General features: G+C 63.7%; 44 protein-coding genes (2 of these 44 cut by a window edge). 15 read left to right on the top strand and 29 right to left on the bottom strand.

Annotated features, from left to right (window positions below; all coding sequences use genetic code 11):
* The 4 genes in view from CAF70_RS11480 to CAF70_RS11465 are tightly spaced (at most 3 nt apart) and all read right to left on the bottom strand, a layout consistent with a single transcriptional unit that may run on beyond the window.
* Nucleotides 1–567: the 5' portion of an amino acid adenylation domain-containing protein gene (locus tag CAF70_RS11480; protein WP_371915950.1), read on the bottom strand. Its footprint begins 11,274 nt before the window's first position; the window shows 567 of its 11,841 coding nt (coding positions 1–567); the start codon lies at nt 565–567; its stop codon lies off the left edge, out of view.
* 3 nt (nt 568–570) lie between these two features.
* Nucleotides 571–3,915 (bottom strand): non-ribosomal peptide synthetase, encoded by a 3,345-nt coding sequence (locus CAF70_RS11475; RefSeq protein ID WP_085622979.1) that lies wholly within the window; start codon nt 3,913–3,915, stop codon nt 571–573.
* Between the two features lies 1 nt (nt 3,916).
* Nucleotides 3,917–11,734 carry a non-ribosomal peptide synthetase gene (locus CAF70_RS11470; protein WP_085622977.1) on the bottom strand — a complete coding sequence of 2,606 codons (7,818 nt, stop codon included), beginning with the start codon at nt 11,732–11,734 and terminating at the stop codon, nt 3,917–3,919.
* A gap of 1 nt (nt 11,735) precedes the next feature.
* Nucleotides 11,736–18,203 (bottom strand): non-ribosomal peptide synthetase, encoded by a 6,468-nt coding sequence (locus tag CAF70_RS11465; protein WP_085622975.1) that lies wholly within the window; start codon nt 18,201–18,203, stop codon nt 11,736–11,738.
* 325 nt (nt 18,204–18,528) lie between these two features.
* Here CAF70_RS11465 and CAF70_RS11460 point away from each other — a divergent pair, with 325 nt between their 5' ends.
* Entirely contained in the window at nt 18,529–19,935 is a 1,407-nt protein-coding gene (locus tag CAF70_RS11460) for a PAAR domain-containing protein (protein ID WP_085622973.1), read from the top strand.
* On the top strand, nt 19,928–20,305 hold the full coding sequence (locus CAF70_RS11455) for a hypothetical protein (protein WP_085622971.1): 378 nt from the start codon (nt 19,928–19,930) through the stop codon (nt 20,303–20,305). Before CAF70_RS11460 ends, CAF70_RS11455 begins: the two co-directional genes overlap by 8 nt.
* Before the next feature lie 767 nt (nt 20,306–21,072).
* Here CAF70_RS11455 and CAF70_RS11445 read toward each other — a convergent pair.
* Both CAF70_RS11445 and CAF70_RS11440 read right to left on the bottom strand, forming a co-directional pair.
* On the bottom strand, nt 21,073–21,333 hold the full coding sequence (locus tag CAF70_RS11445; protein WP_025340199.1) for a DUF3077 domain-containing protein: 261 nt from the start codon (nt 21,331–21,333) through the stop codon (nt 21,073–21,075).
* A gap of 471 nt (nt 21,334–21,804) precedes the next feature.
* On the bottom strand, nt 21,805–22,788 hold the full coding sequence (locus CAF70_RS11440; protein ID WP_085622966.1) for a TauD/TfdA family dioxygenase: 984 nt from the start codon (nt 22,786–22,788) through the stop codon (nt 21,805–21,807).
* Between the two features lie 181 nt (nt 22,789–22,969).
* On the opposite strand from CAF70_RS11440, the gene azu reads away from it, so the two are divergent.
* The 3 genes from azu (at nt 22,970) to CAF70_RS11425 (ending at nt 26,429) form a co-directional block, all read left to right on the top strand.
* Nucleotides 22,970–23,419: an azurin gene (gene azu / locus CAF70_RS11435; protein ID WP_085622964.1), complete on the top strand. Its 450-nt coding sequence runs from the start codon at nt 22,970–22,972 to the stop codon at nt 23,417–23,419.
* Nucleotides 23,420–23,452: 33 nt separating this feature from the next.
* A complete protein-coding gene (locus CAF70_RS11430) occupies nt 23,453–25,105 on the top strand; it encodes a cyclic peptide export ABC transporter (RefSeq protein WP_085622962.1) in 1,653 nt (550 codons plus the stop codon).
* Between the two features lie 166 nt (nt 25,106–25,271).
* Nucleotides 25,272–26,429, top strand: a complete 1,158-nt coding sequence (locus CAF70_RS11425; protein WP_085622959.1) for an ATPase — start codon at nt 25,272–25,274, stop codon at nt 26,427–26,429.
* A 135-nt stretch (nt 26,430–26,564) separates the two neighbouring features.
* Here the strand turns inward: CAF70_RS11425 and CAF70_RS11420 are convergent, their stop codons facing one another.
* Nucleotides 26,565–27,500 carry an aspartyl/asparaginyl beta-hydroxylase domain-containing protein gene (locus tag CAF70_RS11420; RefSeq protein WP_085622957.1) on the bottom strand — a complete coding sequence of 312 codons (936 nt, stop codon included), beginning with the start codon at nt 27,498–27,500 and terminating at the stop codon, nt 26,565–26,567.
* Between the two features lie 172 nt (nt 27,501–27,672).
* On the bottom strand, nt 27,673–28,647 hold the full coding sequence (cysK, locus tag CAF70_RS11415; RefSeq protein ID WP_085622954.1) for a cysteine synthase A: 975 nt from the start codon (nt 28,645–28,647) through the stop codon (nt 27,673–27,675).
* Between the two features lie 134 nt (nt 28,648–28,781).
* Between cysK and CAF70_RS11410 the strand changes: the two genes are divergently transcribed.
* The 3 genes from CAF70_RS11410 to CAF70_RS11395 all read left to right on the top strand — a co-directional run bounded on the left by CAF70_RS11410 (nt 28,782) and on the right by CAF70_RS11395 (nt 32,113).
* Nucleotides 28,782–29,861, top strand: coding sequence for a DUF748 domain-containing protein (locus CAF70_RS11410; protein WP_085622952.1), 1,080 nt, complete (start codon nt 28,782–28,784; stop codon nt 29,859–29,861).
* Between the two features lie 214 nt (nt 29,862–30,075).
* Nucleotides 30,076–30,921 carry a MoxR family ATPase gene (locus CAF70_RS11400; RefSeq protein WP_013973748.1) on the top strand — a complete coding sequence of 282 codons (846 nt, stop codon included), beginning with the start codon at nt 30,076–30,078 and terminating at the stop codon, nt 30,919–30,921.
* Between the two features lie 13 nt (nt 30,922–30,934).
* A complete protein-coding gene (locus CAF70_RS11395; protein ID WP_013973749.1) occupies nt 30,935–32,113 on the top strand; it encodes a VWA domain-containing protein in 1,179 nt (392 codons plus the stop codon).
* A 114-nt stretch (nt 32,114–32,227) separates the two neighbouring features.
* Here CAF70_RS11395 and CAF70_RS11390 read toward each other — a convergent pair whose 3' ends face one another.
* Genes CAF70_RS11390 through CAF70_RS11375 form a run of 4 tightly spaced genes read right to left on the bottom strand, consistent with a single transcriptional unit; the run spans nt 32,228 to nt 35,900 of the window.
* Entirely contained in the window at nt 32,228–33,145 is a 918-nt protein-coding gene (locus CAF70_RS11390) for a biotin-dependent carboxyltransferase family protein (RefSeq protein ID WP_085622948.1), read from the bottom strand.
* Nucleotides 33,142–33,828 carry a 5-oxoprolinase subunit PxpB gene (gene pxpB / locus CAF70_RS11385; protein WP_085622946.1) on the bottom strand — a complete coding sequence of 229 codons (687 nt, stop codon included), beginning with the start codon at nt 33,826–33,828 and terminating at the stop codon, nt 33,142–33,144. The genes CAF70_RS11390 and pxpB overlap by 4 nt, the downstream gene beginning before the upstream one ends.
* Complete coding sequence (locus tag CAF70_RS11380; RefSeq protein ID WP_085622944.1) at nt 33,825–34,604, bottom strand: 5-oxoprolinase subunit PxpA; 780 nt, start codon at nt 34,602–34,604, stop codon at nt 33,825–33,827. Before CAF70_RS11380 ends, pxpB begins: the two co-directional genes overlap by 4 nt.
* A gap of 9 nt (nt 34,605–34,613) precedes the next feature.
* Nucleotides 34,614–35,900, bottom strand: coding sequence for an MFS transporter (locus tag CAF70_RS11375; RefSeq protein WP_085622942.1), 1,287 nt, complete (start codon nt 35,898–35,900; stop codon nt 34,614–34,616).
* Nucleotides 35,901–36,028: 128 nt separating this feature from the next.
* On the opposite strand from CAF70_RS11375, the gene CAF70_RS11370 reads away from it, so the two are divergent.
* A complete protein-coding gene (locus tag CAF70_RS11370) occupies nt 36,029–36,940 on the top strand; it encodes a LysR family transcriptional regulator (protein WP_085622940.1) in 912 nt (303 codons plus the stop codon).
* Between the two features lie 134 nt (nt 36,941–37,074).
* Here CAF70_RS11370 and CAF70_RS11365 read toward each other — a convergent pair whose 3' ends face one another.
* The 3 genes from CAF70_RS11365 to CAF70_RS11355 are packed head-to-tail and all read right to left on the bottom strand — an operon-like array spanning nt 37,075 to nt 38,891.
* Complete coding sequence (locus CAF70_RS11365) at nt 37,075–37,596, bottom strand: DUF2937 family protein (RefSeq protein ID WP_085622937.1); 522 nt, start codon at nt 37,594–37,596, stop codon at nt 37,075–37,077.
* Nucleotides 37,597–37,605: 9 nt separating this feature from the next.
* A complete protein-coding gene (locus CAF70_RS11360; protein ID WP_085622935.1) occupies nt 37,606–38,379 on the bottom strand; it encodes a class II glutamine amidotransferase in 774 nt (257 codons plus the stop codon).
* Between the two features lie 14 nt (nt 38,380–38,393).
* The gene (locus CAF70_RS11355; RefSeq protein ID WP_085622933.1) at nt 38,394–38,891 is read right to left on the bottom strand and encodes an MFS transporter; all 498 of its coding nucleotides are present in this window, start codon (nt 38,889–38,891) and stop codon (nt 38,394–38,396) included.
* 200 nt (nt 38,892–39,091) lie between these two features.
* Here CAF70_RS11355 and CAF70_RS11345 point away from each other — a divergent pair, with 200 nt between their 5' ends.
* Entirely contained in the window at nt 39,092–41,134 is a 2,043-nt protein-coding gene (locus tag CAF70_RS11345; RefSeq protein WP_085622931.1) for a S9 family peptidase, read from the top strand.
* Between the two features lie 154 nt (nt 41,135–41,288).
* On the opposite strand, the gene CAF70_RS11340 is transcribed toward CAF70_RS11345, so the two are convergent.
* Nucleotides 41,289–41,567 carry a hypothetical protein gene (locus tag CAF70_RS11340; protein ID WP_085622929.1) on the bottom strand — a complete coding sequence of 93 codons (279 nt, stop codon included), beginning with the start codon at nt 41,565–41,567 and terminating at the stop codon, nt 41,289–41,291.
* 132 nt (nt 41,568–41,699) lie between these two features.
* Here CAF70_RS11340 and CAF70_RS11335 point away from each other — a divergent pair, with 132 nt between their 5' ends.
* The 3 genes from CAF70_RS11335 (at nt 41,700) to CAF70_RS11325 (ending at nt 43,017) form a co-directional block, all read left to right on the top strand.
* Nucleotides 41,700–42,071, top strand: a complete 372-nt coding sequence (locus CAF70_RS11335) for a YajD family HNH nuclease (RefSeq protein WP_016711940.1) — start codon at nt 41,700–41,702, stop codon at nt 42,069–42,071.
* Between the two features lie 71 nt (nt 42,072–42,142).
* A complete protein-coding gene (locus CAF70_RS11330; RefSeq protein ID WP_085622927.1) occupies nt 42,143–42,613 on the top strand; it encodes an RNA methyltransferase in 471 nt (156 codons plus the stop codon).
* Nucleotides 42,614–42,675: 62 nt separating this feature from the next.
* Nucleotides 42,676–43,017, top strand: coding sequence for a DUF2892 domain-containing protein (locus CAF70_RS11325; RefSeq protein ID WP_085622925.1), 342 nt, complete (start codon nt 42,676–42,678; stop codon nt 43,015–43,017).
* Between the two features lie 130 nt (nt 43,018–43,147).
* Here the strand turns inward: CAF70_RS11325 and CAF70_RS11320 are convergent, their stop codons facing one another.
* A complete protein-coding gene (locus tag CAF70_RS11320; RefSeq protein ID WP_085622923.1) occupies nt 43,148–44,356 on the bottom strand; it encodes a hypothetical protein in 1,209 nt (402 codons plus the stop codon).
* Between the two features lie 41 nt (nt 44,357–44,397).
* A complete protein-coding gene (locus CAF70_RS11315) occupies nt 44,398–44,847 on the bottom strand; it encodes a YcgN family cysteine cluster protein (RefSeq protein WP_085622921.1) in 450 nt (149 codons plus the stop codon).
* 144 nt (nt 44,848–44,991) lie between these two features.
* Here CAF70_RS11315 and CAF70_RS11310 point away from each other — a divergent pair, with 144 nt between their 5' ends.
* Nucleotides 44,992–45,585, top strand: coding sequence for a nitroreductase family protein (locus CAF70_RS11310; protein ID WP_085622919.1), 594 nt, complete (start codon nt 44,992–44,994; stop codon nt 45,583–45,585).
* Between the two features lie 131 nt (nt 45,586–45,716).
* Here CAF70_RS11310 and CAF70_RS11305 read toward each other — a convergent pair whose 3' ends face one another.
* The 5 genes from CAF70_RS11305 to CAF70_RS11285 form a co-directional block, all read right to left on the bottom strand.
* Nucleotides 45,717–46,649, bottom strand: coding sequence for a D-2-hydroxyacid dehydrogenase (locus CAF70_RS11305; protein WP_085622917.1), 933 nt, complete (start codon nt 46,647–46,649; stop codon nt 45,717–45,719).
* A gap of 2 nt (nt 46,650–46,651) precedes the next feature.
* Nucleotides 46,652–46,945 carry a YcgL domain-containing protein gene (locus CAF70_RS11300; RefSeq protein ID WP_085622915.1) on the bottom strand — a complete coding sequence of 98 codons (294 nt, stop codon included), beginning with the start codon at nt 46,943–46,945 and terminating at the stop codon, nt 46,652–46,654.
* Nucleotides 46,942–48,075, bottom strand: a complete 1,134-nt coding sequence (gene rnd, locus CAF70_RS11295; protein ID WP_085622913.1) for a ribonuclease D — start codon at nt 48,073–48,075, stop codon at nt 46,942–46,944. Before rnd ends, CAF70_RS11300 begins: the two co-directional genes overlap by 4 nt.
* Before the next feature lie 98 nt (nt 48,076–48,173).
* Entirely contained in the window at nt 48,174–49,811 is a 1,638-nt protein-coding gene (locus tag CAF70_RS11290) for a phosphoethanolamine transferase (RefSeq protein WP_085622911.1), read from the bottom strand.
* 165 nt (nt 49,812–49,976) lie between these two features.
* Nucleotides 49,977–50,342 (bottom strand): 5-carboxymethyl-2-hydroxymuconate Delta-isomerase, encoded by a 366-nt coding sequence (locus CAF70_RS11285; protein ID WP_085622909.1) that lies wholly within the window; start codon nt 50,340–50,342, stop codon nt 49,977–49,979.
* Between the two features lie 117 nt (nt 50,343–50,459).
* Between CAF70_RS11285 and CAF70_RS11280 the strand changes: the two genes are divergently transcribed.
* Nucleotides 50,460–50,696 (top strand): YdcH family protein, encoded by a 237-nt coding sequence (locus CAF70_RS11280; protein WP_075046038.1) that lies wholly within the window; start codon nt 50,460–50,462, stop codon nt 50,694–50,696.
* A 102-nt stretch (nt 50,697–50,798) separates the two neighbouring features.
* Here the strand turns inward: CAF70_RS11280 and CAF70_RS11275 are convergent, their stop codons facing one another.
* From CAF70_RS11275 to CAF70_RS11250, 6 genes are all read right to left on the bottom strand, one after another.
* The gene (locus CAF70_RS11275; protein WP_085622907.1) at nt 50,799–51,527 is read right to left on the bottom strand and encodes a TetR/AcrR family transcriptional regulator; all 729 of its coding nucleotides are present in this window, start codon (nt 51,525–51,527) and stop codon (nt 50,799–50,801) included.
* Nucleotides 51,528–51,665: 138 nt separating this feature from the next.
* On the bottom strand, nt 51,666–53,984 hold the full coding sequence (locus CAF70_RS11270) for an RND family transporter (protein ID WP_256573271.1): 2,319 nt from the start codon (nt 53,982–53,984) through the stop codon (nt 51,666–51,668).
* Nucleotides 53,985–54,022: 38 nt separating this feature from the next.
* Nucleotides 54,023–54,457, bottom strand: coding sequence for an MAPEG family protein (locus tag CAF70_RS11265; protein WP_085622903.1), 435 nt, complete (start codon nt 54,455–54,457; stop codon nt 54,023–54,025).
* A 103-nt stretch (nt 54,458–54,560) separates the two neighbouring features.
* Nucleotides 54,561–55,694: a cupin-like domain-containing protein gene (locus CAF70_RS11260; protein WP_158090317.1), complete on the bottom strand. Its 1,134-nt coding sequence runs from the start codon at nt 55,692–55,694 to the stop codon at nt 54,561–54,563.
* Nucleotides 55,695–55,728: 34 nt separating this feature from the next.
* Entirely contained in the window at nt 55,729–56,838 is a 1,110-nt protein-coding gene (locus tag CAF70_RS11255; protein ID WP_085622899.1) for a hypothetical protein, read from the bottom strand.
* Between the two features lie 116 nt (nt 56,839–56,954).
* Nucleotides 56,955–57,671, bottom strand: the 3' portion of a protein-coding gene (locus CAF70_RS11250; RefSeq protein WP_158090316.1) for a cation:proton antiporter. It continues 549 nt past the right edge of the window; only the last 717 of its 1,266 coding nucleotides appear in the window; its start codon lies off the right edge, out of view; the stop codon is at nt 56,955–56,957.

Below are 57,671 nucleotides of genomic sequence, written 5' to 3'. Positions count from 1 at the left end.
GATCATCAGTGGCATCGACCAGCCATCGGAGACGATGTGATGCATGGTCACCACCAGCACATGCCGGTCCTGCGCCAGGCGCAGCAACTTGACCCGCAGCAGCGGGCCTTGCCGCAGGTCGAACGGGCGGCGCGCCTCGGCTTCCACCTGCTGACGCAGCGTGTGTTCATCGGCGTGGTGCAGTGTCTGGATAGCCAGCGCCAGGGAGTGTTCGGGGTGAACGATCTGGACGGTGCCCTGCCCTGTTTCGCTGAAGGTGGTACGCAGGGTTTCGTGCCGGGCAATCAGGGCATCGAAGCTACGCTGCAACGCTTCGACATCCAGATGACCTTGCAGGCGCAAGGCCGCCGGAATGTTGTAGATCGGCGCGTCTGGCTCCAGTTGCCAGAGAAACCATTGCCGCTGCTGGGCATAGGAGAGGGGTAGAGAAGCTTCAGGCTCGCGCTTGAAGATCGGGGTGACACCATACAGGTTCACCCCCTGCTGCTTGAGCAAGGCTGCCAGGGCCTGGCGCTCTTTGGTGGACAGTAGCTTTACAGACTCTAGCAGCTCTTGCACAGTAAAAATCTCCTAAGAAACCAGCTTTTCAATTTCCTCCGTAGTTAGACGTTTCAGGGCCTCCAGGGATTTAGCCAGTTCATTCTGAACAGGGTCTGCCTGCGGCGTCAGCTGCTCAAGCTGCGCGCAGTAGTCGCCCAGACCGGGGTTTTCGAACAGCGCTTTCAGGCTGACCGGCAACCCGACCTGCTCCTGGACGCGGCTTGTCACCTGGGTGGCGATCAGCGAGTGCCCGCCCAGCAGGAAGAAGTTGTCACCCAGGCCAACCCGTTCGACTTTCAGCACCTGCGCCCAGATGGCCGCCACCTGCTGTTGCAAGGGTGTGCGCGGCGGCACATGGGCTTCTTCCAGCAGGGCAACGTCCGGGCGTGGCAGCGCCTTGCGGTCAAGCTTGCCGTTGGGTGTCAGTGGCAGCGTGTCGAGCAGCAACAGGTAGGCGGGCACCATGTATTCCGGCAGGTGTTTCCTCAGTGCGGCGCGCAGGTGGTCACGCAGGGACGACTGCGCAGCGGCATCGGCCATCACGCCAGCATCAGCAGGTACCACGTAGGCCGCAAGGTGCTGGCCGGCGGGCCCGTCAACGGCCATGACCACCGCTTCGCGCACTGCCTCCTGCTGCAGGCGCACCTCGATCTCGCCCAGTTCGATGCGGAAGCCGCGAACCTTCACCTGATGGTCCACCCGGCCAACATATTCCAGCACACCGTCAGGGCGATAGCGGGCCAGGTCACCGGTACGGTAGATGCGCCCGCCCTGCGCATCGAAGGGGTTGGGAATGAAGCGCTCGGCGCTGAGCCCCGGGCGCTTCAGGTAACCACGGGCCAACCCGGCACCGGCCAGGTACAGCTCACCGACAGCGCCCACTGGCACCGGCTGCAAAGCACCGCTCAGCACGTACGCAGCACTGTTGTGCAACGGCCGGCCGATATTGGCCTTGCCACCCGCCGCCCGCAGCGTGCAGGTGGAATAGGTGGTGTCCTCGGACGGGCCATACAGGTCGTACACATCGCTCACATGCGCCAAACGGTAGAGGTCGTCGACGATCGACTGCTTCAGCGCCTCGCCGCACAGGTTGATGGTTTTGACCGACGGCGGAATATTGCCGGTTTCGCACAACTGTTTGATCGCCGATGGCACGGTATTCACCAGCCGCACCCGGTCCTTGGCCGCCAGGTTCGGCAGCTCCAGGGCATTGCCGGCCAGCACCGCATAGCCACCGGCCGACAGGGTGACGAACAGTTCCCAGACCGAAAGGTCGAAGCAGATCGAAGTGGAGAACAACACGCCACACAGGTCTGGCTGGCTGTACACCGACAGCGACCAGCCGATCAGCGCCGCCACGCTGCGGTGCTCGATCTGCACGCCCTTGGGCTTGCCCGTCGAGCCTGAGGTGTAGATGCAGTAGACAAGGTTGCGAGGACTGGTCACACAGGTCAGGTCGGTGTCCGGGTAGCCTTCCAGCGACAGTTGGTCGAGCAGCAGCGTGCGCGACTGGAACTGCCCGGGCATTCGGTCAATCAGGCTGGTCTCCGACAGCAGCAGGATCGCCTGGCTGTCTTCGAGCATGTATTCCAGGCGGTCCTGCGGGTATTCCGGGTCCAGCGGCACGTAGGCGCCACCCGCCTTGAGAATAGCCAGCAGGCCGACGACCATTTCCAGGCTGCGCTGCATGGCGATGCCCACCAGCACATCCGGGCCAACCCCCTGTTCGCGTAGCGTGTGCGCCAACTGGTTGGCCCGGCAGTTGAGGGTGGCATAGCTCAGCGTCTGCTCGCCGAAGATCAGCGCCGGGGCATCCGGGGTTTTCGCTACCTGCGCCTCGAACAGCTGGTGGATGCAACTGGCATTCGGGTAGCTGGCCTGGGTAGCGTTCCAGCCTTCGATAATCTGCCGGTGCTCATTGGCATCCAGCAGGGCCAGGTCTGCGATGCGCTGGGTGGGCTGCTCGACGATGGCCGTCAGCAGGTTCTGCCAGTGTCGAGCCAGGCTGCGGGCAGTCGAGGCATCGAACAGGTCGGTGGCGTAGACCAGTGCAGCGCCGATACCGGTTTCGTGTTCGAAGGTTTCCAGGGTCAGGTCGAACTTGGCCGTGTGGTTGTCCCACGCCACAGCGTCCACCTCCAGCCCGGGCAGGCTGCGGCGCTCCCCTCTGGCCTGGGTCTGATGGTTGTACATCACCTGGAACAGTGGGCTGTGGTTGAGGCTGCGCTCTGGTTGCAGGGCCTCTACCAGTTGTTCGAAAGGCAGGTCCTGATGGGCCTGGGCCTCGACCACCCGCTGTTTCACCTGGCTGAGGAAGTCGCTGAAGGTCATCTGCAGGTCGAACTCGGCGCGCAGTACCTGGGTGTTGACGAACAGGCCGACCAGGCGCTCGGTTTCCACCCGGTTGCGGTTGGCCACCGGCACACCAACGCGGATATCCGCCTGCCCCGAATAGCGGTGCAGCAGGACCTGGAAGCTGGCCAGCAGCAGCATGAACGGCGTTACGCCCTGTTGCTGGGCGAACTGCTTGAGCGCACGCGCCAGGCCTGCCTGCAGGTCGATGGCCAGGCGCGCCCCCTTGAGGCTGCTGACCGTGGGGCGCGGGCGATCCATCGGCATTTCCAGCACCGGGTGCTCGCCGCCCAGTTGCGCAGTCCAGTAGGCCAGCTGCCGTGCCTGCTCACCGGCCTCCATCCAGCTACGCTGCCAGATGGCGTAGTCGGCGTACTGGATGGGCAGCGCGGGCAGCTGTGCATCACCGCCCTGGGCATAGGCCTCATACAGGCGCACCAGCTCTTCCACCATCAACGGCATGGACCAGCCATCGGCAATGATGTGATGGAGGGTCAGCACCAGCACGTGCTCGTGTGCATCAAGCGCCAGCAGTTTGACCCTCAGCAGCGGCCCATGCTCCAGGTCGAAGCCTTGACGCGCCTCGTGCTCCACTTGCTCGCGCAAGGCCTCCTCGCCTGCACCGTTCAGCTGTTCGTAGGTCACCGTCAACGCAAGGTGTGGGTGAACCACCTGCTGCACCTGCCCGTCCTGTTGGAGGAAGGTGGTACGCAGCGCATCGTGCCTGGCCAGCAGGCTGTCGAAGGCACGTTGCATGGCTGCCCGGTCCAGGCTCCCCTTGAACCGCAAGGCCGAGGAAATGTTATACACCGCGCTGTCCGGGTCCAGCTTCCAGAGAAACCACAGGCGTTGCTGGGCGTAGGAAAGTGGCAGCTGCTCGAAGTCTCCGCGCACCTGCGGAATGGGCAATTGCGCCAGGCTGCCGCCCTTGGATGCCAGCTTTTCCAAAAACAGCTTGCGCTGCTCGAGCGGCAGCCGAATGAAGCGGTGAACCAGATCGGTGTTGCGGTTATCGGTGCTCATCTCAAACTGCCTCAAGCTCTTTCATGAAATCGTGGAACTCGTCCAGGTCTGCCGTGCATTCGGTAATTGCTGCGGTTACGGCGGCGGCGTAATCACGAAGGTTGTCGGTCTGGAAAATCAGGGCCAGTGGTGTATCCGCGCCCAGCTCCATCTGCAGGCGCGCCACCGCTTGCGTGGCAAGCAGGGAATGCCCGCCAAGCTGGAAGAAGTTTTCGCTCAGCCCGACCCTCTCCAGCTTCAGCACATCCGCCCAGATCGCCGCGATCTGCTGTTCCAGACCGCTCTGCGGTGCGATGTACTCGCCCTGCAACTGGCTGGCATCCGGCTGCGGCAGGGCCTTGCGGTCCAGCTTGCCGTTCGGCGTCACTGGCAGCTTGCCGAGCAGCAGCAAGTGCGCCGGCACCATGTAGTCCGGCAAACCGGCCTTGAGCGCTTCGCGCAGGCTGTCGCGCAAGGCGCCTTCGTCTTGCGTGCTGTCGGCAGGCACCACATAGCCCACCAGTTGCTTGCCGCTTGGCCCGTCCTGGGCCAGCACCACGGCTTCCTGCACACTCGGCAGCTCCAGCAGGCGCGCCTCGATCTCGCCCAGTTCGATGCGCAGGCCGCGGATCTTCACCTGGTGGTCGATGCGCCCGGCGTAGTCGATCACCCCATCGGCGCGGTAGCGCGCCAGGTCACCGGTGCGGTACAGGCGGCCGCCGTTGTCGCTGAACGGGTCTGGTACGAAGCGTTCGGCAGTCAGCGCCGGGCGCTGGTGGTAACCACGCGCCAGGCCCACGCCACCTAGGTACAGCTCGCCGGCACTGCCGCGTACCGCCGGTTGCAGGCTGCCTTCGAGGATATGGGTCTTGAGGTTGTCGATCGGCTGACCGATCGGCACGCTGATGCGTTCGTCCGGCTGGCAGGTCCAGTGGGTGACGTCGATCGCCGCTTCGGTCGGGCCGTACAGGTTGTACAGGCCCGCCGCCGGCAGGCGCTGCAGGGTCTGGCGGGCCAGTTCGGCCGGCAGCGCTTCACCGCTGCACACCACGCGCTTGAGGCTGACGCAGCTTTCGACCGCTTCGTGGGTCATGAACGCCTGCAGCATCGACGGCACGAAGTGCAGCGTGCTGATGCCGTAATGGTTGATGCATTCCACCAGCAGCTGCGGGTCGCGGTGCGCACCGGGCTGGGCCATGACCAGGCGCGCGCCAGTCATCAGCGGCCAGAAGAACTCCCACACCGACACGTCGAAGCTGAACGGGGTCTTCTGCAGCACGCTGTCGCTGGCGTCCAGGCCGTAGGCCTTCTGCATCCACCACAGGCGGTTGACCAGCGCCTGATGGCTATTGCCAGCGCCTTTCGGGCGACCGGTGGAGCCGGAGGTGTAGATCACGTAGGCGAGGTTCAGCGGGGCCACGTCGACATTCGGGTTGGCCTCGCTGTAGCCGCCAAGGTTCTCGGTGTCCAGGTCCAGGCTGCGCAGGCCGGCCGGGATCGGCAGGGTTTTATGCAGGTGCGACTGGGTCAGCAGCAAGGCGATGCCGCTGTCCTCGAACATGTAGCTCAGACGGTCCTGTGGATATTCCGGGTCCAGCGGCACATAGGCGCCACCGGCCTTCACGATACCCAGCAGGCCGATGACCATCTCCAGGCTGCGCTCCATGGCGATGCCCACCAGCACATCCGGGCCCACGCCCTGCTCGCGCAGCTTGTGCGCCAGCTGGTTGCTACGGCGGTTGAGCTCGGCATAGCTCAGGGTCTGTTCGCCAAACACCAGCGCCGGGGCGTTCGGGGTGGCGAATACCTGGGCTTCGATAAGCTGGTGGATGCTGCACTCGTTCGGGTACGTCGCATGGGTCTCGTTCCAGCTTTCGACCATCTGTTGCTGTTCTGCCAGCCCTAGCATTGGCAGCTCGCCAATCATCGAGTCAGCATTCTCCACCAGCGCCTGTAGCAGGTTGGCAAAGTAGCCAGCCAGCCGGGTGATGGTCTCGTCGCTCCACAGCGCACGGTCGTGGCTGTATTGCATCGACAGCGTCGTGCCCAGCTCCACCACCAGCGTCAGCGGGTAGTTGGTCTGTTCCTGCACGGCCACGTCGCCAAAGCGCAGGCCACCGGGCGCGCCCTGTTGCAGCGCCTCGGCCACCGGGTAGTTCTCGAACACCAGGATGCTGTCGAACAAGGCGTCACCGCCCTGCCCCGCCCAGCGCTGCACATCGTACAGCGGGGTGTGCTCGAACTCGCGCACGGCCAGGTTGCCGGCCTGCACCTGGCCGATCCACTCGGCCACGGTCTGCTCGGCACGCGGGGCGCCGATCACCGGCAAGGTGTTGATGAACAGGCCGATCTGTTCCTCTACCCCCGGCAGGTCTGCCGGGCGGCCGGCGACAGTGGCGCCGAAGCACACGCTGGCCTGGCCGGTGCAGCGCTGCAACAGCAGCAGCCAGGCCGACTGCACCAGAGTGTTGACCGTGACCCGGTTGGCCCGGGCGAAGGCTTCGATGCGTGCGGTGTGCTCGCGGTCGAAGGCCAGGCGGTGATCGCCGTGGCCGCTACCGCTCGAGCCGGCACCGCCGGCGATGGCCTGGGCCAGACGGGTCGGCTCGTCCAGGGCCGCAAGCTGGGCTTTCCAGAAGGCTTCGGCAACGGCCGCGTCCTGGCCCTGCAGCCAGGCGATGTAGTCGCGGTAGTGGGTGGCCTGCGCTTGCGGTGCCAGGCCGGCATAGCGCTGCAGCACTTCGCCCAGCAGGCGCGAGGTGCTCCAGCCGTCCATCAGGATGTGGTGGTTGGTGTAGATCAGGTGATGACGAGCATCGCCAGTGCGTACCAGTACCAGGCGCAGCAGCGGCGCGGCAGACAGGTCGAAGCCGTGCTGGCGCTCACCCTCGGCCAGGGCCTGCAGTGCCTGCTCCAGTGCCGGCTGGCCACGCCAGTCGTGCTCGCTGCACGGCAGTTCGACGGCCTTGCGTACCACTTGCACGGCCTGCTCCAGCTCGCCTTGCAGGATGAAACCGCTGCGCAGGATGTCGTGGGCATCGAGCGTGGCCTGCCAGGCCTGCCGGAACCGCTGCACATCCAGCCCGTCCACATCCACGCGCAGCTGGTTGATGTAGTTGCCGGCCTGCTGGTCGTATAGGGTGTGGAACAGCATGCCCTGCTGCATGGGAGACAGCGGGTACACATCGGCGATCTGGCCGGGCTCCAGCGGCAGGCTGTCGAGTTGCGCCTGGGTCAGCGCGGCCAGCGGGAAGTCCGACGGTGTCACGCCCAGGTGGCGGCCATCGCAGCAGTGCTCGACCAGCTCTGCCAAGGCCTGCTCGTAGGCCTTGGCCAGCCTTTCGATGGTCGCCGGGTGGTGAACGTCGGCACTGTAGGTCCACTCCAGGAACAGTTCGCCGCCGTATACCTGGCCGGTGATACTCAGCCAGTTGCCCAGTTGTGCGCCGGTACACTGGGTACGGCCTGCGCTTTCCCCGCTCGGGGTGAACAGGGCGCCAGCCTCGGCATCGAAGCTGGCATCGAACTGGCCCAGGTAGTTGAAAGTGACACGGGCCTGGGCAGCACGCTCGAGCTGGTCACGCACCTGGGCATCGCCGAGGTAGCGCAGCAGGCCGTAGCCGAGGCCTTTGTCCGGCACGCCGTGCAGTTGCTCCTTGATCGCCTTGATCGACTGGCCCAAGTCCTGGGTGGGTGTGAGGCGCACCGGGAACAGGCTGGTGAACCAACCCACGGTGCGGCTGAGGTCGAGGTCGTCGAACAGGTCTTCGCGACCATGGCCCTCCAACTGGACCAGCAGGTTGTCCTGCGCACTCCACTGGCACAGGGTGCGTGCCAGCGCGGTCAGCAGCAGGTCGTTGATCTGCGTGCGGTAGGCCGCCGGGGCCTGTTTCAGCAGCTTGGCAGTGCGCTCGGCATCCAGCCGTGTGGCGGCAGTACGGGAATGGGTGTTGGCCAGGCTGCCCTGCGGGTTGTCCCGCGGCAGTTCGCCGTGGTCGCCGGCCAGCGCCTGCAACCAGTAGTCGCGCTGTGCTTGCAGCGTCGGGCTGCCGGCATGGCTGGCCAGGCGCTCGGCCCAGGCCTTCACCGAGGTGGTCTTGGCGGGCAGGCTCACGGCCTGGCCGCCCAGCAGTTGCCGGTAGGCCGCTTGCAGGTCTTCCAGCAACACCCGCCACGACACGCCGTCGACCACCAGGTGATGGACCACCAGCAGCAGACGCTGCTGGCCATCGGCGAAGTCGAACAGTTCGGCACGCAGCAGCGGCCCGTGCTCCAGGTTCAGGCTGGCCTGCACCTGGTTGCCGGCGGCGTCCAGCTCACTCAGTGCGGCCAGGTTACGCTGTCGCAGCAGCGGCGTGTTGCCCAGCGGCTGGAAGCGCGCCTGCCACTGGCTATCGCTACGGGTGAAACGCAGACGCAGGGCATCGTGCTGCTCGACCACGGCACGCAGGGCTGCCTCCAGATGCTGCACCTGCACCGGGCTGGCCGGCTTGAGCAGTACCGATTGGTTCCAATGCGCCGGCTGAGCGATCTCCATCTCGAAGAACCGTGCCTGCGCTGGCAACAACCCTGCCTCCCCGCTGATAGCGGTGTCCACAGTGGCTACCGCTGGCTTCGTTTCGATGCGCTTGGCCACTTGGGCCAGCTGGGCGATGGTCTGTTGTTCGAACAGCTGCTTGGGGGTGATCCTGATGCCCTGGCGTTTGGCCCGGGCAATAATCTGCAGGCTGAGGATCGAGTCGCCGCCCAGTTCGAAGAAGTTGTCGCTGCTGCCGACCTGCTCCAGCTTGAGCACATCGGCCCACACCGCAGCCAGTTTTTCCTCGATTTCACCTTGCGGCGCCACATAGCCACGGCTGACAGCGCCCGGTAACGGCAATGCGCGCTTGTCGAGTTTGCCGTTGGCGGTCAGTGGCAGGCGCTCCAGCAACAGTATCTGCGCCGGCAGCATGTAGTCCGGCAGGCGAGCCTGCAATTGCGCCTGCAGCTGCTGCACGGTCACGCCGCCGCCGGCTACCACATAACCCACCAGTTGCAGGCGCTCGGCATCGCCTTCCAGCGGCAAGGCCAACACCACAGCCTCGCCGACACCGGGCAGGCCAGCCAGCACCCGGCCGACTTCACCTGGCTCTACCCGGTAGCCACGGATCTTCACCTGGTCGTCGGCACGGCCGATGAACTCGATCAGGCCTTCGGCCGTCAGCCGCGCGCGGTCGCCGGTGCGGTACAAGCGGGCACCACCCTCGGTCGGCACAAAGCGCTCGGCGGTCAACGCCGGCTGGCCCAGGTAGCCTTGGGCGACGCCGTGCCCGCCCAGGTAAAGCTCACCGGGCACCTGCGCCGCCAACGGATTGAGGTAGCCATCCAGCACCTGGGCGCAGGCGTTGCCCAGCGGGCGCCCGACCGGCACCGTGCGGCAACCTGGCAGCGGCTGCGCCGGCTCGAAGGTGAGCACGCCGACTGTGGTTTCGGTCGGGCCGTAGTGGTTGATGACCCGGCAGGCCGGGCGCAGTTCGCGGATTTTTTCCAACAGGCCCCAGCTGCAGGCCTCACCACCCAGGATCAGCGCCTCGGCGGGCAGCACATCGGCGGCGCGGGCCGCCTGCAACAAGCCCTGCAGGTGGCTCGGCACCAGCTTGAGCACGCCGACCTGATGCTGCGCCATGTAGCTGGCGAAACCATCCGGGTCGAACGCCAGTTCCTGTGGCAGCAGGTGCAGCAGGCGGCCAGAGGCCAGGGCACCGAACAGCACGGTGTGGCCCAGGTCGGCCGCGGTGGTGGAGACCATCGCCATGCTCGCCTCGGCCGGCAGTTGCAGGCGTTCCAGCACCGCCTGGGTGTAGCTGGCCAGCGCCCCGTGGCTGACCACCACGCCTTTCGGCTGGCCGGTCGAGCCCGAGGTGTAGATCAGATAGGCCGGTTGTTCGGCGGCGATGGCCACCTCGACCGGGCTGTCGCTGCAGGTTGCCCAGGCGGTGTGATCGCAGGCAATCAGCTGCACGCCGTCCAGGCCGGCGAAGCGCGGGTCGCCCGGCTCATGCAGCAGTACGGCGGCGCCACTGTCGGCAATCAGTTGTTGCAGGCGCTCCTGTGGCTGCTGGGTGTCCAGCGGCAGGTAGGCGGCGCCGGTCTTGAGCACTGCGAGCAAGGCGCTGACCCACTCGATGGAGCGCGGCAGGCACAGGGCAACGACGCTGCCGGCGCCGACGCCGCGCTGGCGCAGGTAGTTGGCCAGCCGGTTGGACGCCGCCTCCAGCCCGGCCTGGGTCATGAACCGGTCACCGGCACGCACACCACCGTGGGCCTGGCCTTGCGCCATTGCCTGGCGCCACAGGGCGAGGAAGTCACCATGCGGGTAGACCTGTGTGTTCGCCGGCAGCAGCGTCGCCACTTGCGGGCTGTCTACGATAGCCTGCTGCGGATCGCGGACCAGCGCATCCAGCACCTGGCGCAGCGAAGCGGCCATGCGTTCGATGGTGGCTTGCTGGAACAGGTCGGTGGCGTAGGTGAAGTAGCCTTCGATGCCATCGGCCTTGTCGGAGAAGTCGAACGCCAGGTCGAAGCGGGCATCGCCGCCGTCACGGGCAAAGCCTTCCACCTCCAGCGCGCCAAGGCGCTTGCGCCCTGTATCGCTGGCGGCTACATGCTGGTTGATCTTGAACTGGAACAGCGGGTTATGGGCCAGGTTGCGCTCGGGCAGCAAGGCATCGACCAGGTGCTCGAACGGCAGTTCCTGGTGTGACTGGGCGCCGCCGATCACATCTTTTACCTGGTCCAGCAGCGCGGCGAAGGTGGCGCGTTCGTCCACCTGCACGCGCAGCACCTGGGTGTTGATGAAGAAGCCGATCAGGCCTTCCAGCTCCTTGCGGTTGCGCCCGGCGTTCGGGGCACCGATGCGGATGTCGGCCTGGCCGCTGTAGCGCGACAGCACCACCGCCATGGCTGCCAGTACCAGCACGAACAAGGTGTGGCCCCCCTTGCGCGCCTGGCTGCGCAGGGCCTCGGCCTGCTCGGCGCCGATGTCCACGTGCACCACCGCGCCACGCTGGCTAGGCGTGGACGGGCGCTCGAAGTCCAGCGGCAGGCTCAACACCGGCTGCTCGTCGCCCAGCTGGGCCTGCCAATAGGCCAGCTGGCGCTGCGCTTCACCTGCCTCGAGCCAGGCGCGCTGCCAGATGGCGTAGTCGGCGTACTGGATCGGCAACGCCGGCAACTCGGCCTGCCGGCCTTCAGCCAGGGCGCTGTACAGCTGGATGAATTCCCGCACCAGCACATCGCTGGACCAGCCATCGGAGATGATGTGGTGCATGCTCAACGCCAGCACGTGGTGATCGGCGGCCACGCGCAGCAGGGTCACCCGCAGCAGCGGGCCAGTCAGCAGGTCGAAAGGCTGCTTGAGGGCGGCGTCCACGGCTACGCTCAGCGCGGCCTCATCGGCGGAACCGTCGAGCATCAGCAATTCCAGCGACAGCGGGCAGTGCTCGAGGATTTCCTGGTAGAACTCGCCCTCCTCCGAGGCGAAGCGCGTGCGCAGCGATTCGTGGCGTTGCACCAGCGCATCCAGCGCCTGTTGCAGTAGCGCCTGGTCCAGGGCGCCCTTCAGGCGTACCGCCATCGGCACGTTGTAGGCCGGGCTGTCGGGCTCCAGCTGCCAGAGAAACAGCAGACGCTGCTGGGCGTACGACAGCGGAATACGTGCCAGGCCCTGGCGCGCGGGCACGATGGGCAGCAGGCGGAAGCTCTGCCCACTGGCCTGCATCTTTTCCAGGATCTGCTGGCGTTGTTCGACGGGGAGGCCAACGAAACGTTGGGCGATGCGTTGTGCGGCGGTGAGTTCCATGTCAGGCCTCTGTGAATGCATTCATCATTTGTTCGATATCGCTCAGCCCGTCGTCGGAGAGCGACAGGCCCTGCTCGTCCAGCGCCTGGGCGAACGCGCGCAGTTCGGGGTGGCTGAAGATCAGCCTCAGGGGGATGTCCAGCCCCAGCTCGACGTTGATCCGCGACACGGCCTGGGCCGCCAGCAGGGAGTGGCCGCCCAGTTCGAAGAAGTTGTCGTTCAGGCCGACCCGTGCAAGGTTCAGCAATTGCCCCCAGATGCTCGCCAGTTGCTGCTGCCGCTCGGTCTGCGGCGCCTGGTAGTCATGCTGTGTCAGGTTCGGGTCGGGCAGCGGCAGGGCCTTGCGGTCGAGTTTGCCGCTGGGGGTCAGCGGCATGCTCGGCAGGGTCACCAGGTAGGCCGGGATCATGTAGTCCGGCAGGCTGGCTTTGAGGTACTGCTTCAGGGCTTGGCGCAGATCGCCGCGGTAGCCTTCGGCCGGCACCGCGTAGGCGCACAGCTGCTTGCCACTGGGCAGGTCGATGGCCAGCACGGTGGCTTCGCGGACGTCCGGGTGCGCCCGCAGGTACTGCTCGATCTCGCCCAGTTCGATACGGAAGCCGCGCACCTTCACCTGGTGGTCGACCCGGCCGCGATAGGCCAGTTGGCCGTTCTCGTCGTAACAGCCGAGATCGCCGGTGCGGTACAGGCGGCCACCGCCAACCGGGTCGAACGGGTCGGGGATGAAACGCTCGGCGGTGAGTGACGGCCGCTGGTGATAACCGCGCGCCAGGCACCCTGCCCCGCCGATGAACAGCTCGCCGGGCACGCCCACCGGTGTCGGCGCCAGGCCATCGTCCAGGGCATGCAGGGTGCGGCCCGGCAAGGCACGGCCGATCGGCACGCCACCCTGGCTGACCTGCTCCACGGTCATCTGCGAGCAGTCGTAGGTGGTGGCGACCACGGTGGCTTCGGTCGGGCCGTAGGTGTTCAGCAGGCGCACCGCTGGCGGGCCATCGGCCAGCCAGGCGCGCAGGGCATCTTCCGGCACCGCCTCACCGCCGACGTGAATCTGCTTCAGTCGGCCATAGGCCTCGGGGGCCCGGCGCTCCAGCGCCAGCAGGCGCCAGTAGGCCGCCGGCAGGTCGGCCACGGTCACGCCGTGGCGGTTGATCTCATCCAGCAGGGTGGCGGTGTCCCACAGCCGCAGGTCGCGCAGCACCACACAAGCGCCGTGGGCCAGTGGCGGGAAGAACTGCTCGACGAAGCCATCGAAGCTGAAGGTGGCGAACTGCAGCACACGGTCGTCCGGGCTCAAGCGCGAGTAGTCGCCGGCCACCTGGCAGAACAGCGACAGGGCCTGGTGGTCGATTGCCACGCCCTTGGGCATGCCGGTGGAGCCGGAGGTGTAGATGACATAGGCGAGGTTGTGCGGTGCAGCCAGGTTGGCCAGCGGCTCGGCAGGCCAGGCGTGCAGCCACTCGGTACCCGGGTCCAGTACCACGCAGGGCAGTTGCTTGCCCAGTTGCAGGCGCTCACGCGAGGGCGCGTCGGCCAGCAGCAGGCCGATGTTGCTGTCCTCGACCATATAGGCCAGACGCTCTTGCGGGTAGTCCGGGTCCAGCGGCACGTAGGCGCCACCTGCCTTGTGAATGGCGATCAGCGCCAGGGCCATGCCCAGGCCGCGCTCGACGGCCACGCCGACCAGGCAATCCGGCCCCACGCCCAGCGCCCGCAGGCGGTGGGCCAGCTGGTTGCTGCTGCGGTCCAGTTCGGCGTAGGTCATCTGCTGGTCGTCGAAGATCAGCGCCAGTGCATCCGGCCGCTCGTAGGCCTGGTGCGCCAGCAGCTGGTGCGCGCACAAGCCGCTGCCAGCCTGGGGCGCCGGGTTCCAGCCGTAAGTCAGCTGCTGGCGTTCGGCACTGCCAAGGAAATCCAGCTCGGCAATGCAGCGCCGTGGCTCGGCGCAGATGGCTTCCAGCAGTGCTTGCCAATGCCCGGCCATGCGCTCGATACGTGCAGCATCGAACAAGTCGGTTGAATAGTTGAACGAGGCAGTTACTCCATCTGAGCGCTCCAGGGTATTGAGCGAGATGTCGTACTGCGCGCCCGGCTCCAGCAGGTCCACTTCCTTGACCTGCAGGCCGTGCAGGGCATCGCTGGACACCTGCTCACCAAGGTCGCGCAGGTGGTTGTACAGCACCTGGAAGAACGGGTTCACGCCCTGGTCGCGCTCTGGGTACAGCGCTTCGGCTACCTCCAGGAACGGTACATCCTTGTTGGCCTGGGCCTGCAAGGTGGTTTCCTTGATCGCCGCCAGCAACTGCGGGAACGGCTGGCTGCCATCGACACTGATGCGGGCCACCACCACGTTGATGAAGAAGCCGATCAGCCCCTCCAGCTCCAGGCGATTGCGGTTGGTGACCGGCACGCCGATGTTGAGCGTGCCCTTGCGGCTGTAGCGCGACAGCACGATGGCATAGGCCGCCAGGAACACATGGAACAGCGTGGCGTTGGATGCCACCGCCAGTGCCCGCAGGCGCTCGGTGAGGGCCTGTGGCAGGCGCACATCGAAACGGCTGCCCTGGTAGCTTTTGACCTGCGGGCGAATGCGGTCGGCAGGCAGCTCCAGCACTTCGAAGTCGTCTTCCAGGCGCGCCTTCCAGTAGTCGATCTGCGCCTGCATCTGCCCCTCGGCCAGCCACTTGCGCTGCCAGGCGGCGAAGTCGGCGTATTGCACCGGCAGCGGCTCGACGGTTTGCGCCTGGCCCGTGGCGGCGGCGTTGTAGGCAGCGGCGAACTCGCGCACCAACAGGCTCATCGACCAGCCATCGGAAACGATATGGTGCAAGGTCAGCGACAGCAGGTGCTCCTGCCCATGCACCTTGAATAGCCGGGCGCGCAGCAGCGGGCCGTGCTCCAGGTCGAACGGGACGAAGGCTTCGGCTTCCAGTTTGCGCATCTGTGCGGCGTGGTCCTGGCCGCTGAGGTCTTCGAAACCGATAGGGACCGTGGCGGCCGGCAGGATGCGCTGCCAGGGCAGGCCGTCGGCCTCGACGAACACCGTGCGCAACGATTCATGGCGAGCCACCAGGGCATCCAGTGCAACCTGCACGGCGGCGCGGTCGAGGTGGCCTTGCATGCGTACGGCCATCGGCGTGTTGTAGGCCAGGCTTTCGGGGTTGAGCTTCCAGAACAGCCACTGGCGGTTCTGCGAACGGGATACCGGCAAGGGTTGCTGGCGGTCGAGGATCTCGATGTCCAGGCCTGCGCGCTGTTCGCCTTCGGCCACTGCCTGGGCGAAGGCCTGCAGGTCAACGGTGTCGAACAGGGTGCGTAGCGGGATATCCACGCCCAGTTGCTTGCGTATCCGCGATACCGCCTGGGTGGCCAGCAGCGAATGGCCGCCAAGGGCGAAGAAGTTGTCGCCCAGGCCTACCTGCGGTACTTGCAGGACTTGCGCCCAGATCTGTGCCAATTGCGTTTGCAGCGGGGTCTGCGGCGCCTGATAGGCCACCTGGGTGGCGACGGGTTCCGGCAGCGCCTTGACATCGACCTTGCCGTTGACCGTGACCGGCAGGTGCTCCAGGACCATCAGGTGGGTCGGCACCATGTGCTCGGGCAGCAGGCTTTTGAGGGTGGCGCGGGTCGATTCCTGCCAGGCCAGGCTGTCGGCCGGCATCTGGCTGGGCACCAGCCAGGCAGCCAGTTGCAGTTGCGGCGCCTGGCCATGCACACGGACCACGGCATTGGTGACACCGCACAGGGCACGCAGCTGGTTTTCGATTTCGGCCAGTTCCACGCGATAGCCACGGATTTTCACCTGGCCATCCATACGCCCGGCGAACTGCAGGTCGCTGCCTTGGCGCACCCAGTCACCGCTGCGGTACAGGCGCTGGCCGTGGCTGCCGCTCGGGTCGGGAACGAAGCGCTCGGCAGTGAGTGCCGGGCGGTTCAGGTAGCCACGGGCCAGGCCGGCGCCGCCGATGTACAGCTCCCCCTTGGCCTTGGCCGGCAGAGGTTGCAGGCAGTGGTCGAGCACCGCGACGCGGGTGTTGGCCAGGGGCTGGCCGAGGCAGGCCTGCCCGTCCAGCTCGTCGACCAGCACACCGACGGTGGTCTCGGTCGGGCCGTAGTGGTTGAACACCTTAAGCGCCGGGGCCAGTTGGCGGATCTTGCCCAGCAGGCCTGGGCTGATGGCCTCGCCACCGAGCACCAGGCACTGGCTCGGCAGCGCCGCGCGGCCAGCCACCAGCATGGCCTCCAGGTGCGACGGCACGATCTTCAGCGCGTCCACCTGGTGCTCGGCCAGGTAGGCGGCGAAGCCTTCGGCATCCAGCACCTGCTCGCGCAGCAGCAGGTGCAGCGTGTGGCCGCCGCACAGGGCGCCAAACAGCATGGTGTGGCCCAGGTCGGCCGCTGGGGTAGAGACCTGGGCCATGCTGCGGATGTGCTGCTGCGGCAGGCGTGCGGCGATGCCGTCGACGTAATTGGCCAGGGCGCCGTGGCTGATCGCCACGCCCTTGGGCTGGCCGGTGGTGCCGGAGGTGTAGACCACGTAGGCCAGGTTGGCCGCTGCCGGTGCGGCGCGTGTGACGCGACCATTACCGGCTTGCGCCCAGTTGAGGTGCTGCACATTTGCCGGTAATTCGGCCTGCCAGTTGCCGGGGGCCAGCACCAGCCGCGTACCACTGTCGGCTAGCATGTAGGCCAGGCGTTCGGCTGGTTGCTCAGGCTCCAGCGGCAGGTAGGCGCCACCGGCCTTGAGCACGCCGAGGATGCTGGCGAGCATGCCGACGCTGCGGTCAGCCAGCACGCCGACCAGCGAGTCCGGCCCCACGCCGGCTTCGGCCAGCCGGCCGGCGATGGCCTCGGCGCGGGCATCGAGTTCGGCGAAGCTGGCCTGCTCGCCGGCAGCCATCACCGCGATACGCTCAGGGTGACGGCGGGCCGCAGCAGCAAAGCGCTCCTGCACCATGGGTACTTCGTCAGCCGGTGCTGCTACGCCAATGGCTGTGGCCAGGCCCGGCAATGCCAGCTCGCCTACGGCGCCAGCCGTTTCGGCGGCCAGCGCTTGCACCAGGGTCATCCAGTGCTCACCGAGGGTTTCGACGGTAGCCGCATCGAATACATCGGTCGCATAGGTGAACGCTGCATGCAATTGCCCGCCGCGCTCGTGGGTGTCCAACGCCAGGTCGAAACGTGCGCTGCGCTTTTCCAGGGCAATCGGCGCCAGGCTCAGGCCGGAGCGGGTCTCGATGGCCTGCACATCCGCCACCTGCGCCTGATGGTTGAACAGCACCCGGAACAGCGGGCTTTCGCTGCTGCGCGGCAGGTCCAGGGCTTCGACCAGTTGCTCGAACGGCAGGTCCTGGTGGCTTTGCGCGCCCACGGCGGTTTCGCGCACGCGCTGTAGCAGGCCGGGGATGTCCAGCAGAGGGTCGATTTCGGTGTGCAGTACCTGGGTATTAATGAAGCAGCCGATCAGGCCCTGGCTTTCCACACGGTTGCGGTTAGCGATGGGCACGCCGACGCGGATCGCAGTCTGGCCGCTGTAGCGCTGCAGCAGCAGCTTGAAGGTCGCCAGCAGGACCATGAACAGGGTGACGTTGTGCTTGCGGGCCACACCGCGCAGGCGTTCGGCGACATCGGCGGCGATCGGGAATTCGTGGCGAGCGCCGCGGTAGCTGGGGCGGCCCTGACGGGTGCGATCCAGTGGCAACTCAAGCGGCGAATGGTCGTCACCCAGGCGTGCCTCCCAGTAGGCCAGTTGGCGTTCCTGTTCTCCGGCCTCGAGCCAGCAGCGCTGCCACAGGGCGTAGTCGCGGTACTGGATTGGCAGCGGCTGCAAAGTGGCCTGGGTGCCGGCCACGGCAGCGTCGTAGAGGTGCAGGAATTCGTCGATCAGCACGTTCATCGACCAGCCGTCGGCAACGATGTGGTGCAGGGTCAGCAGCAGCACGTGGTCCTGCGCCGCCAGTTGCAGCAGGCGCACGCGCAGCAGCGGGCCGCTGGCCAGGTCGAAGGGGGCCAGGGCTTCGGCTTCGGCGATGGTTTCGATGGCGGCCTGACGGGCGTCCTCGTCAAGATCGGCCAGAGCATCCTGGCGCAGCTGCAACGGAGCGGCGACGGCATCGACCTGCTGGCGCACGTCATCACCGTCGGCGACAAAGCGGGTGCGCAGGGTTTCGTGGCGGGCCACCAGGGCATCGAAGGCGTGCTTCAGGGCTGCCAGGTCCAGCGGGCCAGTCAGGCGCACGGCCATGGGCAGGTTGTACGCCGCACCTTGGGGGTCGAGCTGCCAGAGGAACCACATGCGCCGCTGGGCGTACGACAACTGGTCACGCTCGGCCACCTCCACTCCGGGCGCGATCGGCAGCACGGAAAAATCCATGCCCTCGCCCTGCAGCGCCTTGAGGAACAGGCGGCGCTTGTCGGGGCTGAGTTCGATGAAGCGGCGGGCGAGCTTGAGCGTTTGGTCGGCATTCATGTCGAGCGGAGTCCTGGCAGTCGAGCGGTAACTGTCAGACGAAGGTGTGGGGGGCTGATTTAGTGGCGGGGCTGCAGAGCTCTGGCGGTGGCCTTGTCGGCCTCTTCGCGGGCTCGCCCGCTCCCACAGATACACCACAGCTATCGAGGCTTGTGCCGCACCTGTGGGAGCGGGCATGCCCGCGAAGAGGCCGGTATTGCCATGACAAACATGTAGTCCAAATCCCTATTGCTTGTAGGCCCCTTCCTAAACCCTTCCCGCCCCGGAAATACCCGCCCACAGCCTGCTAGGTTCCTGGCTTCCACCTTAAAAAAAGAGGCGAGCCATGAGCATGCGCATGAACATCTTCGGCCGATATCAAGGCCTGGACGGCGACGAAACCACCACAGGTGCCATCTGCATTGCCAGCCAGGCCAGGGGCCGCGTGCATGGCCGCAACTGGCTGCTTCAAGGCGACCCGACCACACCCTGCCCGCTATGTGGACAAGCGGGCACAATCGTCGAGGGCGAAGCCCGCTGGCGGCAGGATGGTATTCCCACGGCTCTGGACGGAGCACTGGTGCAATGTGGGTGCCCACAGGGCAGCAATCGCCTGGTAGCCAGTGGATATGCACCGCCATCGTCGCGCAGGGCACCTGCACCTGAGCCGGTTCGTGAGGCACCAGCACAGGCCCAGACGGGTAACCCGACAAGAAGTACCTACCAGCCTGAGGTGGTTCAGCCCTCGCCCACGCCACAAGGCATGGAACCCGGCTTCTACATCGTTCCGCGTTGCATGACGTATCAGGAAGTACTGGCAGAACTGGGCGCGCCGCAGGCCAACCTGCCTCGGTCAATTCTGGAGCGGCTGAACCCGACGTATCAGCAGGGGTTCAAGGCGGGCGAGATCTTTGTCATTGGCGATGGCTTGAGGCGCCCGGTGTGCACTCGGGAAGAACTGTCTGCGATGAGTGCAGCAAAACAAGCTCGTGAAGCATTGGCGGAACTGACGCCCGAAGAGGCGGAATTCATGATGCGCCATCAAGCCGAGATTGCTGCGTTGCTCAGCGATGTGAGCCTGGCGATGGGGGTGAGCGAGGCGATGGTTGCCAAGTCGATGGATGAACTCAGCACCCTATTGCAAAAAATAGAGGATCTACATAAAGAGCAATTCATCAAGCACGGGCATCTCCGCCACCCTGAGTTCTTTGCGGAGCGTCAAAGACTGTTCAAGCAATTGAATGCGAACCTGAAAGCAACCACTCTGGACAAGCGACTCAATCTTGGAAGCTATGAAAACCTACGACGAGATTTGGGAATATCATCAAGAAGCCTAGTTCATCACTGGAGTAAAGCAGGGGCCCCGACGCATATTCCTGGTTACTCGACGCACCTAGACAAACTGGCCAAAATGGCTAAATACCTCAAGGCAGGAGGATATATAGGCATTACCATTGGCGGCACTGGCTCGGCATTAAAAATATCGGAAGTTTGCCAGTCAGGGAATGTCAAGAATTGTCAAAAGGTAAAAATTACTGAAGCGGGGAATTTTTCAGGCGGGCTAGCTGCGGGCTGGCTAGGCGGAAAGATAGCAGGTAAAGCCGCCACGAAAGTTTGTTGGAAAGGCGGAGCCGCCGGCTTGGCATGCGGAGTTGTGATTACCGGCGCAGGCGCACTAGCGGGAAGCATTGCAGGTATGGGCGGTGGCGAAGAGTTAGGTGAAGTAATCTTCGAGGTTTTTCAAGATGATTGATCATCTGGACATAAAATTAAGGCTATTTATAGTAGCCTCACCTTTCTGCCTCGGCCTGACCGCACTTGCAATGGACTTTCACATTGCAAGTTCTCAGCAGTATAAAGAAATGGTCACAGCACTTCACCGAAGCCCATGTCTTTCATACGCCATAACCCTTTGGGGGGAGAAAAGCATACGCTCAAGAATGCTGGTGATTTTCATGGTAGCAGGCGCCATCACCTTCCCAACCTCCAGTACTCGCAGAGGCCTGCTTGACAAAGAAGATTATGAGCAACTCCCCAGACCATTAAAAACCAAAATCGTTATTGCATCATGGTTAAATACAATCGGGTTCACTTGGCTAGTTATAAATTACTTCATGATTTAGCCACAACAGAGACAACACAATGCACACATTTGAGAGTTCGCCAGCCGAGTTACCACACACCAGAACTCAGCTCTACGTAACATCCATATCAAAGCTAATAATCATGGGAGGCTTATCAGCGGGACTCTATCTCTACTACTGGAATTACAAACACTGGTCACTCATCCGGGGGCAGCGTGGATTTAAACTAATTCCACTCCTATGTACAATTTTTGGCGCCCTAACAATATACTTCTTAATGAGAAAAATTGTCGCTCGATGCCGCCAAGCGAACCAGCCGATAGAAGGTAGCGCACTCGGCGTCACCCTTATGTATTGCACCCCTCCACTAATGATGATGTGCTGGGAGTTCTCACTTTCCGGTTCCTACCTTGCCAATCTTCCGCTCTCAATCTTGATCATGGCTCCGATCATGCTCATGCTCATCTACATCACATTTTTTGTGGTAGCAATTATACAAGTACAGCAGGCAGTCAATATCTGCGAAGGTGATGCGTGCGGGCTGCAAAACTCACAAATAACTTGGGCAAATGTTATGTGGTTAATTGCTTGCTGGATGCCTATGGCTGCGCTCTTTGGATTCTTGGCAGGTTACGCACCATTCACGAAATAACTCGATCAGCCAAACCTTGTCTGCTGGAACCTGACCCAGATGAATCCATTCTCACAGGAGTTGGGCATAGCCTGAGGCAGGCTGCATAACCTGAGGCATGCACAATCCCTGAGCGGCTTTAGCCGCGAAAGGGCCAGCCCAGCCAATAGAAGGATCAGCGCATCAAACCCAACTCGGCATCATCCAGCAGCGCCTTGGCCATGGCTGCAAAGTAATGCGAAGCCCAGAGCATCTGCTGATCGCCATCCATCAAACCGGTCAGTGACAAGTCGCGTGCATAGCCCATCAGTTCCGAGGCTTGCTCCCGGGCGCTGCGACAGGGGATGCCCTCGGCGATACGGAACAGTGGATGGGTTTGGCCTTCGCCTTGGTAGAAGTAGGTAACGCCGGGGGTGGTTTTGGTTTCGTCGGTCATGGTGTGGTCATCATATGAGTTATGTGCCACCCGTCCGTTTCCACACATTGGGGTGACAGCTGCACACGGGGTGGAAAACCAGGCATATGATGAACCCGGTAGGCCCGAAGGCCTCCCGCGTACAGCTGTCGTGTCAACAATCATCATATGTCTTGCCAGGTTTCCACACCCGATCGCTGAACCGTCAGCGACAGGCAAAGCCTAGAGTGCGGGATTTGCAGGAACAATCAGACGCGTGTCGACAGAGGTTGTAGGGTATTTCGCAAGGGGTGGAGTTGCCAGTCCCGAGGCGTAGGAAGAGTCTGGGATTGTTGTAGGTTGCAGGAGGCATGTCTTGAGAATGCGTCAGGGCTGACAGGTGTTCGCCATGACAGGTTCAGCGCCTGTGAGATCGAGCGCCGCCCGCGCGGCGCTCGATCTCACAGACACCACACCTCTCAAGGCAGGCACATGGCAGCCCTCACTCCCTAATCAGCGCAACACCTCGGAATGCCCCTGCGCCATCGCCACCACCACCTTGCGCTTGCCGGTAAACGGCGACCGCGCATGCGCCGCAAGCATGTTGTCCAGCATCAGCACATCATTCGCCAGCCACGGAAAGCTGATAGTGCATTCATCCAGCACCCCGCGCACTTCATCAAGCAGCGAATCCTCAATGGTCGTACCGTCGCCGTAATACACGTTACGCGGCAGGTCCTCTTCCTCGACAATGTCCATCAACGACTCGCGCACCTCTGGCTGCAGGTTAGACACATGGAACAGGTGCGCCTGGTTGAACCACACGTCCTCCCCGGTCATCGGGTGGCGCGCAACCACCTGGCAGCGCTGGCGGGTGCGCAATTCGCCGTCATCCTTCCAGATGCACTCGATGGCATGGGCCCGGCAATAGGCCTCGACCTGGCCCGGGTCTTCAGTGTTGAACACCTGCGACCATTCCACATCCAGGCCGTTGCCGTAGTTGCGCACGTACATCAGCCCCTTCTCCACCAGCCGCTCACGGATGCGTGCCGGCATGCGTCGGTACACTTCGCGACTGTCGGCAATCGGCGTCTCGCCTCCGGTCTCGGCGGGAATCACGCTGTAGAACCAGATCTTCATCGGCCATTCCAGGGTATAGGCCTGCTCGTTGTGCAGGGGGATGCTCTGGTGCGCCGGGTACTCGGTGGAGGTGTACACGCCTTTGGTCACGTTGCTGCGCGGGGTGGAGCCAAACTCGTAGTTCAGCAGCGGGTGGCCGAAGGACGCGGCGAACTGTCGGAACGCTTCGGCACCACCCACCTCGAACCCGCGAAACAGGATGCCGCCGGCCTGCAGCAGGTGCCGGTCGACCAGCGGCTGCAACTCGGCAAAGGCTTCCAGCAGGTCGATACCCGACTCCGGCGCGCGCACCAGCAGCGGCAGATTGCCGCGTGCGGCATCCAGGGGTTCGATCGCAAAGCTCAGCAGTTCACTCATGTCCGGTCACCTCAGGCCTGGGCCGCATAGGCGGCGAAATCGGGATATGCGCCGTGTCAGCGCCTGCCTGAATGAACGAGCGGGCGATGGGGAAATTCACCCGGGCCGCACACACAGGTAAAGCCTGCGCGCGCCGGTTCGTCTGAACGATGTGCACCCTTCTAACGCCCAGGACCCGTAAATGACTCGCCAGCTTCTGCTCCTCGCCCTGCTCGCCGCAGCCCCTGCCGCCTGGTCGGCGCAGCCATGCGCCGTGGAAATCCATGGCACCGACCAGATGACTTTCGACAAGGCCGCCATCACGGTGCCCAAGGCCTGCGCCGTGTTCACCGTCACGCTCACTCACCCTGGCGACATGCCGAAGAACGTGATGGGCCACAACTGGGTGCTGAGTACCCAGGCCGACATGCAAGGCGTGCTCGACGACGGGCAGAAAGCCGGCGAAGCGCTGGATTACGTGAAGCCCGGCGACACCCGAGTCATCGCCCACACCCGCCTGATCGGCGGCGGTGAAACAGACAGCGTCACCCTCGACACCCGGTCGCTTAAGGCCGGTACCGCCTACAGCTTCTACTGCTCGTTCCCGTTCCACAGCACCTTGATGAAAGGCTCCCTGATCCTCGGCAGCTGACCCGCCCCCACCTCACCAGCGAGATCACGCTTCATGAAAACCTCCTCCCCCGGGGCCATCCGCGAATTGCTGGGCCTGTTGAAACCCTACCGACCGGCGGTCATCGTCTCGGTGCTGCTGGGCATGCTCGGCGGCCTGGCCGTGACCGCCCTGCTGGCCACCGTCAACCAGGGCCTGCATGAGGCCGGCGGCATGAGCCAAGGCGTGATCCTGGCCTTCGCCGGCCTGTGCGTGCTGGCCCTGGTCAGCAGCGTGGCGGCCGACAGCGGCACCAACTACGTTGGGCAGAAAGTCATCGCCCGATTGCGCAAGGACCTCGGCGCCAAGGTGCTGTCAGCACCGATCGAGCAGATCGAGCGCTACCGCACCCACCGCCTGATCCCGGTGCTGACCCGCGACGTCGACACCATCAGCGACTTCGCCTTCGCCTTCGCCCCGCTGGCCATCTCGCTCACCACCGTGACCGGCTGCATGGCCTACCTGGCTTGGCTGTCGTGGCCCATCTTCCTCATCACCCTGGCAGCCATCGGCATCGGCAGTGGCATTCAGTACGTGGCCAGGCAGAAAGGCGTGGCCGGCTTCAACGCCGCCCGCGATGCCGAAGACAACCTGCAAAAGCACTACTCGGCCATTGCCGAGGGCGCCAAGGAGCTGCGCATCGACCGCCGCCGCCGCCACGCCATGCTGACCCGCAACATCCAGGGCACCGCCGATTTCATCGCCAACACCCATATCCGCGCCATCAACATCTTCGTCGCAGCCAAGAGCCTGGGGTCGATGCTGTTCTTCGTGGTCATCGGCCTGACCCTGGCCTTGCAGTCGCTATGGCCGAGCAACGACCCGGCGGTGATGAGCGGCTTCGTGCTGGTGCTGCTGTACATGAAAGGCCCGCTGGAAACGCTGATCGGCAACCTGCCGATCCTCGGCCGCGCCCAGGTGGCGTTCCGCCGCATCGCCGACCTGTCCGAGCGCTTTTCTTCGCCCGAGCCGCACCTGCTGCTGCAGCCGCCGGTCAAGCGCACCGCCCCGGCCAGCGCGCATCTGGAACTGCATAACGTCGAGTACGCCTACCCGCCGGTGGATGGCAACGAGCCGTTCCGCGTCGGGCCGGTGAATCTGAGCATCGAACCGGGCGAGATCCTGTTCATCGTCGGCGAAAACGGCTGCGGCAAGACCTCGCTGATCAAGCTGCTGCTGGGCCTGTACACCCCGCAACGCGGCGAAGTGCGCCTGAACGGCAAGGCCGTCGGGCCGGAGGGGCTGGATGACTATCGCCAGCTGTTCACCACGGTGTTCGCCGATTATTACCTGTTCGACGACCTGGCCGAGCACGAGCACAGTCTGCCCAGCGATGCAACGCGCTACCTGGAACGGCTGGAAATCGCCCACAAGGTAAGCGTGCGCGATGGCGCCTTCACCACCACCGACCTGTCGACCGGGCAGCGCAAGCGCCTGGCGCTGGTCAATGCCTGGCTGGACGGCCGGCCGGTGCTGGTGTTCGACGAATGGGCGGCGGACCAGGACCCGACCTTCCGCCGGGTGTTCTACACCGAACTGCTGCCGGACCTGAAGCGTTTGGGCAAGACCATCATCGTGATTTCGCATGATGACCGGTATTTCGATACGGCGGACAAGGTGGTGCACCTTAGCCGGGGGAAAGTGGTGGAGGCGTTGGAGCCGGCTTGATACGGCAAAGGGGGGCTGCGCGCCCCTCACCCACCACAATCTATAATCGCTCTATAGTTATTCTATAATTCCCTATAAACACCGCCCTGCCAGATCTCTAATGACTCTATAATCGATCTATAATCGATCTATAATCGACTATAAATTGAAACTGAGGGGGGTCGAAATGCCTGAAACTGTCTATCACCGTCCGGCGCTCGCGTCCCGACTGTCGAAATTGATCCTGCAAGTCGCCGTGGGCAGCGCAGCAAGCTCAGGTGTGTTTCTCGCTGCGCCAAGACGTACCGGTAAATCCACCTTTGCTCGCGAAGACCTGCGCCCTGCCCTCGAAACAGCCGGGGCCATCGTGCTGTATGCCGATCTGTGGAAAGACCTGACCAAGGATCCCGGGCAAGTCATCGTAGAAGCGGTGCGGGAAGCGGTCGGGCGTAACGAAGGCTTCATCACCCGGCTGGCAAGGTCATCTGGTATGGATAAGGTCACTGTCGGCGGCCTGAACTTCAGCGTGGACAAGATCGGACTGGGGCAAGATGTCGACCTGACCACCGCCCTGGTGGCGCTTTCCGATGAATCCCGCAAGATCATCGTACTGATCATCGACGAAGCACAGCATGCAATCACGACCGAGCAAGGAACAGCAGCGCTGTTCGCCCTCAAGGCAGCCAGAGACGAGCTCAACAGCTCGAAGCACCATGGCCTGCGCATCGTCTGCACAGGTTCAAACCGGGACAAGCTGGCCATGCTGCGCAACAGCAAGGACCAGGCGTTCTTCGGCGCCTCCATGGTGCAGTTCCCAACGCTGGACAAGGACTTCATCGACTGGCTGTGCGCCAATATCGACCTGCCATGCGCACTCGACCCAGCAGAGGTGTTCCAGCTCTTCAAGGAAAGCGGCTACCGCCCAGAGCTGTTAGGTGCGGCAGCGGATGAAATCCGCTTCGACTTCGGTATCGCGCCCGAGGCCATTCCGGCACGATTCAGAGAGCTTGTTCAGGCACAAGCCAATGACTTGAATGCAAACCTGAAAAAGGTGATCCACAGCCTCACGCCTATCCAGGCTGCGGTTCTACGTGTCATGTGCGTAAAGGGGAACGACTTCGCGCCGTTCGAGGCCCCGACCCTGGCACTGTACGCCAAAGCGATGGAACAGGCTGGTGTGGAGGCGAGCGAAGTGAAGGCCGAGGTACCGGGGGTGCAGCAAGCACTTATCGCCTTGCAGGACAAGAACCTGGTGTGGAAGGCATCGCGTGGGGTGTACGCGGTAGATGAGCAGGTGATAGTCGATATCGTGCGTGCGGACGGCTTGCTGGAAGGCCTTGCCTGAGTGGTTTCCTGAGAGGACGCCGGGGGCGCTTTGCGCCCCTGTCGCGACACAAGGCCGCTCCTACAGGAATACGCGATCACCTGTGGGAGCGGCCTTGTGTCGCGATGGGCTGCAAGGCAGCCCCAACAGGCAGAATCAGAACAACCAGCGATACAGCAGATACGCCACCACCACCGCCAGCACCGGCCGCAGCACGCGGTAGGCTTTGGGGTTGGCGCGCTTGAACTGCTTCACGTGGGTGCTGATCCTGTTGCTGAAGCGCTTGCTCCAGGCATAGGCCTGGTTGATCCCGCCAACGCGCTCGTCATCAGTGTTCTGCGGCGCGGTAGCACGCCCCAGGAACGCGCTGACCTTGCGGTTGATGCGGGTCATCAGCGGGCTGCTGAGCGGGCGCTCGATATCACAGAACAGGATCACCCGAGTAACGTCGGTCTCGTTCTTGACCCAGTGCACGTAGGTTTCATCGAACATCACGTCCTCGCCGTCACGCCAAGCGTACTGCTCACCATCGACGTAGATGCGGCAGGCGTCGGAGTTCGGGGTGGACAACCCCAGGTGGTAACGCAGGGAACCGGCGAACGGGTCGCGGTGCGGGTTCAGGTGGCTGCCGCCGGGCAGCAGGGCGAACATCGCACCCTTGACGTTGGGGATGCTGCTGACCAGCTCGACGGTACGCGGGCACAGGGCTTCGGCCGACGGCAACGGTTTGTCGTACCACTTCAGGTAAAAGCGCTTCCAGCCTTTCTTGAAGAACGAACCGAAGCCGGCGTCGTTATCCTTCTCGGCGGCGCGGATGTAGCCCTCGTCGAACAGGCGCATGGCCTCTTCGCGGATTTCCTGCCAGTTGTCCTTCAGCACATCCAGCTCCGGGAAGCGCTGGCGGTCCAGGTAGGGCTTGGACGGTACGCCGGAGAACAGGTACATCAGGCTGTTGTAAGGGGCGAACAGCGCCGAATGGTTGACGAACTGGCGCAACACCGGCAGGCGAGCCTTGCCGCGCAGGTGCACGAACAGCACGCTGCCAAAAAACACCAGCAAGACACCCGCCTTGGCTGCAAAGGAAAAGGTCATGCTTTCACTCCTTGAGGAAGCAACAGGGCTGTGGCCCTGCGCTCCGATAAATCATCCTGCCATCATAAACTGATGCCGCCAGGGTAAAAACAGCCCGGGCGGCAACTCAATCATGAAGATTTTGCAATAAAGCAAGCCACCGAACGTTGCGCCGGGTCAGCGGCAAGGCCGTTTACTGCTGGTTTTCCTGCTCGCTGAACATGTCGCTGAACAGCATGCTCGACAGGTAGCGCTCGCCGGAATCCGGCAAGATCACGACGATGGTCTTGCCCTGCATTTCCGGCTTTTCGGCCAGGCGCACGGCCGCCGCCATCGCCGCGCCACAGGAAATACCGCAGAGGATGCCCTCTTCCTGCATCAGGCGGATGGCCATGGCCTTGGACTCTTCGTCAGTCACCGTTTCCACCTGGTCGACCATCGACAGGTCAAGGTTCTTCGGCACGAAGCCGGCGCCGATGCCCTGGATCTTGTGCGGGCTGGGCTTGAGTTCCTCGCCGGCCAGGGTCTGGGTGATCAGCGGGGATGCCAGCGGCTCCACGGCCACCGAGGTGATCGCCTTGCCCTGGGTCTGCTTGATATAGCGCGACACGCCGGTGATGGTGCCGCCGGTGCCCACGCCCGCCACCAGCACGTCGACCGCGCCATCGGTGTCGTTCCAGATTTCCGGGCCGGTGGTCTTCTCGTGGATCGCCGGGTTGGCCGGGTTTTCGAACTGGCCGGGCAGGAAGTACCGGGCCGGGTCGGAGGCGACGATTTCGCTGGCCTTCTCGATGGCGCCCTTCATGCCCTTGGCCGGGTCGGTCAGCACCAGCTCGGCGCCCAGCGCCTTCAGCACCTTGCGCCGCTCCAGGCTCATCGAGGCAGGCATGGTCAGCATCAGCTTGTAGCCACGGGCTGCGGCGACGAAGGCCAGGCCGATGCCGGTGTTGCCCGAGGTGGGTTCGACGATGGTCATGCCCGGCTTGAGCTTGCCGCTGCTTTCGGCATCCCAGACCATGTTCGCGCCGATGCGGCATTTGACCGAGTAGCCCGGGTTACGCCCTTCGATCTTGGCCAGGATGGTCACGCCGCGCGGGGCAATGCGGTTGATCTGCACCAGCGGCGTGTTACCGATGGAGTGGGCGTTGTCTGCAAAGATACGGCTCATGGCAGGAGTCCTTGGCATGAAAGTAAGCAGGGAAAGACCTCAAGGGTAAGCCCGGGGCGAAGGCCCGTAAAGCCTGTTCGAACTCCCGCGGACGCGTTGCGGTCAACCGCATATCCTGCCTTGGAGACACGTTGATGAAAGCCCGTTATCGCTGGCCGTTGATCGGCCTGGCCAGCCTGATCGTGCTGTTGGTGGCACTGCACCTGGCCCTGCCCTATCTGGTGCGCAACTACCTCAACGACAAATTGGCCGACATGGGCGACTACCGTGGCCAGGTGGCCGATGTGGACCTGGCCTGGTGGCGCGGCGCGTACCAGATCAACGGGCTGAAGATCGTCAAAACCACCGGCAAGGTGCCAGTACCGTTTCTCGACGCGCCGCTGATCGACCTGTCGGTGAGCTGGCACGCCCTGTGGTACGACCGCGCAGTGGTTGCCGAAGTGGTGTTCGACCGGCCGGAACTCAACTTCGTCGATGGCGGCAACAAACAGAACTCGCAGACCGGTCAGGGCACCGACTGGCGCCAGCAACTGGAAAAACTGCTGCCGATCACCCTGGACGAGGTTCGCATCGACAACGGCGTGCTCACTTTCCGCAACTTCAACTCCAGGCCACCGGTCAACCTCAAGGCCACCCAGCTCCATGCCAGTATCCGCAACCTCACCAACATTCGTGACGAAAAGGGCCGACGCGATGCCAGTTTCGATGGCACGGCGCTGATCGTAGGCGATGCCAAGGTGGAAAGCCGTGCCACGTTCGACCCGTTCAGCGATTTTGATGACTTCGAGTTCCGCCTGCGCGCCACGGGTATCGAGCTGCGCAAACTCAATGACTTCGCCAGCGCCTACGGCAAGTTCGACTTCAATGCCGGGCATGGCGATGTGGTGATAGAGGCCGAAGCGACCAAGGGCCGATTGAACGGGTACATCAAGCCGCTGTTGCGGGATGTGGATGTGTTCGACTGGCAGCAGGATGTGCAGGAAAAGGACAAGGGTTTCTTCCGCTCGGTCTGGGAAGCGCTGGTGGGCGCCACCGAGACGGTATTGAAGAACCAGCCAAAGAACCAGTTCGCGACCCGTGTCGAACTCAGCGGTAGCGTGCACAAGCAGGATATCAGCGCCTTCGAGGCGTTTCTGCAGATACTGCGCAACGGGTTCATCGAGGCGTTCAATGCGCGGTACGAGCGTGATGCGCCGGATTCCGACCAGGATTGAGTGACGGGGCATTCAGGGACTGAATACCCGGTCTGCGTTTCCAGTCGACGAACCCCGCGTTATAGTCGGTGACAAATCAAGAACAGGTGTTGGCCCTTTCGCGGGCACGCCCGCTCCCACAGGTACTCCACAGATCCGGAAGTTTGTGCAGTTCCTGTGGGAGCGGGCGTGCCCGCGAAGAGGCCCTGACAGGCATAAGGCAGAGGACAGACCCATGAAGTTCGAAGGCACCCGCGACTACGTCGCCACAGACGACCTGAAACTGGCAGTAAACGCGGCCATCACCCTCGAACGCCCCTTGCTGGTAAAGGGCGAACCCGGCACCGGCAAGACCATGCTTGCCGAGCAGCTGGCGGCCTCGTTCGGTGCGCGCCTGATTACCTGGCACATCAAGTCCACCACCAAGGCCCACCAGGGCCTCTACGAGTACGACGCGGTCAGCCGCCTGCGGGACTCGCAACTGGGCGTGGACAAGGTCCACGATGTGCGCAACTACCTGAAAAAGGGCAAGCTGTGGGAGGCCTTCGAGGCCGAGGAACGGGTCATCCTGCTGATCGACGAAATCGACAAGGCCGACATCGAGTTCCCCAACGACCTGCTGCAAGAGCTCGACAAGATGGAGTTCTACGTCTACGAAATCGACGAGACCATCAAGGCCAGACAGCGCCCGATCATCATCATCACCTCCAACAACGAAAAGGAGCTGCCGGACGCCTTCCTGCGCCGCTGCTTCTTCCACTACATCGCCTTCCCCGACCGCACCACCCTGCAACAGATCGTCGACGTGCACTACCCGAACATCAGCCAGTCGCTGGTCAGCGAGGCGCTGGACGTGTTCTTCGACGTGCGCAAGGTACCAGGCCTGAAGAAAAAGCCCTCCACCTCCGAACTGGTCGACTGGCTCAAGTTGCTGATGGCCGACAACATCGGTGAAGCGGTGCTGCGCGAACGCGACCCGACCAAGGCCATTCCGCCGCTGGCCGGTGCGCTGGTGAAGAACGAGCAGGACGTGCAGTTGCTCGAGCGCCTGGCCTTCATGAGCCGGCGCGGCAACCGCTGACAGGAGCCGGGCCATGCTGCTCAACCTGTTCAATGAAATGCGCGCGGCCAAGGTGCCGGTGTCGGTACGCGAACTGCTCGACCTGCACCAGGCCCTGCAAAAGCGCGTGGTGTTCGCCGACATGGACGAGTTCTACTACCTCGCCCGCGCCATCCTGGTGAAGGACGAGCGCCACTTCGACAAGTTCGACCGCGCTTTTGCCGCCTACTTCAAGGGCCTGGAGAACCTCGACCGGCATATCGAGGCGCTGATCCCCGAAGACTGGCTGCGCAAGGAATTCGAACGTTCGCTGACCGACGAGGAGCGCGCTCAGATCCAGTCGCTGGGTGGCCTGGACAAGCTGATCGAGGAGTTCAAGAAGCGCCTCGAAGAGCAGAAGGAGCGTCACGCCGGCGGCAACAAGTGGATCGGCACCGGCGGCACCAGCCCGTTCGGTTCGGGCGGCTTCAACCCCGAGGGCATCCGTGTGGGCGAGGCCGGCAAGCGCCAGGGCAAGGCGGTGAAGGTGTGGGACCAGCGCGAATACAAGAACCTGGACGACCAGGTGGAGCTGGGTACGCGCAACATCAAGCTGGCCTTGCGCCGGCTGCGCAAGTTCGCCCGTGAAGGCGCCGCCGAAGAGCTGGACATCGACGGCACCATCGACCACACCGCACGGGATGCCGGGCTGCTGAACATCCAGATGCGCCCCGAGCGGCGCAACACGGTGAAGCTGCTGTTGTTGTTCGACATCGGTGGCTCGATGGACGCCCACGTCAAGGTCTGCGAAGAACTGTTCTCGGCGTGCAAGACCGAGTTCAAGCACCTGGAGTATTACTACTTCCACAACTTCGTGTACGAATCGGTGTGGAAAAACAACCTGCGCCGCACCTCGGAGCGCTATTCCACCTTCGACCTGCTGCACAAGTACGGCGATGACTACAAGGTGGTGTTCGTCGGCGACGCGGCCATGGCGCCCTACGAAATTACCCAGCCAGGTGGCAGCGTGGAGCACTGGAACGAAGAAGCCGGGTACGTGTGGATGCAGCGTTTCATGGAGAAGTTCAGGAAGATCATCTGGATCAACCCGTATCCGAAGCAGGCCTGGGACTACACCGCATCGACCCATCTGGTGCGTGACTTGATCGAGGACAAGATGTACCCGCTGACCTTGCAGGGGTTGGAGGAAGGGATGCGTTACCTGTCCAAGTGATGCGGGCTGTAAAGGCCTCTTCGCGGGCGCGCCCGCTCCCACAGGGTTTTGCACAAGCCCGAGGCCTGCGCCGAACCTGTGGGAGCGGGCATGCCCGCGAAAGGTCCAGCAGCCTTATCGCCAACGGTCCAGGTAAACCTGCTGCTCCCGCCACGCCTCATCCTGCACCACCGCCCGGAACCGCACCACCGCCCCCGGCATGCACTGCGCCAGTTGCGCCAGCGCCAGCGGCGTCAACGCCCCCAGCCGCGGATAGCCGCCAATGGTCTGCCGGTCGTTGAGCAACACGATCGGCTGCCCATCAGGCGGCACCTGCACCGCCCCCAGCGGAATCCCCTCGGAAATCATCGGCGCGCCCTGGTAGGCCAACTGCGGCCCAAGCAGGCGGATGCCCATACGGTCGGCCCGACTGTCCAGCGTCCACTCGCGGTTGAACGCCTCGAACAGGCTGGTACCACTGAAATCACCGATCTGTGCCCCCATCACCAGGTCAAGCACAGGCTTTTGTGCGTACTGTGGCCGCAGCGCTTCCGGTACCTCACGCAGGGTCGCCGGCGTGCCTGAAAATGCCAGCGCCTGGCCTTTGCCGAGCGCAGAGCCCTGGCCATCGATACCGCCCAGTTCTTCCCGCACAACCGTGGCACAACTGCCCAGCACATCCTCGCCCAGAAACCCGCCAGGTGCTGCCAGATACGCCCGCACGCCCTGCCTCGGCTGTTTCAGGCTCAACCGCTGCCCCTTGGCCAATGCAAAGCTGCGCCAGGGCGCCAACGGCTGATCATCGACCCGTGCATCCAGGTCGGCACCGGCCAGGGCCAGCACACAATCCTGCTCGGCAACTACACAGAAACCACCCAGCGCTACCTCGACCACCGGCGCCGCCAGCGGGTTGCCCAGCAGCCAGTTGGCCCAGTGCATCGCCACCCAGTCCAGCGCCCCGCCCTGGGTCACCCCCAGGTGGCGTACGCCGAAGCGCCCGGCATCCTGCAACTGGCACAGCGGCGTACTGGCCTCGATCTTCAATTGCTTCATCCTTGCGCCTCCACATCACCGCCCAACGCCACGAACTCGCTGCGTGAAACCGGCACGAAGCGCACCCGGTCACCGGGTTGCAACAAGCTGTAGCCCTCGCGCTCGCGGTCGAACAGGCGCACCGGGGTGCGCCCGATCAGGTTCCAGCCACCCGGCGACACCGCCGGATAGGCCGCCGTCTGGCGCTCGGCAATGCCGACACTGCCGGCCGCCACGCGCTTGCGCGGGGTGCTCAGGCGCGGGCTGGCCAGGCGTTCGTCCACCAGGCCCATGAAGCCGAAACCAGGGGCGAAACCCAGGGCGAATACCGGGTACTCACGCTCGCTGTGCAAGCGGATCACCTCTGCTTCACTCAAGCCGCTGCGGGCCGCCAGCACCGGCAGTTCCGGGCCGACGCTGGCGTCGTACCACACCGGGATCTCATGGCGGCGCCCAGCGCTGCCCGTATCTGGCTGCATGCCTTCCAGCGCACGAAGGATCAGCGCCCTCGCCTGCCCCGGTGGCAGGTCGAACTGCACCATCAGCGTGGTGTAGGACGGCACCAGGTCCAGCAAATGCTCGCCGAACGCCGCGTGCAAGCGCTGGCTGGCGGCGAGCAGCCACGGCATGTTGGCCTCGTCGATACGCTCGAACAGGCGCACCATCAGGCTGTCGATGGCCACCACTTCAATGCGCGGTTTCATCGCGACTCCAAGGCATCGAGGGCCTGGCGAATCTGCCGCACCGCCGCCACCGAACTGTCGTTGTCGCCGTGCACGCAGAGGGTGCGGGCCGCAAGCATCAATGCACTGCCATCGTCCGCCACCAATGTTTCGCCACGGGCCAGGCGCACGGCCTGTTCGACCACCAGCGCCGGGTCGTGGTGCACCGCGCCGGGCAGGCGCCGCGACACCAGGTGGCCACTGGCGGTGTAGGCGCGGTCAGCGAACGCTTCGAACCACAGCGGCACGCCAATTTCATCGCCCAGGGCCTGGGCGGCGCGGTTGTCGGCGGTGGCCATCAGCATCAGCGGCAGCTCGCCGCCATACGCCGCCACAGCTTCCAGTACGGTACGCAGCTTGAGCGGGTCGGCCATCATGTCGTTGTACAGCGCACCATGGGGCTTCACATAGGCCACGCGGCCGCCCGACACTTTGCAGATGCCATCCAGCGCACCGATCTGATAGTGCAGCAGGTCGCGGATTTCCTCCGGGCTGCAGGCCATGGAACGGCGGCCGAAGCCGACCAGGTCCGGGTAGGCCGGGTGCGCGCCGATGGTTACCCCGTGCTCCAGCGCCAGGGCCACGGTGCGGCGCATGGTGCCGGGGTCGCCAGCGTGGTAGCCGCAGGCGATGTTGGCGCAATCGATATAGGGCATGACCTCGGCGTCCAGGCCCATGCGCCAGCTGCCGAAACTCTCGCCCATGTCGCAATTGAGTAGCAGGCGTTCCACCGCGCGGCCTCCGTTTTCGTTGTTCATAAGCCTACCTTACCGCGCCTGCAGTTGTTTGCCGCGGGTTTCCGGCAAGCTCAGCGCCGCAACGATCACCACGCCGTAGGACACAGCCGAAAACACGCCGATACCCAGGCCCAGCGGTATTTTCTGGCCAAGCACGCCGATCAGCAGCGGGAACAGCGCGGCGATGACCTTGCCGATGTTGTAGCAGAAGCCCTGCCCGGAACCACGGATGCGGGTGGGAAACAGTTCGGTCAGGAACGCGCCCATGCCGCTGAAGATGCCCGAGGCGAAGAAGCCCAGCGGGAAGCCCAGCCACAGCATCACGCCATCGCTGACGGGCATCTGCGTGTACAGCAGCACGATGACGAACGAGCCCACGGCGAACAGGATGAAGTTCTTCTTGCGCCCCAGCAGGTCGGACAGGTACGCACTGACCACATAGCCGACGTAGGAACCGACGATCACCATGGCCAGGTAGCCGCCGGTGCCCAGCACGCTCAGGCCGCGCTCGTTCTTGAGAAAGGTCGGCAGCCACGAGGTGATGGCGTAGTAGCCGCCCAATGCGCCGGTGGTCAGCAGCGACGCTCGCACGGTGGTCCAGAGCATGCCGGGGGCAAAAATCTCGTAGAACTGCGCAGGAGCCTCGGCCCTTTCCACCGCCTTGGCCTCGCGGTACACCTCAGGGTCCTTGACCAGGCGGCGGACGAAGATCACGAAGATCGCCGGCACCAGGCCCAACAGGAACAGCGCACGCCAGGCCTGCTCTGCCGGCAGCCAGGAAAACAGCAGCGCGTACAGGATGGCGGTGAGGCCCCAGCCAAGCGCCCAGCCGGACTGCACCATGCCCACCGCCTTGCCACGGTCCTGGGCGCGGATCACCTCGCCGATCAGCACCGCGCCGGCAGTCCACTCTCCGCCAAAGCCGAAGCCCATCAGGGTGCGAGCGATCAGCAGTTGCTCGTAGTTCTGGGCGAAGCCGCAGAGGAAGGTGAAGAAGGCAAACCACAGCACCGTCAGTTGCAGGGTGCGCACGCGGCCGATGCGGTCGGAGAGAATGCCGGCCACCCAGCCTCCCACGGCCGAGGCGATCAACGTGCTGGTATGGATCAGCCCGGCTTCGGTGGTGGTGATGCCCCACAGCATGATCAGCGTGGGGATGACGAAGCTGAGCATCTGTGTGTCCATGCCGTCCAGGCCATAGCCGATCTTGCAGCTCCAGAAGGTGCGGCGTTGCTGTGAGTCTATGTCGCGGTACCAGGCAAAGGGCCCGGACGAAGAGGGGGAATTGACCTGCTGCTGTACGCCGGTGGGGTTCATGCTTGCCTCGGCTTGTTGGTATTGTTTTATGGGCGACAAAGTGTCGCGGCCTGTGCGTCATTGTTCAGAGGCCGCGCCACCTGCGTCCAACGATAAAAACCGCCGGTCTGGAACAAGAAAAACTGATCATGAACCTTCGCTTCCTCGAAACCTTCGTCTGGGTTGCCCGGCTCAAGAGCTTCCGCCTGACCGCAGAAAAGTTGTTCACCACCCAGGCCTCGGTGTCCAGCCGCATCGCTGCGCTGGAGGCCGACCTGGGTGTGAAGCTGCTGCTGCGCGATTCACGCGGTGTCAGCCTGACCCCGGAGGGCGGCAAGGTCCTGGAATATGCCGAGCGCATGCTGGAAACCGCCAAGGCCATGAAGCAGTCGCTGGACAGCGACCGGGCCAAGGTCGGGCGCATCCGTATCGGGGTGATGGACACGGTGATCCACACCTGGATGAGCGCGCTGGTGGCGGAGCTGACCGAGCGTTACCCGCAGGTGGAGATCGAGCTGGTGGCCGACACGGCGCTGAACCTTCGCGAGCAACTGCAAAAGGGCTTTCTCGACGTGATCCTGCAGACCGACCTGCTGCGCGAGCAGTCGATCCGCAGCCTGGACCTGGCGCGCTACCCGATGGGTTGGGTGGTGGCCGCCGGCTCGCACCAGCACCGCGACTACGCGTCACTGGCCGAGCTTGGGCGGGAACGCATCATCACCTTCTCGAAAAACTCGCGGCCGCATCAGGAAGTACTGAGTCTGCTGCAGAGCGCGGGGGCCGAAACGCCGCGGCTGAATTGTGTGAATTCGGTGGCGGCGATTACCCGGCTGTTGCGCGACGGGTTTGGCATTGGCGCATTACCGCCGGCACTGGTGGATGCCGAGTTGAGCCGGGGTGAGCTGGTATTGCTGCAGGGGCTGCAACCACCGCCAAGCCTGGAGCTGGTGGTGGCCTGGCAGACCGGGGTGGTGCTGGTGGATGAAGTGGTCGGGGTTTGCCGGCAGGTGCTGGAGAGGTATGCGCGGGATGTGGGTGGGCAGCGGATAGTATTGGTCTGACTGATTGGCTTTGTCTGTGCGGGCCCTTTCGCGGGCTTGCCCGCTCCCACAAGAACTGCACAGCTCTCAAGGCCTGTGATGATCCTGTGGGAGCGGGCAAGCCCGCGAAAGGGCCGGCACAGACACAGTAAAAATCAGCGCCAGCTCTCTTTCACCGCCCTGCGCCGCCCACCCAGGATCACCCAGCCAATCGCCAGCAACAGGCTCTCGACCACAAAGGCCAGCACAAACCCTGCACCGACGCCCCAGCCAACCGCCTCGGGCACCAGCAGAATCTGGTAGCTGTAGCCATTTAGGGTTTCGTCGCGCAACTGCGGGTCGGCCTGCACCAGCACGTGCCAGGTACGCAGTGCCCATGGCCCCTGCAGCGCCTGCCATTCGTTTTCCAGCAGTTCGTTGCGGATCATCAGGCTTTCGATGCTGTTGGCGTCACTGAGGAATACCGGGTCGTCGCTACTGCGGTAATGCCGCAGCAGCGCCTGCAGGTCACCATTGAAGAAGCGTTCGGCGGTCTGCCGGAAACCGTCGAGCGCCTCGCGCGATTCGAACAGGTGCGCCTCGACCCGCTGGCTGTAGTCCTTCACCAGCCCCGGAACCTGGATACCGGCCAGCAGGCCGAAGGTGAACAGCAGCAACCGCAGGTAACTTCTGAACATGCCGCGTCCTTAGCTCTGGCCGTGCGCCACGCACTCGCCGTGCCGCCACAGGGCCCACTGACCCGGTGCGTAGCGCTGCCAGGTCTCGTTTTCGGTCAAGGCCTCGGTGGCGATCACCGTGACCACGTCGTTGGGGGTGGTTTCGGTGTGAAAATCGACGATCAGGTCGACATCCTTCAACCGTGCCGCACCAAAGGGCGCACGGCGGGTAATGTGCACCAGCTTGGTCGAACAGAAGCAGAACAGCCAGTCACCGTCGCTGAGCATGCAGTTGAACACGCCCTGGCCGCGGTAGCCGGCACAGGCTTCGACCAGCACCGGCAGCAGCTGTTCCACCGGCACGGGCTCGGGGAAGGCACTGCGGATCCGGTTGAGCAGGTCGCAGAAGGCCGCCTCGCTGTCGGTGTCGCCCACCGGCCGGTAGAAACTGGCCTGGCCCTTGAAGTCACCCAGCTGGCCATTGTGCGCGAAGCACCAGTTGCGGCCCCACATCTCCCGCACGAACGGGTGGGTGTTGGACAGGCACACCTTGCCGACGTTTGCCTGGCGTATGTGGCCGATGACCACTTCGCTCTTGATCGGGTAACGCTGCACCAGGTTGGCCACTTCCGACTCGCTGCTGGCGGCCGGGTCCTGGAACAGGCGCAGGCCACGGCCTTCGTAGAAGCCGATGCCCCAGCCGTCACGGTGCGGGCCGGTACGGCCGCCGCGCTGCATCAGGCCGGTGAAGCTGAAGACGATGTCGGTGGGAACGTTGGCACTCATGCCCAGCAGTTCGCACATAGGCGTGTCTCCACTTACAGACGGGGCTCGACCCGGCCGCCGCCATGCAGGGCGGCAGGGCGTGGGTCGTCAAGGTAGCGGTCCCGGCGCTCGGCGGCCAACGGCGCTTGGGCAGCGAGTGCGTCATCTTCGGCGACCTGGCGCTGGGCCGCGGCCTCGGCCTGGGCGCGGCGCTCGCGGGCGCGCTTTTCCAGCGGCCAGCGTAGCGCCACGAAGAGGAAATAGAGGCTGAAGGCGAACATGCCGTACATGGCAAAGTCCGACACCGCGCGCCAGGCGTTGTTGCCGACCTTGAAGGCGACATCCAGGGCTGTGATGGCGATCGCCGGGGCGAAGCTGTCCTTGACCGGGTCGACGATGGTCGGGGTCAGCAGCAGCACCGCCAGCACCACCCGCAGCGGTTCGCGCAGCCAGCGCCACATCCAGCCGGTGAGTTTGAAGCCCACCAGCAGGCAGCCCAGGGCGGCAACCGCGTATAGGCCCCAGGCCAGGGTGTAGTCGTTCTCGGTCATGGTGTTCGTGCAAGCCAGGCAAAGAGATGCCTATGATAAACACTTTTCCGGGCGCAGACAGTGTTTGCCTGTGCCGGCCTCTTCGCGGGCTTGCCCGCTCCCACAGGGACCGCACAGCTTTCAAGAACTGTGGTGAACCTGTGGGAGCGGGCAAGCCCGCGAAGAGGCCGGCACAGGCAACCCCAATCAAGAGATCCTCAATGCCAACCAAGCCCCAACCCCCGATTGCCCACGCCGACAACACCGCCGACCCGTACGCCTGGCTGCAACAGCGCGACTCCCCCGAGGTGCTTGCCTACCTGCAGGCCGAGAACGCCTATCAGGAAGCCTGTCTGACCGACCAGGCGCCACTGCGCGAGCAACTGTTCGAAGAGATCAAGGGCCGCATCCTGGAAACCGACCTGTCGCTGCCGGCGCCGTGGGGCCCCTACCTGTACTACACCCGTACCACCGCAGGCGACGAATACCCGCACCACTACCGCTGCCCACGCCCGGCCGACGACTCCAACACGGTCGATGAAAGCCAGGAGCAACTGCTGCTCGACCCCAACGCCCTGGCCAACGGTGGCTTCCTGTCCCTCGGCGCGTTCAACGTCAGCCCCGACCACCGCCTGCTGGCCTACAGCCTGGACACCAGCGGCGACGAAATCTACACCCTGTACGTCAAGGACCTGGCCAGTGGCAGCGTCACCACCCTGCCCTTCGACGACTGCGACGGCAGCCTGACCTGGGCCAACGACAGCCAGACACTGTTCTTCGCCGAACTGGACGACACCCACCGGCCGTGGCGCCTGCGTCGCCACACCCTGGGCAACGAAGGCGCGCAGATTGTGTTCGAGGAGCCCGACGGGCGCTTCTTCCTGCACTGCTACCGCACCAGTTCCGAACGCCAGCTGGTGCTGTTGCTCAACAGCAAGACCACCAGCGAGGCCTGGGTGCTGGACGCGGAAACCCCGCAGGCACCGTTCACTTGCCTGGCGCCACGCGTCGAAGGCCACGAATACTTCCCCGACCACGGCCAGCTTGACGGCCAGTGGCGCTGGTTCATCCGCACCAACCAGGACGGCATCAACTTCGCCCTGTATCACGCTCCGGTCGCACCGGTGCCCAGCCGTGAGCAGTGGCAGGTGCTGGTGCCGCACCGCGACGCGATCATGCTCGAGGGCCTCAGCCTGAATGCCACTGCGCTGACCCTCAGCCTGCGCGAAGGCGGCCTGCCGATCATCGAAGTACGTCCCCAAGGCCTGGCGGCCTACCGTGTCGAACTGCCCGATGCGGCCTACAGCCTGTACGTGCAGGACAGCCTGGAGTTCGCCAGCCCGCGCCTGCGCCTGCGCTACGAGGCCCTCAACCGCCCCGCCCAGGTGCGCCAGCTGGAACTGGCTACTGGCGCCCAGGCGGTGCTCAAGCAAACCCCGGTACTCGGGCCGTTCGATGCCGATGACTATGTCAGCGAGCGCCTGTGGGCCACCGCAGCGGACGGCACCCGGGTGCCGATCAGCCTGGTGCGCCGCCGCCAGGATCTGGGCCAGACCATGCCGCTGTACCTGTATGGCTACGGCGCCTATGGCGAAAGCCTCGACCCGTGGTTTTCGCATGCGCGCCTGAGCCTGCTGGAGCGCGGCGTGGCCTTTGCCATCGCGCATGTGCGTGGTGGTGGCGAACTGGGCGAAGCCTGGTACCGTGCCGGCAAGCAGGAGCACAAGCACAACACATTCAGCGACTTCATCGCTTGTGCCGAGCACCTGATCGCCGAAGGTGTGACGGCTGCCGACCGCCTGGCCATCAGTGGCGGCAGCGCTGGTGGCCTGCTGATGGGTGCAGTGCTCAACCTGCGCCCCGAGCTGTTCCGCTGCGCGATTGCCGAAGTGCCGTTCGTCGACGTGCTCAATACCATGCTCGACCCTGAGCTGCCGCTGACCGTGACCGAGTACGACGAATGGGGCAACCCTGAAGAGCCGGAGGTGTATGAGCGGATCAAGGCCTACGCACCGTACGAGAACGTGAAGGAACAGGCCTACCCGGCGATGCTGGTGGTGGCGGGCTACAACGACAGCCGCGTGCAGTACTGGGAAGCGGCCAAGTGGGTGGCGCGGCTGCGCACGCGCAAGACCGACGACAATCTGCTGCTGCTCAAGACCGAAATGGGCGCTGGCCATGGCGGTATGAGTGGGCGGTACCAGGGCTTGAAGGATGTGGCGCTGGAGTATGCGTTCGTGTTTGGTGAGCTGGGTGTGGCGTAAAACCCAGGGTTGAGTACCCGCGCCGATCCCTGTGGGAGCGGGCATGCCCGCGAAGAACTCAACGCGGTGGTTGGCACCGGCTTCGCCGGTGTTCGCGGCGGTTCGACGCCTCGACACGCCCGCACCCACAGAATCCGGTGCAGGCTGATTTTATTTAATCATCATCCACCGCCGGCTTCGGCGGCTCCGGCCGCAACCCCGGCAACGGCTGATCTTTCGGCGGCCCGGGTACCGGCATCGGCGGTAACAATGGCGCCCCCGGCTTGTTGTCGTAGGCCTTGGGCGGCGTACTGGGGGTAATCTGCGGATATGGCGTAGGCGTAGGCGTACCTGGTGCACCGGGCACCGGCGTGGTCAGCCGGGGTGGCGTACTGGCAGCTTCGGCCATGGCCAGGCCGGCCAACATCAGCAGAGCGAGGATCGCGCGAAACATCAGCAACCTCCTGTCGGGAACCTTCCTACAGGCTACGCCTAAATCCAGGCTTCCGCCTGTCCGCCTGCCCCGCAAGCGCGCTAGACTCAGTGGCATAACCGTCATTTGCCTGATCAGTACAAAGGAAACACCATGAGCTCCACCTCTTCCGCCGCTGCCACCGCGCGACTGGACCGCATCCTGGCCGATGCCAAGCGCGACAAGGAAATGGGCTACCGCGACAAGGCCCTGAGAATGTACCCGCACGTCTGCGGCCGCTGCGCCCGCGAGTTCTCCGGCAAGCGCCTGAGCGAGCTGACCGTGCACCACCGCGACCACAACCACGACAACAACCCGCAAGACGGCTCCAACTGGGAGTTGCTGTGCCTGTACTGCCACGACAACGAGCACTCGCGCTACACCGACCAGCAGTACTTCAGCGAAGGCTCCACCAGCACCCCGAGCATCGCCAAGGCCACCCATAACCCGTTCGCCGGGCTGGCGGGCATGCTGAAGAAAGACTGACCATCGATTCGCCCCCCGCTGCTACCGGGCAGCCCGTATAATCGCGCTTTTTTCGCGAAGGGCCCCGGTACGTGGCAAACAAACGATACAGCTGCATCGGCCTGTTCAACCCCAAGTCGGCAGAGAACGTCGGCTCGGTGATGCGCGCCGCGGGTTGCTACGGCGTCAATTCGGTGTTCTACACCGGCAAACGCTATGAGCGTGCCCGTGACTTCGTCACCGACACCAAGCGCGTGCACTACGACATCCCGCTGATCGGCATCGATGACCTGCAGCGCATCATCCCGCTGGGCTGCACGCCGGTGGCTGTAGAACTGGTTGAAGGTGCGCGGCCATTGCCGGAGTACACCCACCCGGACCGGGCTATCTATATCTTCGGGCCGGAAGACGGCAGCCTCAGTGCCGATGTACGGGCGTGGTGCGAAGAGACCATCTACATTCCGACCGACGGCTGCATGAACCTGGCGGCGACGGTGAACGTGGTGCTGTATGACCGCATGGCCAAGGGCCTGAACACCCGTTCGGGGCCCCGGTTCAAATAGCCGACTGAACGATGACGGTGGCCGACAGGTCACCTGCATACACTTCAGACGGAGACCTTGCCATGCTTGATATCCATTCGGCAGCGACATCGCAGGACAACAATGTTCATGGCCTTGAGCGCGCCAGTTCGCTGGCTGGTGGCGCTTTGATGGTAAGCAAGGGGTTGCGTCACGGCGGCCTGGTCGGCTTGTTGCAGATTGCCGTGGGCGGCCTGGCCCTGGCTCGGGGCTTCAGCGGGCACTGTGCAACCAAGGCCTGGTGGCAGCGGCATCGGCAGGAATATCACCGCTTGCGTTCGGACATCGAGCGCAGCGCGGCGGAGCTGGAGGCATTAAAGGCCAGTGCCGACGCGGCGACGCAGGGAGTGACGGTGACCGGGAAAGATCCGTTGGCTGGCAGTTGATCCTGCACTGCCTGTGTTGGCCCTTTCGCGGGCGCGCCCGCTCCCACATGTACCGAATTGCCGCTGAGCCTGCGCGGTCCTGTGGGAGCGGGCGTGCCCGCGAAGGGGCCGGCACAGGCACTGAAGAGCCCTAGCGCAACGCCTTGCTCTGCAACACCTCGGAGCGCCGCCCCAGCACATTCTCGCTGATCTGCACGAAGTCTTCGGTGCTCACGCCTGGCAAGCGCATCAGCCCCCGGGCCACATCGTCCAGCGAGCGCTTGGCCTGGGTGTGGATGCGGATTTCCTTGTCCAGCGCCTGCAGCAACATCACCCCACGCGCTACCTGCGCCGGGGTGGCATGCTCGCCTTTGAGCCGGGTGACTTTGGCACCCTGCTTGCTCAGGCGCGCCTGCCAGGCCTGGTAACGGTCGTCACTTACCCCGCCCGAGCGGCGCAGCAACTCGCTGGCGTAATATTCGGTCAGGCTTTCCACCAGCCAGTCACTGCCATCACGCCCATGGATCTGCGCAAACAGTTGCACCACTTCACGCAGCAACGGGCTGCTGCCATTCTCGCTGATCATCGGCCGGGCGCTGTGCAGGTACAACGACCCCTGCGCAGCCATCGCCCCGCGCCACATGCCGTCACGGGCACCGACCAGCAGCAGCTTCGGCGGGTTGCGCGGGAACACCGCCTGCAATTGCGGCCAGACAAAGGTCAGCAGGGTCAGGTTGTCCATGCGCCGCATCCCCTGCCCCACCGGTGCGGCCACGGTAACCTCGGTTTCGCCCAGGCGGGCGCGGCGGCTGCCCAGGTCGCCGGCAAGCATCCAGCCGGTGGGGCGGTCGAACAGGCGCGAAACGTTGTCGATGCGGAACTTGTCCTTGCCGATGCGTGGCCAGGAGGTCTCGATGCTCTTCCAGCCCTCGGGCAGGTCGAACGCCAGCCGCGCCACCAGCTCGGTGCCATCCTGCTGGTCGAGGCGCGCAGGCGGCACCAGCTGGTCACCGAGGAACAGCGCCCAATGCGGGGTGATGCGCGACGAATAGGCGCCGCTGGCGCGTTTCTGGTCCAGTTGCACGCGGTAGCTGAGGCTGGTCTTGCCGGCCGCCGGTTGCCACACACCACGCTGGCCCTGCATTTGCCATTGGCCATCAGCCTGGAAGCCGCTGTAGGCCCCGGCCTTGCCCAGGTCGAAGTCCAGGCTGCGCACGGCACTGCCTTCGGCCAAGGTGAGGCGGACCTCCGCCTGGCCACTGGCCGGTAACAGGCGCACCTGGTAGTCGAGCTCGACCTTTTTCGCCCAGGCCGGCGAGCTGGCCATCAGGCCCAACAGCAACAACAGCTGGCAACGCATACAGAAACTCCTTGTTTCCCCGTGGCAGCGGGCCGCGCCGATCAGCTGGCGCGGAAGATCAGGTGGTCTTCCCAGTCATCTTCGTGCACATCGTGTTCACTGAGCATGCGCCCAGACTGGGAAATGCGCTGTTCATGGACCTGCTGGCGGTCGCCGCAGACCAGGTGGTGCCAGGCTGGCAGATCCTTGCCTTCGCTGACCAGGCGGTAGCCGCAGGTGCTCGGCAGCCACTTGAACTGGTCGGCCTTGCCCGGGGTGAGCTGGATGCAGTCGGGGACCTGGGCGAAGCGGTTGGGGTAATCGCTGCACTGGCAGGTATCCAGATCCAGCAATTTGCAGGCGACGCGTGTGTAATAGACGCTGTTATCGTCCTCGTCCTCAAGCTTTTGCAGGCAGCAAAGGCCGCAGCCGTCACACAGCGACTCCCACTCTTGCGGGCTGAGTTGCTCGAGGGTCTTGCGCCGCCAGAACGGCGCGTTTTCAGCGATCATGACACGGGTTTCCTGCATTCATCTTGGGGCCACGGCGCGCGGCGGCGCCAGTCTAGAGCCTGGCCTTCGGCAAAGCCAGACCGCTTGTCAGTCGCGACGCGACGCAGTAGCGTGCGCGTTTCCCGTCCTTTTGCAGGAGCCGCCATGAGCGCCAACCCCCGCATTGCCGATTACGCCATCAACGAGCAGTTCATCAACCGCTGGTCGCCACGCGCCTTCACCGCCGAGCCGATCAGCGAAGAAACCTTGCTGAGCTTCCTCGAAGCGGCTCGCTGGGCGCCGTCGGCGAACAACTCGCAACCTTGGCGCTTCCTCTATGCCCGCCGTGACACGCCGAACTGGGAGCGTTACCTGAACCTGCTGGTGCCGGCCAACCGCAGCTGGGCGCAACAGGCTTCGGCGCTGGTGCTGGTGATTTCCAAGACCACCTACGCCGCACCGGGCACCACGGAAGAAAAACCGGCGCTGTGGCACACCTTCGACACCGGCTCCGCCTGGGGGCACCTGGCCCTGCAAGCCAGCATCAGCGGCTGGCATACCCATGGCATGGCCGGTTTCGACCAGGCGCTGGCGCGTCAGGAGTTGAAGGTGCCTGAAGGCTACGTGCTGCATGCCATGGTGGCAATTGGCAAGCTGGGCGACAAGGCCAGCCTGAACGAAGCCCTGCAGGCGCGTGAAGTGCCCAGCCCGCGCAAGCCACTGAGCGAGCTGGCTGCCGAGGGTGATTTCAGCCTGTAAGCCTTGCATTGGCTGTACCGGCCCTTTCGCGGGCTCGCCCGCTCCCACAGGTACAACACACCCTTCAAGGGTGGCGCAATACCTGTGGGAGCGGGCAAGCCCGCGAAAAGGCCGGTATAGGCACTACAAAATCAATAGCCCCGGGCGAAGTCCACTTCGCCACGCAACCCCTGCCCCGCCACATACGCCCGCACATTCTCGACAAACAACCGTACCATCGCCGCCGGCGAGGTGGGCGCCGAGCTGTGCCCGGTCAGCAGCAAGCCCCACGCCGTCCAGAACGGATGCTGCCTGGGCAGTGGCTCCTGTCGGCAGACATCGATCACCGCCCCCGCCAGGTGCCCGTCCTTCAGCGCTTCGACCAGGTCAGCGTCGACCACCGCCACCCCACGCCCGGCATTGATGAACAGCGCCGTGGGCTGGAAGCACTTGAACAGTGCCGCGTCATACAGGTCGTGGGTGGCCGGGGTATCCGGCAGCAGGTTGAGCACGTAGTCGGCCTGGCCAACCATGCGCGGCAGGTCGGCCAGCGCCGCCACCTCGACGAATGGTGCCTGCTTGCGGGCGCTGCTGGCAACGCCATATAGCACCACGCCAAACGCCTGCAGGAACTCGGCCACCCGCTGGCCAATGTCGCCGGTGCCGACGATCAGCACCTTGCGCCCTTCCAGGGTACGCCCCGGGCGGTCGTCCCAACGCCGCTCGACCTGGCTGACCAGGCGCGACAGTACCTCGCGCTCATGGCCAAGCATGTAGGTGAGCATGTACTCGGCCATCACCTGGCCAAAGATGCCCACGGCGCGAGTCAGCCGATAGTCACGCGGCAGGCCTTCGGCCAGCAGCGGGGTGATACCGGCCCAGGTAGACTGCACCCAGCCGGGTTTGTGGCCCTGACGCAGCAGGCTGGCCAGCAGGTCCGGCTGGCCCAGCCACACCGGGCACTGCGGCGCCTGGCGGGCCAGTTCGGCGGAGTCGCCGCTGGTCAGGACTTCCAGTTCAGGCGCGGCTGCGCGCAAAATTTCGGCATATCGAGCATGATCATGCTCAGCAATCAGTACTCGCATGATCAGGCAGGGTCGTTACGGCGCAGCAACTCTTCGGGCAGGTGCTCGATGTAGTCGTCTTCCGGCGGCGGCATCTGCAGGTGGTAACCCTGGGTGTCGAGGTTTTCCAGCACCTTGGCGATGTCCTCGCGGGCCAGCTTGCGCTCGGGGGTAAGCACCAGGTCGAAGGCGTGCCTCGGGATGCCAAAGAACGGCAGCAGGCCTTCGGGCACACGGTCCAGGCCGTCGGCCTTGAGCACGTACAGGTACATTTCGTTCTTGCGGGGGCTCTTGTAGATAGAGCAAATGCGTTTCATCGGGTCTCTCCGGCGCCTGCCAGGCTGTCCAGCAGGGCCTGGCCCATGCGCTCACGGCGCCAGCCGCGCAGCGAATCGGGCAGTTGGTAGGGGCCATTGGGGTAGCCGCTCTTGAGCAGCGCTTCCAGGGCTTTCTTGCGCAGCATCAGCTCGGGGGCAATGCCCAGGCGCTCACCTTCGGCCTGGCCGATGGCACGCAGCTGCTTGAGGATGCCGGCGGCTTCGATCGGCAAAGGCTCGGGCAGGGCCTGTGGCCATTGTTCGGCTGGCAGGCTGGCGGCACGCTTGATCAGCTGAATGAGGAACTCACCGTCCTGACGAATGGTGCGCGGATGCATCTCGTCGATCTTGGCCAGCGCCGACAGGTTGTTCGGCTGGCTCTTGGCCATGGGCCACAGCGAATGCTCCTTGAGGATGCGGTTGCGCGGCACGTCGCGGTTGCGCGCTTCACGCTCGCGCCACGCGCACAGCTCACGCAGCACTGCCAGTTGCTGGGGGGTCAACTTCCAGGCCAGCTTGACGTCGCGGTACAGGCTTTCGGGCTCGACTTCGCGGCGCAATGCGGCCACCAGCTCGGCGCCGTCCTCCAGCACCCAGGCGTACTTGTCGTCACTCAGGCGCGGGCGCAGCACGGTGAACAGCTCGGCCAGGTGCACGGCATCCTCGGCGGCATAGCTGACCTGGGTTTCCGAGAGCGGCCGCTGCAGCCAGTCGGAGCGGGTTTCGCCCTTGGGCAGGTCGATACCCAGCACGTCCTGCACCAGGCGCGAATAGCCCATGGAGAAGCCCAGGTTCAGGTAACCGGCGGCCAGCTGGGTGTCGAACAGCGGCTGTGGCAGTTTGCCGGTCAGGCGCAGCAGCACTTCAAGGTCTTCGCTGCAGGCGTGCAGCACCTTGACCACACCGCTGTCTTCCAGCAGTTCGGCCAAAGGTTGCCAGTTGCCGATCAGCAACGGGTCGATCAGGAAGGCACGCTGGCCGTCGCCGATCTGGATCAGCCCGGCTTTCGGGTAGAAGGTGTCGACCCGCATGAATTCGGTATCGACGGCGACAAAGGGCAGCTTGTGCCAGTCGCGGCAGTGTTCGGCCAGGCTCTGGTCGTCACGGATCCAGTGTATTTCGATGGCCACGAGGCTCTCCCACTAACATTGGCGCGCAGTATATACGGCGCGGGCACTGCTGGTGAAACCCGGGCCATCCCTGGAATGGATAAACGGTGCAGCCCGACTCAGCGCTTGGCCGCCAGCCACGGCCGGCAGCTGGCGAACATGTCCAGCGACTGCTGGTAGACCTCGGTGTGCACTTGCAACAGGCCGAGCATCGAGTGGAACAGGTTGTCCTGCGACAGCGGTGCATCGCTGAGCTTGGCCAGGCAGTCGGTGTCGACACCGAAGTCCTCCTTGTAGCTGTCCGAGAACCATGTCAGCAGCGGCACGTGCTTTTGCTGCTCGGGGGCGATGGCGTAGGGTGTGCCGTGCAGGAACAGGTTGTACTCGCCCAGCGACTCGCCGTGGTCGGACAGGTAGATCATTGCCGTGTCGACCTTGTCCTGCTTGCTGCGCAGGGTATCGATAAGCGAGGCCAGCACCTCGTCCGTATAAGCCAGGGTGTTGTCGTAGCCGTTGATGATTTCCTGCTCGCTGCACTGGTCCAGCGCGTTGCTCTGGCACACCGGGGCAAAGCGCTGGTCGGCGCCGGGGTAGCGCTTGAAGTACTCAGGCCCGTGGCTGCCCATCTGGTGCAGCACCAGCACGGTGTCTTTGTCGAGGTTGTCGATCAGCTCACCCAGGCCCTGCAGCAGGATCTGGTCATGGCATTCACCATCAGCGCACAACTGCGGGTCCTTGAGGTTGCTGACATCAATGAACTGCACCCGGTCGCAAGTACCCTTGCAGCCCGACTGGTTGTCACGCCACTGCACCGCCAGGCCGGCACGCTGGAGAATGTCCAGCAACCCTTCGCGGTTCTTCGCCACGCGGGCATCGTAGTCCTTGCGCCTCATGCCAGAGAACATGCACGGCACCGAGACGGCGGTTTCCGTGCCACAGGAGTGCACATCGGAAAACGCCAGCAGGCCCTGTTCCCTGGCAAGGTTCGGTGTGGTATTGCGGTCGTAGCCGAGCACGCCGAAGTGGTCTGCCCGCGCACTTTCACCCACCACCAGCACGGTCAGCGACTTGCGCTGGTGTTTTTGCCAGGCGGCATCACGCTTGGCATCTTCGCCATAATGCTGGAAGGGGTGCGATGCGGTACCGACGCGCTCGCTGACATAACCGATGGAAGCCCCCACGATATTGCTGGGGGTGAGCATCAGGCGCAGTTCGTGGTGGTTGCGAAACAGCGACGACAGGCCCTGGTAGTTGACTAATGCCACCGAGCCCAGTGCCGCTACGCAGGCGCCGCCAACCACCAGCTTGCCGAGCAGTTCACGGTGCCAGGCACGATAGGCGATGGGCGCCTTCCACAATAGTACCGAAGGCACTACACCGAGGCCCAGGATATACAAGGCAAACTTCAACGACAGCAAGTCACGCACTTCCGCCACGTTGGTTTCCGCAATATTGCGGAACATACCCGCGTCAATAAGTACACCGTACTGGTTCATGAAGTAAGCCACACCCGCGCCACTCATGAACAACACGATAAGTACTGGCTTCAATACATAACGGAAGGCGAACAACGTAAGGATCAGGTTGAACGCGAACAACATCAGCACGGCAAACGCCAGGCTTAGCCAAAGCCCAGGCAAACCGGGCGGCACGACCTGGTCAAGATGCTGCCAGAGGAAGACATTGAAGCCGATCAGCAGGTAAAGGCTGGCCAGCAGCGTGACCCATTCAGTCCGCAGGGATTTGAAGTTGAGCATCGGTGTTCGCAATCTAGAGTGATTATCAGCCCAAGGGCCTGCGCGGCACCGGGGAAACTGGGCTGAACTCTAGAAAGCGCACCATCAATTTTTTGTGAAAAAGACGCCAACAAATCCGTGAGCAGGCGCCTTTTCTACATTAAAAGAAGTTCATTCAGCGTGTGCTCAGCCAGGCAGGCGTACCTTGGCGTATGGCTCGCGGTCGATGTCCAGCACTTCCACGCACAGCTGGACATCCAGCCCGGCCTGCTCGGGGATGGCCTCACGCAGCACCTCCAGCAGGCTGGCGGACAGTTGCGTTTTCACCTCGGGCGAGCGCCCGCTGAGGATGGCCAGGCGCACATGGGCAAAGGCACGCTCACCGGGAGCGGTGCCCACCCGATAGTGCTTGAAGGCTTCGGCGCGGCTTTTGATGTCGGCCTCGTCGGCGAACTGGCCACTGCCGACCAGGGCGTGATTCAGACGCAGCAGCAGGACGTCGACATTGAGCTCGCGCAGGTTGTCGCTGTATTCAAGGTTCAGGTGAGGCATGGTGCGGGTTCCGGGTCAAGGGGGAGATACGACAGCCTAACCCAGTCCCCTACCTGCGCAAAGGCGACTATCCTCAAAGGTCAGAACCATTCGCCAACCCCCGACAGAGGTGAAGAAATGCCAGTTCCGCATGATCTGCTCGCTGACCTGCACGTTACCGCTGATGCATTCCAGGCGCTCATGGACAAGGACCAGACGCTGCACTCACTGCACAAGGAATACAACGCCAAAGACAAGGAGGTAGTCGCCGCCGAAGGCAACGGCACCAACGACGAAGCCGTCAACCGCCTGCGCAAGGAGCGGTTGCTGATCAAGGACAAGATCGAACGGATCATTCATCCGCCCAAATCCTGAACGCCAGTTCCCGCATTACCGGCAAGCCATCCTTCACGCGCGCCTGGCGAGGCCTTCGTGAACGGTCGGCTTGCCGGCCGGCCAATACCGACGACCCTGCACTCAGCGCCCTCGCGTTCTCGCAACGCTTGGCACCTGCGCCTTGGCCGGGCTGGCCAGGGTGCCGAAAGGCATCACCGCACGCACCTGAGGCGTTTCGCAGCTGTGCAGGCCGAGGAACACCGTCACCACCTCATGCACATGCCGCGCGGCCTGCTCCCCTTGCAGCGGTTCGCAGATTCCGATCAGCACCCGGAAGTAATCATCCCCCTTGAGCAGGCAGAAGAAGCGCTCCGCCGCCTTCTGCGGGTCCTCGATGTGCAAGCGGCCTGCCAGCGACGCGCGCATCAGCAGGTTGGTCATTTCCCTGAGCATGTGCCGTGCACCGGCCTCGTAGAACATGCAGGCCAGCTTGGGCTCCTGATTGGCCATGGCGACGATGACCCGCTGCAGGGCTACAGCCTCGCTGCTGCATATCAGCTCCAGGTACTTGATGCCGATATTGAGCAACACCGTCTCGATGCTGGCATGCGGTGAAAATTCGAACAGCCGCTCAGGTAGCTGCTCATCGCACTTGGCCGTTATCGCCGCGGAGAACAGCGTGGCCTTGTCTCGGTAATGGTTGTACACGGTCAATTTCGAAACACCCGCTTCTGCGGCGATGGCATCCATGCTGCTACCCTCGTAGCCTTTGCTCAGGAACAGGCTCTTGGCCGCCTCCAGCACCGCTTTACGTTTGGCCTGATCCTTTGGGCGCCCCGATTTGCTCACCAGTACTGTTTGCTTGGTCATGTGGTTTTCATTCCTTTGTTGTATTGGCAGACGCGGCTTGCAGCGAGGCAAGCCGGCCTGGTCAGGATTTGCGGTTTTTGGCTACCCGGTCAGATAAGCCAGGCTCGCAAGGTTTAAAGCACCGATGACGTGCGCGGGTCAGCGTGGATCAATGCTCGGTAGCGCGACTGCGGCGCTTTCAACACCACCCGGCGCTGGACGCCTGAGAAAGTGGTGAATGACATAGGGAATGCCCAGTGCGTTGCAGAGCAGCGATACCAGGACCGCCAGCGCGCAGAACAGGCCAAACAATCGGGTGAAGTAGGACTCCCCTACCCCGAGTACGAGGAACCCGGCACACAGCACCAGGCCGCCGACCCACAGGGCTTCACCGACATCGTCGAAGACCAGCCTGACCACCTGCCGGGCCGTCAGCTGCGCCGGCGCTTGCCTGGCGTGGTAGAAGCAATGCAGCGTCGCATCCACCACCAGCCCGAACATGATGCAGCCGATCATCGAAGTGCCCACGTTGATCGACAGCCCCAGGGCGCCCATCACCCCGAACACTGCCACCAGCGGCAGGATGTTGACGATCACCGCTACCACCGCTGCCGCCCAGGAGCGGGTGAGGATGAAAAACGCCACGAGCATGGACAGCACGGCCGACAACAGGCTCCACGCCATGCCGTCGAGCAGCAGCTTGACCATCACCGACTGCATGACCGAGTAGGAGGTCAGATGATGCTCGAAAACGCCGGGATGGCTGTCCAGATAACCCTGGACCTGATCCAGCACTTGCTGCAGTTGCGCATGCGGCATCTGTTGCAGGCGGATGCGCACCCGGGTGAACTGGTTGTCATAGTCGATGAAGCGTTTCAGGTCATGGTCCGGCCCGGCCAGCGAGTAGGTGAACACATACTGTTCCGCGCTCTCGCGGCTGGGCGGCAGGGCCTGCTGACGGCTATCCCCACCCTCCACTTCACGGTGAATGTCCTTGAGGAAATCCACCACCGACAGGCTCTTGTCCACGCCCGGGATCTGGCTGATGAACCCTTGCAACGCGACAATCTCGCGCAACGCCTCGGGCTCGAGCACGCCACCCGCGTGTTCGGTCGCAAGGCTGATCTCGAGGTTGGACACTCCGCCCAGCTCACGTTCTATGTAATCTGTGGAAACGTGGATTGGCGCCGTCTTGTCGATGAAATTGAGGAACGAGGCTTCCACATGCAGGCGCCCGATCGGCAGAACGGCCAGCACCACCAGCGCGATCGAGACATAGGGCAGCAACCTGGGTGAACGGTACAGCGGCTCGAAGCGTTGCACCCACCTGGCATGATTTTTCGGCTCGCTTCGACGCACCCGGCGCGAAGCCGCGCATTCCAGCAGGAATGGCATTACCAGGCAGGACAGCAGGTAAGCGAAGATGGCTGCCAGTGATGCGATGACACCGAATTGACGAATCGGGGCCACCTCGCTGAGTGCCAGGTCGAGAAAGCCGAATGCCGTGGTGAGCGCGGTCAGGAAGCACGGCATGAGGTTCTGCCGCAAGGAAAACCGCACAGCATCCAGCACCGGCATCCCCTGGTCGAGCCCCTGACGATAGGCGCCCAGCAAGTGCAGGCAGTCCAGTACGGCGACGCACATCATGATCGATGGCAAACCAACCGTGACGGCGTTCATGGGCAAGCCCGCTCTGGCCATCCCGCCCAGCAGCAGCAGCGTGCACAGCGTCACCACTGCCAGCATCACCATCACATCGCCCAGGTTGCGCAGAAACACCAGCAGCAACACGAACAGGATCAGCGCGGTGAGCGGTATGAATGTCTGAAGGTCTTTCCACATGTCGCTGGTCACTTGCTGCTCTACGACCGGTTCACCGGCAACGTAGTATTTCGCATGACCGCTGTCGTTCATGATCGCGTGCACGCCCGACAAGATCCGCTCGAACTTGCCTTCGGTAGCCGCCAGGTTCGCTTCGAGCAGGATGGCCGTGACCTGGCCGTCTGGCGAGACCAGGTCACGAAGATACAACGGGCTGCCGAGCAGCTTGTCCACCACCCGTTGCCGGTCGTACGCAGCAGGGTTGGCCAAGGCCTTTTCAGCCGGCAGGATGTCCAGCGCCTGCTGCTCGCCAAGCATGATGTCGACCGAGGCAATGCTGGTTGCCTTGGCTACATCGGGTAGCTGCTCCAGGCGCGTGGTCAGCGCCTGTAAGCTGGCCATCTGCTCGCCGGTGAACAGCGATTGAACCGGCAAGGCGATCACCAACAGGCGGTCATCGCCGAACCGTTGCCTGAATTGTTCGTATTGCTGGCGTTCGAGGTTGTCCTCGGGCAGGAAGGTATCGATCGAAGCGTCGAAACGCAGGTTCATCACACCAGGCGCAACCGCCAATACGACCAGTACCACCCAAAGCGCGTTGAACCGGCGCCAATTGATCAGAAATCGAATTATTGCTTCCATGCCCATGTTGGTCATCTCGCCCACCGGCGATCCTGTTTGTTATGGATAGAACTTCAACTGGTCCCTGCGACCAATTGAGCGATGATTATTCCTGCCAACGCGAAGAGGCAGACGATGCCCACGGCATAAGACAGCGTGCGCCATGGCTGCCAGCGCGCCAGATAAGTCACGGTGTGAACGACGCGGGCAACGGTGAACAGCGAGAACAACCACACCGCCGGTTCGGCCGGCCCGTCCAGCAGGACGTAAATACCGCCGAGCACAAAGAACAATGGAATGTTCTCGAGGTCGTTCATCCAGGCCTGGGATGCCCGTGATACTTGGGGCAGTTCTTCGGCACTGGCGGCCCTTCCGACAAAACTCGCATCTTCGGCATTCTTGAATGTCATGCGGCCGATGCGGTAAACGCCCTGGTAACATGAAATGGCAAACATCTTTAAAAACAGCACCAACACGCACAGGGTATAGCTGTAAAGAACTACGCTCATATCTACTCCTTTAGATCAACTTTCCGGTCTAGGACATTAACGTCCCGGGGGCCAGCCCCCGGGGCCGTCACAGTATAATGGTCATAGCCCGGTCAGGCGGCACCTAAAGCGATACGCGACGGACGAACTCCTCGGTGTCGAACTCGAACGCAAGTTTCGCGCCGGTGGCCTTGTCCGACCCCCAGCCTTCCTTGAGCACGGTCATTACCGTCTGGCGGAAGCGTGGCGAGGTAATCCACATCAGCGAGAACATCTTGTTGCCCATGATCATCTTGTTGATCGCCCGCGATGCAATCGCCAGCGAGGGGACCGGCGTTTCCACGCAGTGCCACCACCAGTGCGGGGAAAACAGCACGTCCCCCGCTTCCAGCGTGGTGGTGTATTTGGGGATGTAGCGATACAACGGGTAGCCGTCCGCTTCGATCTCGTCATGGCTTTTGCGCCAGTCGAGCATGGTGGCGGCGTAGAACATGTCCTTGCGCGTGATCGGGTGCATCCACATCGAATGCTTGGGATGCACGAACGTCCATTTCTTCACGCCATTGATCATGGTGAACAGGTTCGGCCCGCCAGTGCAGTGCCACCCCGAGATCACCCCACCGGCCGAGAGGAACATCTGCGTCGACATGATGCGTTTGTCGCGCGTGCTCAGGTACTTGCCCAAAGTTGCCAGGTCGAGTTCCTGGCGCAACTCGGGGTGCTTGTTGAACAGGTCTTCGGTGTGGCCCGGGTAGTAGGTGCCACCACCGAGAATGTTCTCGACCACCTCTGCTATCGGCAGGTCGATGTACTGCAACGCCTTCTCGTTCAGCTCGTTGCCGCGCACCCGGGTGGCCACCTTCACATCGCCGTAGTGTTGCGCCAGGTATTCTGGCGTCCATTTGCGTACCGACTCCCAGTGTTTGGCCGCGCCACGGAATACCACCGGGGTGTTGGGCTCCAGGTAGAGCTTGTGGAAGTTCTCGGCTGACAGCGCGTTGATGTCGACCTCGGGCACCGGCAAGGTCGGGCCGTCGCCATACGCCCTGGACTGTTCCTGGATACGCGCCTCGATACGGCGGGTGCGTTCGATGCAGGCGGGGGTACCGTAGGGGCCATGTTCCTTGCGCCCGACCAGGTAGTACCGACGCAGGAAGTCCGCCCAGTAGCGGCTGCGGGTGAGCCAGTCGATCTTCGGATCGTGGCTCAGATCGATGGTCGGGAAGTCCGCCTGTGCGAAACTGTTGTGCGACCTCATTGCTTTGTCCATTGCCTTGCTTCTCCCTGCTGGGTCATTGAGATTGACTGTTGAACTGCGGCTCGGCATCCCGCGCCACGCTGGGCGCGGATCGGCTACCGAACAATCTGGCCAGGGCCTGTACCCCCCAATCGGTCAGGCCGATTTCCTGTAGTTCGGCCATCGCCTCGCCGAACAGGAACTGCCTGACGTGCGGGCGCAGTTCCAGCGCCAGCAGGTCGATGCGGATGGCCACGGCGGGCGTGTTGTACTTGCTGTAATAGCGCACCTCGGATATGGCACCGACGCCCATGAAGCGATACAGCGCCTGGTGCTTGGGTGGCACGGCGAACACCACATCGGTGCAGTCACGGCTGAACTTGGCGTGCTGCAGGGCAATACGGAACAGCGAGTACACGCACAGCATCCGGTCAGGGTCGTGAATGCTGTAGTTCATCGCGCCGAAATGCTCGGTGCCGACCGCCAGCATGCCGAACTCGACAAGGCGCCTGCCTTGTTTGCGCAAGGGCTCCAGGCAGTCGGCAAATACCGCGTCCATGGGCAGCCCCTGCTCCGAATCGGGAATAGAGGTCAGGGTCATGGCCACGGCCTGCTCCACCTTGCCAACGAACGTCACCGTCTGCGGGTTGAGCAGAAAACCGTTGGTGTACAGCCCATTCTCGGCCGGCTCGGCCAGGCCTTTGGCGAAGTAGGCGTCATACACCAGGCGATAGGCGGCCTCTCGCTCGTCGACGGACTTGGCCTGGGTTAGCGACAGCGGCACCGCCGCACGCTTGTCGGTGGCCGGGCAAAGCGGCTGGAACCCGCCAACGCGCCCGGCTGCCGCAACGGCCTGGTCAACGCGCAGGCGCTGGCAGAGCTGTTTGACATCGCGCGGCCACTGCCGTGACACCTGCGTCGCGCAGGGGCTGCAACGCACCGAAGCAAGCTGGCCCGGCCCGTTCACCTGTACCTGCACGACCTGCGCCTCGAAGGCAATGTCGCGCCGGGCAATCTCGTCCTTTCCCGCCAGTGCCAGCACCTGCCCGGGTTGCACGGCCAGTTCCAGGTCCAGCGTCAAGCTGCTCTCGCCCAGCTCGCGCAAATACGCGGTCACCGGCACGCCTTCGCCATCAGCGCCACGCAGGTTCACGGTCCAGGGCATTGCGCCTGCGTCAACGCCGCTTCTTTCCACGTCGGTATTCAACATAGGTCTCATCAGCATCACTTCCCATTTTTTTACGTGAACATCCCTATCGGTACTTTCTGAACCCTTGCTCATCACCCAGCGCGTTTTTCTCCCTGGCCAAACAACACCTGGGGTTGCGCTGCCGGGGCCTGGCGACGAGGCGTGACCCGCCGCACCACTGGCAGGGTAATCACCGTCGCCAGCAGTGCGACCACCATGAGAATCGCGTAGAGGTCTGGCGTGATGACGCCGATTTCCAGGCCTACGGTGAGCAAGATGATTTCCATCACGCCTTTGGTGTGCATCAGGGTGGCGAGCACGAATGCGTCGGGCCGGTCCAACCCGGTGAAGCGCGCAGCCAGGTACGAACTCCCAGCCTTGCCCACCGCCCCCACCAGGAAAAACAACCCGCCCCAGGCCAGCAGCCCCGGCCAACTGGCGGCATCGATCTGCACGTTCATCGCGGCCGTGCCAAAGAACAGCGGCGCGAAGAACAGGTTCACCAGCGGTTGTGGGCCTTTTTCCCAGAACTCGCGCAAGCCCTTGTGCTTGCGGAAGGCAATACCCGCGACGAATGCGCCGATGGTGACGTGGGCGTTGGCCAGGTCGGTGATGACGCAGAAGGCGAACAGCACGATCAAGGCAGCGATCAGGGGCCTGGACGGGTCGCAACCCGCAGCTGCCCCCGCCGCCCCTACCAGGCGGCGGCTGACCACCAGTTCGGCGACCGCCACCAGCACCACCAGGGTGATGGCGGAATAGAAAATGCCCGACGTGCCTTTGCTCGACAGCACCACCAGCACCAGCGA

Source organism: Pseudomonas sp. B19(2017) (genome assembly GCF_002113165.1).
Classification (GTDB): Bacteria; Pseudomonadota; Gammaproteobacteria; order Pseudomonadales; family Pseudomonadaceae; genus Aquipseudomonas.
This window is presented reverse-complemented; position numbering and strand designations above follow the sequence as displayed.

What these genes read in the sequence shown, in the direction of transcription:
- CAF70_RS11475 (WP_085622979.1), bottom strand. Translation starts at nt 3,915, where the DNA reads ATGAGCACCGATAACCGCAACACCGATCTGGTTCACCGCTTCATTCGG.
- CAF70_RS11470 (WP_085622977.1), bottom strand. Translation starts at nt 11,734, where the DNA reads ATGGAACTCACCGCCGCACAACGCATCGCCCAACGTTTCGTTGGCCTC.
- CAF70_RS11465 (WP_085622975.1), bottom strand. Translation starts at nt 18,203, where the DNA reads ATGAATGCCGACCAAACGCTCAAGCTCGCCCGCCGCTTCATCGAACTC.
- CAF70_RS11460 (WP_085622973.1), top strand. Translation starts at nt 18,529, where the DNA reads ATGAGCATGCGCATGAACATCTTCGGCCGATATCAAGGCCTGGACGGC.
- CAF70_RS11455 (WP_085622971.1), top strand. Translation starts at nt 19,928, where the DNA reads ATGATTGATCATCTGGACATAAAATTAAGGCTATTTATAGTAGCCTCA.
- CAF70_RS11445 (WP_025340199.1), bottom strand. Translation starts at nt 21,333, where the DNA reads ATGACCGACGAAACCAAAACCACCCCCGGCGTTACCTACTTCTACCAA.
- CAF70_RS11440 (WP_085622966.1), bottom strand. Translation starts at nt 22,788, where the DNA reads ATGAGTGAACTGCTGAGCTTTGCGATCGAACCCCTGGATGCCGCACGC.
- azu (WP_085622964.1), top strand. Translation starts at nt 22,970, where the DNA reads ATGACTCGCCAGCTTCTGCTCCTCGCCCTGCTCGCCGCAGCCCCTGCC.
- CAF70_RS11430 (WP_085622962.1), top strand. Translation starts at nt 23,453, where the DNA reads ATGAAAACCTCCTCCCCCGGGGCCATCCGCGAATTGCTGGGCCTGTTG.
- CAF70_RS11425 (WP_085622959.1), top strand. Translation starts at nt 25,272, where the DNA reads ATGCCTGAAACTGTCTATCACCGTCCGGCGCTCGCGTCCCGACTGTCG.
- CAF70_RS11420 (WP_085622957.1), bottom strand. Translation starts at nt 27,500, where the DNA reads ATGACCTTTTCCTTTGCAGCCAAGGCGGGTGTCTTGCTGGTGTTTTTT.
- cysK (WP_085622954.1), bottom strand. Translation starts at nt 28,647, where the DNA reads ATGAGCCGTATCTTTGCAGACAACGCCCACTCCATCGGTAACACGCCG.
- CAF70_RS11410 (WP_085622952.1), top strand. Translation starts at nt 28,782, where the DNA reads ATGAAAGCCCGTTATCGCTGGCCGTTGATCGGCCTGGCCAGCCTGATC.
- CAF70_RS11400 (WP_013973748.1), top strand. Translation starts at nt 30,076, where the DNA reads ATGAAGTTCGAAGGCACCCGCGACTACGTCGCCACAGACGACCTGAAA.
- CAF70_RS11395 (WP_013973749.1), top strand. Translation starts at nt 30,935, where the DNA reads ATGCTGCTCAACCTGTTCAATGAAATGCGCGCGGCCAAGGTGCCGGTG.
- CAF70_RS11390 (WP_085622948.1), bottom strand. Translation starts at nt 33,145, where the DNA reads ATGAAGCAATTGAAGATCGAGGCCAGTACGCCGCTGTGCCAGTTGCAG.
- pxpB (WP_085622946.1), bottom strand. Translation starts at nt 33,828, where the DNA reads ATGAAACCGCGCATTGAAGTGGTGGCCATCGACAGCCTGATGGTGCGC.
- CAF70_RS11380 (WP_085622944.1), bottom strand. Translation starts at nt 34,604, where the DNA reads ATGAACAACGAAAACGGAGGCCGCGCGGTGGAACGCCTGCTACTCAAT.
- CAF70_RS11375 (WP_085622942.1), bottom strand. Translation starts at nt 35,900, where the DNA reads ATGAACCCCACCGGCGTACAGCAGCAGGTCAATTCCCCCTCTTCGTCC.
- CAF70_RS11370 (WP_085622940.1), top strand. Translation starts at nt 36,029, where the DNA reads ATGAACCTTCGCTTCCTCGAAACCTTCGTCTGGGTTGCCCGGCTCAAG.
- CAF70_RS11365 (WP_085622937.1), bottom strand. Translation starts at nt 37,596, where the DNA reads ATGTTCAGAAGTTACCTGCGGTTGCTGCTGTTCACCTTCGGCCTGCTG.
- CAF70_RS11360 (WP_085622935.1), bottom strand. Translation starts at nt 38,379, where the DNA reads ATGTGCGAACTGCTGGGCATGAGTGCCAACGTTCCCACCGACATCGTC.
- CAF70_RS11355 (WP_085622933.1), bottom strand. Translation starts at nt 38,891, where the DNA reads ATGACCGAGAACGACTACACCCTGGCCTGGGGCCTATACGCGGTTGCC.
- CAF70_RS11345 (WP_085622931.1), top strand. Translation starts at nt 39,092, where the DNA reads ATGCCAACCAAGCCCCAACCCCCGATTGCCCACGCCGACAACACCGCC.
- CAF70_RS11340 (WP_085622929.1), bottom strand. Translation starts at nt 41,567, where the DNA reads ATGTTTCGCGCGATCCTCGCTCTGCTGATGTTGGCCGGCCTGGCCATG.
- CAF70_RS11335 (WP_016711940.1), top strand. Translation starts at nt 41,700, where the DNA reads ATGAGCTCCACCTCTTCCGCCGCTGCCACCGCGCGACTGGACCGCATC.
- CAF70_RS11325 (WP_085622925.1), top strand. Translation starts at nt 42,676, where the DNA reads ATGCTTGATATCCATTCGGCAGCGACATCGCAGGACAACAATGTTCAT.
- CAF70_RS11320 (WP_085622923.1), bottom strand. Translation starts at nt 44,356, where the DNA reads ATGCGTTGCCAGCTGTTGTTGCTGTTGGGCCTGATGGCCAGCTCGCCG.
- CAF70_RS11315 (WP_085622921.1), bottom strand. Translation starts at nt 44,847, where the DNA reads ATGATCGCTGAAAACGCGCCGTTCTGGCGGCGCAAGACCCTCGAGCAA.
- CAF70_RS11310 (WP_085622919.1), top strand. Translation starts at nt 44,992, where the DNA reads ATGAGCGCCAACCCCCGCATTGCCGATTACGCCATCAACGAGCAGTTC.
- CAF70_RS11305 (WP_085622917.1), bottom strand. Translation starts at nt 46,649, where the DNA reads ATGCGAGTACTGATTGCTGAGCATGATCATGCTCGATATGCCGAAATT.
- CAF70_RS11300 (WP_085622915.1), bottom strand. Translation starts at nt 46,945, where the DNA reads ATGAAACGCATTTGCTCTATCTACAAGAGCCCCCGCAAGAACGAAATG.
- CAF70_RS11290 (WP_085622911.1), bottom strand. Translation starts at nt 49,811, where the DNA reads ATGCTCAACTTCAAATCCCTGCGGACTGAATGGGTCACGCTGCTGGCC.
- CAF70_RS11285 (WP_085622909.1), bottom strand. Translation starts at nt 50,342, where the DNA reads ATGCCTCACCTGAACCTTGAATACAGCGACAACCTGCGCGAGCTCAAT.
- CAF70_RS11280 (WP_075046038.1), top strand. Translation starts at nt 50,460, where the DNA reads ATGCCAGTTCCGCATGATCTGCTCGCTGACCTGCACGTTACCGCTGAT.
- CAF70_RS11275 (WP_085622907.1), bottom strand. Translation starts at nt 51,527, where the DNA reads ATGACCAAGCAAACAGTACTGGTGAGCAAATCGGGGCGCCCAAAGGAT.
- CAF70_RS11270 (WP_256573271.1), bottom strand. Translation starts at nt 53,984, where the DNA reads ATGACCAACATGGGCATGGAAGCAATAATTCGATTTCTGATCAATTGG.
- CAF70_RS11265 (WP_085622903.1), bottom strand. Translation starts at nt 54,457, where the DNA reads ATGAGCGTAGTTCTTTACAGCTATACCCTGTGCGTGTTGGTGCTGTTT.
- CAF70_RS11260 (WP_158090317.1), bottom strand. Translation starts at nt 55,694, where the DNA reads ATGAGGTCGCACAACAGTTTCGCACAGGCGGACTTCCCGACCATCGAT.
- CAF70_RS11255 (WP_085622899.1), bottom strand. Translation starts at nt 56,838, where the DNA reads ATGCCCTGGACCGTGAACCTGCGTGGCGCTGATGGCGAAGGCGTGCCG.